The organism is Micromonospora sp. NPDC003816, assembly GCF_042874705.1.
GTDB lineage: Bacteria > Actinomycetota > Actinomycetes > Mycobacteriales > Micromonosporaceae > Micromonospora.
On sequence record NZ_JBIANP010000004.1, the window covers coordinates 226,515 to 281,653 of the forward strand.

Below are 55,139 nucleotides of genomic sequence, written 5' to 3' on the forward strand. Positions count from 1 at the left end.
GCCAGCCCGGTGACCGAGACCGCCGAGGTGGCGGTGAACAGCGCGACCGGAAACGGCGGGTGCTGGTGCTGGATGGTCATCGGCTCCAGCATCAGCAGGCCGGCGCCGAGCAGGATCGTCACGAGGAAGCCGACCGGTACCAGCCGCACGGGGTGACGAAGGAACCGGCGCACCAGACAATCTTCCGATTCCGTCCGGTTCGGGGTGCGGGAATCGAGATCCCGAGCCTCCACCGACCGTCAGGCGCCCCAGCCACCAGCCACCGGCCACCGTGCGGCAGTGGCCGCTGTCCTCGCCCCTCGCCCCTCGCGCCGATCATGGAGTTGTGGCGAGGGAATCGCGGCCGACCACGACGGGCCGTGTCACCTGTCCCGCACCTGACGTCGCCTGGCCGGGGACAAGCGGGAGGGTACGGCGGCAGGGGCGGCCCGTCGCCGTGCCGCCCCTGACCGATCAGCCGTTGAGCAGGTCGTACGCCGCCGTGGGCGCCTTCTCTGCCTCGTCCTCGGTGAACGCGACGATCGCGGGGGCGCTGCCGAAGTCGAAGTACTCGACCACGTACTCCGACGCCTTCTGCTCCCCGTCGGCCGGGATCGCCAGGGTGAGCGAGGTGAGGTTGCCGTCCGCCCCCACCACGGCGGTGAGCGGGATCTGCGTGATGGCGTCGCTGAGCTTGGCCACGCCATCCAGGGCGTCCGCCAGGTCCGGCTGGGCGGAGAGGTCGACCGTGCCGGTGTACGTCCCGCCCTCACCGGCCTGGACGTCGCTGGCCGCCTGGATGATCACCTCGGCGTTGCCGGGGTCGGTGCCCTCGTAGGTGGGCAGGGAGTCCGGCCCGTCGACCTTCGTCGGGTCCAGTTCCATCCACGTGGTGGGCAGCTTCATCAGCTTCTGGATGTTCTTGTCGCCCTTGAAGTTGACCTTCATCCAGGTGCGTGACTCGATCATCCGGAAGGACATCTCCAGGGTGAAGTCCTTGTCCTTGGTGACCGTGTCGATGTCCATGCCCCGGTTCGCCGGGTCGACCACTCCGGACACGTCGCCGGAGGTGGTGAAACGGAACGCCGGGTCCTGCTCGCCGGGTACCGCGTCCAGCAGTTCCTGCTTGGGGTCGGGCGGTGGCGGGGCCGCCTCCGGGGCGTCCTTGTCGTCGCAGCCGGCCACCAGGGTCGCGGCCAGCAGGGCGATCGTCGCGACCGCGAAGCGCCGGGTCGTGGCGGTGGTACCGGTTCGCTGAGTCATCTCGTCTCTCTTCCGCGGATCGAACGGAATCGTATGCCAGACGCCCCGCTGCCGCGTCCCGCCACCACGTCGTACGGCCACCCACCCACCCCCACATCACCGCCGGTCCGCCGCGCCTCTCGTGGGCCGTCGGTCACCTCACCGTGCGCCCTTTGCTCTGCTTCACCCCACGCACCGAACACGCCCGGATTCTGTTGCGCCAGTTGAAGCAGAGCAAAGGACGCCGGGGACAACACCGGACCGACCGCAGCAGGGCACCCTGCCGCCCGCCTGGCAGCCGAGCCCGCCGAGCACGCTGAGCACCGCGCAGAGGAAACCCAGCAGCAACAGCGCACGCCGTGACGGGCCGGTCGTCCGACGGTGCTGGTAGAAAGGCCGGATGAGCCAGGAACGGACGACGATCCGGCAGCGGGCCGAGGCGGTGCTGCGGCGGCTGGCGGGCGAGGACGCCCGGCTCCGGGAGGACCAGTGGCGGGCGATCGAGGCGTTGGTGGTCGACCGACGGCGGGTGCTCTGCGTGCAGCGCACCGGTTGGGGCAAGTCGGCGGTCTACTTCGTGGCCACCGCGCTGCTGCGGCAGGAGGTGGACGGCCGGGAGCCGGCCGGGCCCACCGTGATCGTGTCGCCGCTGCTGGCGTTGATGCGTAACCAGGTCGAGTCGGCGGCCCGGGCCGGTATCCGGGCGCGCACCATCAACTCGGCCAACCTCGACGAGTGGGACGAGATCACCGGCGAGATCCACGCCGGTGCGGTGGACGTGCTGCTGATCAGCCCGGAGCGGCTCAACAATCCGGACTTCCGGGACGGCGTACTGCCGAGGTTGGCCGCCACCACCGGCCTGTTGGTGGTCGACGAGGCGCACTGTGTGTCGGACTGGGGGCACGACTTCCGGCCGGACTACCGGAGGTTGCGGACCTTCCTCGGCAACCTGCCGGAGCAGACGCCGGTGCTGGCCACCACCGCCACCGCCAACGAGCGGGTGACGCGGGACGTGGCCGAGCAGCTCGGCACCGAGGCGGTCACGTCGGGGCGGCAGCGACCGGACGTCCTCGTGCTGCGCGGCAGCCTGGACCGGGAGTCGCTGCGGCTGGGCGTACTCGACCTGCCGAGCCCGGCGCACCGGCTCGGCTGGCTCGCCGACCACCTGGACCGGCTGCCCGGCTCCGGCATCATCTATACGTTGACCGTGGCGTCGGCGACCGAGACCGCCGAGTTCCTGCGGTCGCGGGGCTGGACGGTGGCCGCGTACACCGGGCAGGCCGAGGACGCCGACCGCCGCGCCGCCGAGCAGGACCTGCTCGACAACAAGATCAAGGCGTTGGTCGCCACCAGCGCGCTCGGCATGGGCTTCGACAAGCCGGACCTCGGCTTCGTGGTGCACCTGGGCGCGCCCCCGTCGCCGATCGCCTACTACCAGCAGGTCGGCCGTGCCGGCCGCGCGGTCGAGCATGCCGAGGTGCTGCTGCTGCCCGGTGTCGAGGACCAGGCCATCTGGCGGTACTTCGCCTCGCTCGCCTTCCCGCCCGAGGACCAGGTCCGCGCCGTGCTGGCCGCGCTGCACACCGACCGGCCGCTCTCCACCCAGGCCCTGGAGCCCCTGGTCGACCTGCGCCGGGCCCGGCTGGAACTGATGCTCAAGGTGCTCGACGTGGACGGCGCCGTCCGCCGGGTGCGCGGTGGGTGGCTCGCCACCGGCGAAACCTGGGTCTACGACGAGCCCCGGTTGCGGCGCGTCGCCGCCGCCCGCGCCGACGAGCAACAGGCCATGCTCGGGTACGCCGCGACGACCGACTGCCGGATGCGCTACCTGCGGGCCTGTCTGGACGACGCGGAGGCGGCCGACTGTGGGCGCTGTGACCGGTGCGCCGCGCCGCTGTTCACGGCGGAGGTGTCACCGGCCGCGCTGACCACCGCGCAGACGTTCCTGGGTCGCCCCGGCGTGCCGCTCGCGCCCAAGAAGCTCTGGCCGACCGGGTTGGAGGCGGTCGGCGTACCGCTGAAGGGCCGCATCGCCCCGACGGAGCAGGCCCTTTCCGGACGGGCCGTGGGCCGGCTCTCCGACCTCGGCTGGGGTTCTCGGCTGCGCGGTCTGGTCGGGCCGGGCACGCCGGACGGCCCGCTTCCGGACGACCTGGCCGCCGCCGTCATCGAGGTGCTCAAGGCGTGGGCGCACGGCGACGACCCGTGGCCCCGCCGCCCGGCGGGCGTGGTCGCGGTCGACTCACGTACCCATCCGGTGCTGGTCGGGTCGCTGGCCGAGCGGATCGCCGCCGTCGGGCGGCTGCCGCTGCTGGGCCGGGTCGTCTCGGCCGGTCCGCCGGCTGGTCCGCGTGGCAACAGCGCCCAGCGGGTACGCACCCTGCACGGCGCCCTCACCGTGCCCGAGCCGCTCGCCGACGCCCTCACCGGGCTGGACGGCCCGGTCCTGCTCGTCGACGACCTGGTCGACTCGGGCTGGACGATGACGATGGCGGCGCGGGAACTGCGCCGCGCCGGTGCCCCCGACGTCCTGCCGCTGGCCCTCGCCGTCGCCGGCTGACGCTCGGCACACGGCCGGGCGGACACCCTCACCCACGTGCCAGGCCAGACCGGGACCGGTCCGCGGGTGCGACCGGAGCCACGACCGGGCGTACCCGCCGGGGCGCCGCAGCATCCGGCGGTACGGTGGGCGCATGGCTGACCAGGAACCCGACGCGCCCGCGTTCGGGTCGGTGCGGGTCGCCGAGCGGCCGGCGGCGGGCGGCGACCCGGACGCGGTCCCCGCGACGCCGGACCGGGCCACGCTGCGGCTGGCCCTGGTGGTCGGCGGGTTGGTGCTGGCCGTGCTGCTCGGCTTCGGGCTCGGCCGGATCAACGGCGGTGGTCCGGCGGCGGCACTCGGCGGCGCGGGGGACAGCGCGCTGGCCGACCACAGTCACGCACCCGGCGTCGGCGCGCACTCGCACGGCGCCGACCAGGAGGCCGCCGCTGAAGCCGGTGGGCTGGCGATCAGCCGGGACGGCTACACGCTCGCCCCGCTGTCGGCCGAGTTCACCGCCGGCCGCGAAGGTGAGCTGCGGTTCCGGGTCGAGGACGGGCAGCGCCGCGCGGTCACCCGGTTCGCGGTCGTGCACGACAAGCCGATGCACGTCATCGTGGTGCGTCGCGACCTGAGCGGCTATCAGCACCTGCACCCGACCATGGCGGCGGACGGCACCTGGTCGGTGCCGCTCACCCTGGCGCAGCCCGGCCTGTGGCGGGCGTACGCCGACTTCACCGCGCTCGCCGACGACGGCCGGCAGACCGCCACCACGCTCGGCGTGGACCTGGTCGCCCCCGGCACGTACCAGCCCCGGGACCTGCCCGCCCCGGCCACCACCGACACGGTCGACGGGTGGACCGTCGGATACCAGGGCCGCCCCGAACCCGGGCTGACGGTGCCGTTGAGTTTCCGGGTCGCCGGTGCGGACGGCGCCGCCCCGGCGCTGGAGCGGTACCTCGGCGCGTACGGGCATCTCGTCGCGTTGCGCGAGGGCGACCTCGGGTACCTGCACGTGCACCCCGAGACGGAGTTGATCGACGGTGCGATCCAGTTCTGGCTGACCGCGCCGGGGCCGGGGCGGTACCGCCTCTATCTGGACTTCGCCACCGGCGGGCAGGTCCGTACCGCCGAGTTCACGGTGACTGTCGGCTAGCTCAGCCGGCCCGGCGGATCGGTCGGCGGGCGAGGTAACGCAGCAGGTCGCGGATGTGATGCTTCTCCTCGGCCGGCACGGCCGGGTCCGCCAGCCGTTGCAGGATCACCCGGACGTCGGCCTCGACCGGGCCCTCGTCGCCGCGTCGCCAGGGCCCGGGGCCGGCGTCGGGCAGGCCGAGCGCGCGGAAGGCCGCTGCCACCGGCAGGTCCAGCGCGGCGCAGAAGCCGCGAACCTTGGCCAACTCGGGGTAGTCCTGCCAGTCACCGGCCAACCAGCGGAAGACGGTCGAGCGCCCGACGCCGGTGTGCCCGGCCAGGTCGGTGACCGTCCACCCGCGTTCCTCCCGGGCGTCGTCGATGGCGCGGCGCACGAAGCGCGCGAACGCCATCTGCGGCGAGACCTCTGCCGAACTCATCCGGTGGGTATGCCCTCCCGACCGGCACCCGACGGTGCGTTCTTCGAGACTAGTACGCGAAGTTGCGGACGCAACTGACTGATCGACCAGACGACAGTGACGGCGGAGTCGAGTCGGGTCAACGCTTCTCGGCGAGCGGCGCGAGCAGTGTCTCCAGTCGTGGTGAGACCCGCCACTGCGTCACCAGCTCGCGATACTCCGCGCGGTGGGCGTCGGTCGGTGCGGCGCCGGTGCGTCGTGCCCGGATCAGCAGGTTGCGAGGGGTGTGTGCCGAGTCGACGAACTCGACCACCTCGGCCCGGTAGCCGTGCAGCCGCAACAGACCGGCCCGCACCGCGTCGGTGAGCACGTCCGCGAAACGCTCCCGGAGGATCCCCTGCCGGGTCAGCAGCTCGTAGGGCGCGGGTGCCGGACGGGCGCGGAGCTGCGCGGCGATGTCGTGGTGGCAGCAGGGCGCGGCCAGCACCCACCGGGCTTCCCAGCGCACCGCGCGGGCCAGCGCCTCGTCGGTGGCCGTGTCGCAGGCGTGCAGGGCGAGCACCAGGTCCGGTGCCGGTTCGACGACCGCGTCGGCGATGGTGCCGGCCACGAAGCGGACCCGGTCGGCCCAGCCCAGCCGCTGCGCCAGCGCGGTGTTGCGGTGCCGCTGGTCGTCGCGTACGTCGACACCGACCAGCTCGACGTCCCACCCGCGCCCGGACAGATAGCGGTACGCGGCGAAGCTGAGGTACGCGTTGCCGCAGCCCAGGTCCACCACCCGCAGCGGACCCGGCTCGTCGGGCAGCGTCGCCGCCAGCGCCCGCAGGAACGCGTCCACCTGCCGACGCTTGGCCGCCGAGCCGCCGATCTCGGCGAAGAGCGGGTCGCCCGGGTCGAGCAGGTACTCCTTGGCCCGGTCGTGTCCGGCCGGAGCGGCGGCCGGGCGGTCGCTGGCGCTGCGGTGCACCTGCGCCTCACCCGACTTGGTGACCCGCAGTTGGAGCGTGGCCCCGGTGGTCTCCACGTGCCAGTTGCCGAAGGGCTCGGCCAGCAGCGCCTCGACCGCCGCGTCCGCCTCCGGCCCGGCGGTCACGTTGCGGGTGTACGGCCGGTCGCCGTCGGACGTCGAGATCTGCAACCTCGGGCCGGCCTTGAGCGCGACCGGTCGCAGCTCGGCCCGGACCACGGAAGGTCGTTGGCCGCGCCGACGACCGGCGGCCACGGCCCGGGTGAGCGCGGGATCCAGCAGCATCGAGCGGACCTCGGCCAGGGCGGAGTCCAACGGTTCGGGCATCGCTCCATCTTCCACGCCGGCCCGGGGCATGCCGACATCGGCGGGGGCGGCGGTGCTGTGTGTTCGAGGCGGCGGGTGGTGACAGCATCGCGCCGACGACCGGGCTGGTCGTCGGCGCGATGCCGTTGCGTGGTCTCCTGTGCCGCTCCGTCCGGTGGACGGAGCGGGATCAGTCGGTGCTGGCCTCGGCCGAGCTGCCGGCGGTGGCCCGGCGGCGCCGACGGCGGCGCGGGCGGGGCGTCTCGGCGGTGCCCTCGGTGCCGGTGGCGGCCTCGACGGGGGTGCCCGTCTCGGCGGAGTTGGTCGAGTCGACACCGGCGATGACCTCGCCGGCGCGGCGGCGCCGACGGCGGCGCGGCGTGCGGGTGCCCTCACCGGCCTCGCCGGACAGCTCTGCGCCGGCCTCGGCGGACTCCGGCCCGGCCTCGCCGCCCGGCCCGCGACCGCTCTCGGCGCGGCCCCGGCCCTCGCCACGACCCCGGCCCTCACCGCGTCCGCCGCTGTCGCCGCGTCCGCCCTCGCCGCGTCCGCCGCTGTCGCCGCGTCCGCCCTCGCCGCGTCCACGGCCCTGGCGACGTCCGGCGCCGCGCGGCTCGCCGCCACGGCGGGCGCGACCGCCGCCCAGGTCCTCCTCGACCTCGGCGGACAATCCGGCGCGGGTGCGCTCGGCGGTCGGCAGCGTGCCGGTCACCTCGGTCGAGATGTGCAGTTCGGTGTAGAGGTGCGGAGAGGTGTGGTAGGTCTCCTGCGGCTCGGGCATGTCCAGCCCGAGCGTCTTGTCGATGATCCGCCAGCGGGGCATGTCGTCCCAGTCGACGAAGGTCACCGCCACACCGGTCGCCCCGGCCCGGCCGGTACGGCCGATCCGGTGGGTGTAGGTGTCCTGGTCCTCGGGGCAGTCGTAGTTGATGACGTGGGTGACGCCGCTGACGTCGATGCCCCGGGCCGCGACGTCGGTGGCGACCAGAGTGTCGATCTTGCCGGCGCGGAAGGCCCGGAGGGCCCGCTCACGGGCGCCCTGTCCGAGGTCGCCGTGCACGGCCGCGACCGCGAAGCCACGGAAGTCGAGGTCCTCGGCCACCCGGTCGGCGGCCCGCTTGGTCCGCGTGAAGATCATCGTCAGGCCACGGCTCTCCGCCTGGAGGATCCGGGCCACGATCTCGATCTTGTTCATCGAGTGGGTGCGGTAGACCAGCTGCTCCGTCTGCGGGGACGGGCCGGTCTCGGCGGTGTGCCCGGCGTGGATCGTGATCGGGTGACGCAGGAACCGCCGGGACAGCGTCACGATCGGGTCCGGCATGGTGGCGGAGAACAGCATGGTCTGCCGCTCCTCCGGGAGCATCGCCAGGATCCGCTCGACGTCGTCGAGGAAGCCCAGGTCGAGCATCCGGTCGGCCTCGTCCAGCACCAGCGCGCGTACGCCGTGCAGGCGCAGGTGCTTCTGCTTGGCCAGGTCGAGCAGGCGGCCCGGCGTACCGACGAGGATCTCCACGCCCTTGCGCAGCGCGTCGACCTGCGGCTCGTACGCGACCCCGCCATAGATCGGGAGTACCCGGACGCCCCGGGTGCGGCCTGCGGCGGCGATGTCCTTGGCGACCTGGATGCCCAGTTCACGGGTGGGTACGACGACGAGTGCCTGCGGCACGCCGTCACTGCCCTCGCCCGGTGCGAAGACCCGCTCCAGCAGCGGTACGCCGAAGCCGAGGGTCTTGCCGGTGCCGGTCGGCGCCTGCCCGATCAGGTCGGCGCCGCGCAGGGCGATCGGCAGCGCGTACTCCTGGATGGCGAAGGCGCGGGTGATGCCGGACGCGGCCAGCGCGTCGACGGTCTCGGCGCGCGCGCCGAGCTCGGCGAAGGTCGGTGCCTCCGGTCGGACCGGGGCGGTCGGGGCCAGTTCCTGGCCGTCTGTGAGGTCTTGAATCGGCTCACTCATGTGGATTTGGGGGTGCCCTCTCGTGGGTGCGCCCCGTCATGTCCTCAGGGCGCGTTCGGTTTTGGCGCGGGCCACACGGTCGGCGGCAGAGATGCCGGGCGGACCGGGCCGCACGCGCGCCGTGGGTCGGACGTCGACCGGGTTGGATCTGAATCCGGTCGGGATCGGCGCCTACGGCAACTCGTCCATGTTACCTGAACGGGTGTGAAGCCGTCCCGATTCCAGTCCGGCAAGAGTCACCGGGAGGGCTTCTATGTGACCTGTATCACATGCATGTGGTCGGTGCTGCCTGGTCAGCCCGCCCGGTGACGCCTCGCCGAGCGCTCCCCGGGCGGCCGACGGCGGTAGCCTGCGCGGGTGTCCGCCCCCGCCGCGCCCGATCACGCCGTCGCCGACCTGCTCGGCCTGGTGGCCCTCGGTGAACTGCTCGCCTTCGAACGTCTGGCAGCCGATGCCCGGTTCGCCCCGGATCTGCGCCGTCGGGCCGCGTTGAGCGAGATGGCCGCCGCCGAGATCGCCAACTACCGGCGGCTGGCCGACCGGCTGGCGGTGCTCGGTGTGCCGGTGGAGGAGGCGATGGCGGCCTACGTCGAGCCGTTGCAGGGGTACCACGACTCGACCGAGCCCCGGGACTGGGCGGAAGCGGTCACCAAGGCGTACGTCGGTGACGGGATCACCGAGGACTTCCTCCGCGAGATCGCCGAGGCGCTGCGGGAGCCGGACCGGCGCCTGGTCCTGGACGTGCTGCGTGACTCGCGGTACGCGGAGTTCGCCGCCGCCGAGATCCGGCACGCCGTCGCGGCGGACCCGAAGGTCGCCGGTCGGTTGTCCATGTGGGCCCGGCGACTGGTCGGCGAGGCGCTGTCCCAGGCGGGCCGGGTGGTCGCCGCCGACCGGGGGACGTTGACCGCCCTGATCGTCGCGGACGGGCAGGCGGACGTACCCGGATTGTTCCGGCGGCTGACCGCCGCGCACACCGCGCGGATGGCCGCCGCCGGCCTCAACAACTGATCGTCAGCGGACGGTGAAGCCCACTGCCCGAGGGGACGCCTCGGCGATCTCGACGTAAGCGACCTTGCTGACCGGCACGATGACCCGCCGGCCCTTCTCGTCGGTCAGGGAGAGCGTGCCGCCCTCGTTCCTGGCCATCGCGTCGGTCACGATCTGCTCGATCTCGGCCGGCGACTGTGCGCTCTCCAGGACCAGCTCGCGCGGTGCGTACTGCACCCCGATCTTGACCTCCACTGTGCCTCCTCCGTCGGGCGAAATGGTCGCCGTGCGAAGGCTATCCGATCACAAGGTGCGAGTTCAGGCTGACTCACCTTGCAGCGGGAAGCTCGCGATGCCCCGCCAGGACAGCGCGGCCACCAACGCCTCCGCCTCGGCCTTGGGTACCTGCCGCCCGCGGGCCAGCCAGAACTGTGCCGCGGTCTCGGCGGCGCCGACCAGGCCGGAGGCGAGCAGCTCCGCATGAGCCCGGCTGACCCCGGTGTCCGAGATGATGGTGTCGGTGATCGCCGCGATGCAGCCCTGCTCGACCCGCTCCACGCGCTCCCGCACGGCCGGGTCGTTACGCAGGTCCGACTCGAAGACCAGGCGGAACGCCTCGCTCTCGTGGTCGACGAAGTCGAAGTACGCCCGTACGGACGCGCTGACCCGCTCCTTGTTGTCGGCGGTGCTCGCCATCGCGTCGTGCACCTTGGCGACGATTGCGTCACAGTGCGTGTCGAGCAGGGCGAGATACAGCTCCATCTTGCCCGGGAAGTGCTGGTACAGCACGGGCTTGGAGACGCCGGCCCGCTCGGCGATGTCGTCCATGGCCGCGGCGTGGTAACCCTGCGCGACGAATACCTCCTGAGCAGCGGCGAGCAGCTGCTTGCGGCGTGCCGAACGGGGCAGGCGGGTCGGCCTGCCGGTGGTCTGGGCGCCGTTCCCCACAGCGGTCATGGGAACCTCCGAGTCTGTAGACGGGCCGCATTTCGCCCGAACCGCTCAGGGCCGCCATGGCCCCGCGCGGAATTGGCCCGCCGCTGTAACTTATCGCCACTGTCGCCACACGGTAGCCTCAGCGGGGGCGACCAAGGAGCGCGCGGTGAGTGAAGCAGGGCAACCCGGTGCCGCCACCCCGGGAGAGCACGGCGACGGGACGGGTCAGTGGGATGACCTGGCCCGTTCCGGCAACGGGTGGGCACCGTCGGCGGCCGACTGGTCGTGGGGGGCGGAAGGTTCCCGCGACCTCGGCGCGCCCCGGCGTCACCCCGAGCCGCCCTCCGGTTGGGCGACCGCCTCACCACGCTACGCCGACCTGCCCGCTCCCGCCGGTGACCAGTCGGAGCCGGAACGCGCGACGCGCACGAACGGACACCACGTCAACGGCGTACACCCCGAGGACGAGTCGTCGGCCGGTCGACACACCCCGGTCAGTGCCCCGCCCGGCCTGCGTGAGTCGGGCCGTGACGCCGGTCACGACCGGATGGTGGTGCCGGCGCCACGTCCCACCCCCGCCGGCGAGCAGCCGGTGACCTCGACCGCCGGCCTGCCCACCTCGGCGCCGCCGGCCGTGCAGGTGCCGCCCGTCGGCACCGCCGCCTCCGGCTTCGAGATGCCGCCCGGCGTGCATGCGCCCACCGCCGAGCGCCACGGGGACGATCCGTCCGCCGGCCGGTCGCGCGGCTGGGACGAGCCGTACCCGGCCGAGCCGACCGGTCCGTCCCACCCCGCTGCCGGTCCGTCCGGCGACCACGGTTACGCCGCCGACCAGGGCGGTGGATGGCCTCCGCCGAGTGCCGACCGGCGTGCTGGCTGGTCGGCGGAGGCAGACCCGCCGGAGGACGAGCAGCCGAACTGGGCCCGCTCCGGCCCGCCGAGTGACTGGGCGCCGTCCTGGGCGCGCGGCGAGGACGAGAGCGGCCGACGCGGGCGGGAGACCTCGGGGCAGGGCTGGTCCAGCGAACCGAGCCGGCCGTACGAGCCGGTCCGGGTGGAGCCGACCCGCCCCTACCAGCCGGTGCCGGTCGAGCGGCCCCGGCCGTACGAGCCGACCCGGCCGGAGGCGTCCGGGCCGCGTACCCCGGCCGGACCGCCCGGGTCCACCGACCGGCCCTCGTGGGCCGCCGCGCCGACCAGTGCGCCACCGGTCGACGAGCGCCCCGCACGGGAGTCCACCGAACCGACCGCCGCGCCACCGACGCGGGACCGGCCCGCGTGGGCGGCCGACGAGCGGCCCCACTGGTCGTCGTCCCCGGTCAGTGGCGCGCCCGCCGACGAGCGGCCGGCCTGGTCGTCGTCCCCGGTCAGCGGGGTTCCCGCCGACGAGCGCGCCTCCTGGCGAACCCGTCCGGTCAGCGCGGCTCCGGCCGACGAGGGCCTGCCGTGGGGCGCGCGTACCGAGGAGGGCCTGCCCTGGGGGATGCGTGTCGGCGGCCCGCCGCCCGCCGACGACCGCCTGCCCTGGGCACGTGACCCGGCCAGCGCACCGCCCGCCAGCGCACCACCGGCCGGAGCGCGCGAGACGACCCCGCCCGAGCCGCCCAGGCCGCCGGCCACCGAGGCCGCGAACGCCTCCGGCGGCGGCCCGGCCTACCGGCCGTTCCGGCTCCGACCGGTGCCCAGCGATCCGGGGCCGACCGCCCCGCCGCCCGCCTCGCCCTGCCCGCCCGCCACTCCGGCTCCGACCGAGCAGGCATCCGGCGTCCGGGCCTCCGACGTGCCCACGCACCGTGAACGCACCCCGTCCGCGCCCGTCCCGACGAGCGCGGCCCCTTACGCGGCCCGCCGATCAGCTCCCGATCCCGAAACGCCCGGCGAGCGGTCGCCGGACGGCACCTCGGCGGTGTTGCCGCAGCGCGTCCCCGCCGAGCCGGACGTGCCCGTCGTGCCGGAGCCGCCAGCCGTGGACCCACCCGCCGAAACCCCGGAACTCGCCCGGATCGCCACCCATCTGCGTCGCGACGACGAACCGGCACCGCTGCGTGAGCGGCCCGAGGGCTTCGACGTCAACGCGATCCTCGACGCGGTGCGGGGCGTGGAGGGAGTACGCGACGCGGCCCTGCGGCGTACCCCGGCCGGTGCCCACAGCCTGCGTCTGGACCTCTCCGACGGTGCCGACCCGGCCGAGGTGAGCCGGCACGTCGCCCGCCTGCTCCAGGAGCGGATGGGGCTGGCCGCCGCGCCGAGCGAAGTGCCGGGACCACCGGCCGTGCCGGTGCGCCGCCGCTCCACCGACCCCCGCGACGGCGGCGAGTCACGTCCGCCCGTCGAGCCCCGACGTCCGGCGGCCCGCCCGGCGGGGGTCCGGACCGAGGCCCCACCGTCCCGCCCGGCGGTAGCGCGGACGGAGGCCCCACCGTCCCGCACCGAGCCGGAGCCCGCCCGCCGCCGACGCCCGACGCCCGCCCCGCCCCGGGGACGGGCCGTCGTCGAGGAACCCGGCCCGACCGGCAGCCCGGCGACACTCGGCTCCTCCTACTCGGGTGGGCAGCTCACCACGACCGAGTCCGCGCCGTCCCGGCCGTTGGACACCGGCGGGGTGCCCGGTCCCCGGGTGGTGCTCGACCACGTCCAGGTCAGCACGTTCGGTCTCGACGCGACCGTCGAGGTGCGCCTGCTCGCCGGGGACCAGAGTGCCGCCGGGTACGCCACCGGCCCGGCCGTCGACGGGTACGTGCTGCGGCTCTGCGCGGTGGCCGCCGCGGCCGCCATCGACGAGCTGCTGCGCGGCGCCGACCCCACCGCCGAGCGGGGACGCTGTTTCGTGGAGCACGCCGCCGTGGTGCCGTTCGGCAACTGCGAGGTGGCCACCGTCGTGGTGCTGTTGGTCTGCGACGGATGGGTCGAGCAGTTGGCCGGGTCGGCGCTGGTGGCCGGCGACCCCCGGCAGGCGGTGGTCCGCGCCAGCCTGGCCGCGGTCAACCGGCGGCTGGAGGCTCTGCTGGCCTGACCCGTTCGGGGCAGACTGGAGTGGTGAAGCCTGCCACCCTCTGGCCCGATCGGTTGTTGCCCGCCCCCTCGATGCCGCCGCCCTGGCCGGGCCGGCAGGTACGCCTGGACGGCACGGTGACCTATGTCCGGGAGACGCCGGCCACCTGCCCGGACGCGGAGCCGGCGCTGTACGTGCACGGCCTGGGCGGGTCCTCGCAGAACTGGACGGACCTGGCCGGCCTGCTCGCCGACCGCCTCGACGGTCAGGCGATCGACCTGCCGGGGTTCGGGCGCAGTGAGCCAGGCCTGCGCTACACGCTGCCGTCCTTCGCGGACCGGGTGATCCGCTGGATCGAGCACTCCGACCGGGGCCCGGTGCACCTGTTCGGCAACTCGCTGGGCGGGGCGGTCTCGGTCCGCGTGGCCGCGCTGCGGCCGGATCTGGTGCGGACGCTGACCCTGGTGTCGCCGGCCCTGCCGTTCCTCGACTTCCGGCGGTCGTTGCAGGGCCGGATGCTGCCACTGTTGGCGATACCCCGCGCCGAGCAACTGGCCGCCTGGCGGCTGGCCCAACTCGCGCCGGAGGTGATGGCGCAGCAGTCGATGGAGGCGTGCGTGGCCGACATCAGCCGGATCTCCGAACAGCGCCGGCAGGAGGCGGTGGAGGAGATCCGGGTGCGGTACGAGGAAAGCCACTACGCCGCCGCGTACGTCCGGACGTTCCGGGGGATCGTCTCCAGCTTCCTACGGTCGTACCTGCCGGGGTCGGGGTCGCTGTGGCGGATGGCCGGGGCGGTGCGGGCCCGCACGCTGGTGGTGGGCGGTCGGCAGGACCGCCTGGTCGACGTCCGCGTGGCACCGCAGACCGCTCGGGTCATCCCGGACAGTCGGCTGCTGATGCTCGACGGCGTCGGGCACGTCGCGCAGTTGGAGGTGCCGCGCCTGGTGGCGCGAGCCGTGGTCGGGCTTCTGACCGAGTCGGCGGAGTGCGCCCGGGAGAGCTGACCTGGCAGGATGACCCGAATGCGTAGTCCTGGTGGTCGTGGGCGGTCTGGCTCCGTCGGTCGGCACACCCAGTCACCGGGACCGGCCACGGCCACCATGTCGCGGCGTGCCGTGGTGCGCCGGCTGGCCGTGCTGGTGGTGGCGCTCGGGGCGGGGGCGGCGCTGGTGACCGGTGTGACCCGGACCCCGGTCGGTTCCGCCGACGAGGCACCGGCGGTGGCGTCCCCACCGCCGGTGCCGCCCTCGGTCTCGCCGTCGCCCGTGTCACCGTCGCCGTCGGCGGTGGTCCCGTCGCCCGAGCCGGTGCTGCGGGAGTCCGGGCCGGTCCCGTCGTCCGGGCCGGGTCGCTTCGACTACGACGAGCGGACCGGTCCGGTGCTGGGTACGGCCGGCGACGTGCGGCGGTACCGGGTGGCGGTCGAGTCCGGCGCGGGCGTGGACACGGGCGAGTTCGCCCTGGCGGTCCACACGGCGCTGGCCGGGCCGGGAAGCTGGGTGGACAGCGGGAAGCTGCGGTTGCGGCAGGTGGAGACCGCGTCCCGGTACGACTTCACCGTCTATCTGGCCACCGCCACCACGGCGGGGCGGATGTGTGCGGCCGGTGGGGTCGACATCCGGATCGGCGGCCGCCCGTACACCTCGTGCCGGGCCCCCGGGAAAGTGATCATCAACCTGGACCGGTGGCGGCAGTCGGTGCCGCATTACGTCGAGGCCGAGGTGCCGCTGTCGGTCTACCGCACGTACGTGGTCAACCACGAGGTCGGGCACGAGCTGGGCCACCGGCACGAGCGCTGTCCGGGGCGGGGTGAGCCGGCCCCGGTGATGATGCAGCAGACCATCTTCCTCAAGGGGTGCGTGGCCAACCCGTGGCCGTACCTGGACGGGAAGCGGTACGCCGGCCCGCCGCTGTAGGGGCGCACCGACCGTGCGGTAATGCTCTGATATGCCCGATTAGAGTGCGACGATGGGCATATGCCGTCCTCGCCCCTCAACGGCAGCCCCGGGCTGCCGGACGATCCGCCGGAGTCCCGGCCGGAGGATCCGCCGCCGGGGCAGCGTCCGGCGGTCCGTCGGCGTCGACGCCGGCTGGTCGTGACCCTCTCGGTGGCGCTGGCGCTGACGGTCACCCTCGTGCTGCGCATCGCACCGGCCGAGGAACGATCGACCGGCGCGGCACCGGCCGGTCGGGCGTACGACGACACGGCGACCGCGCCATCGGGACCGGCGTACCCGATGGTCGGCGCGGGCAGCTTCGCGGTGGCCGGCGGTGCGTCCCCGGTGCGCGGCCTGGACGGCCGGGTCGTGCACTACCGGGTGGCCGTCGAGCAGGGCACCGGGCAGGACCCGGACGCCTTCGCCGCCGAGGTCGACGCGGTGCTCGGTGATCCGCGGAGCTGGATCGGCTCGGGGGACCTGCGGGTCCGCCGGATCGACGACCCGGAGTACGCCGACTTCACTCTCTATCTGGCCACGCCGGCCACCTCCGAGGCGATGTGCGCGACCGGCGGTCTGAGCACCGAGGGCTACACCTCGTGCCGGCTACCCGGGAAGGTGATCATCAACCTGGCGCGCTGGGCGGAGGCGGTACCCGGCTACGGTGCGCCGCTGGCGGTGTACCGGGCCTACGTGATCAACCACGAGGTGGGCCACGAGTTCGGGGAGGGGCACCAGACGTGCCCCGGCGCGGGCCGACCGGCGCCGGTGATGCAGCAGCAGACGTACGGCCTGGACGGCTGCCTGGCGTACGCCTGGCCGTACCTCAACGGCCTGCGGTACGTCGGCGACCCGGCCACCTGACCCCGGCCGTCACCCGGTCCGGGATATTCCCGCTCCCGCATGCCGGGCGACGTGTCGCTGCTCATGGTCGGCGGGTGGGCCGGCGAGCAACAATGGCTCGGTTGACCGCCACATCGATCCCGGGGAGTCCACCGTGTCGTTGCCCCCGCTCGTCGAGCCTGCCGCCGAGCTGACCGTAGACGAGATCCGCCGCTACTCCCGTCACCTGATCATCCCCGACGTGGGAGTCACCGGGCAGAAGCGGCTGAAGAACGCCCGGGTGCTCTGTGTGGGCGCCGGTGGTCTCGGCTCGCCCGCGCTGATGTACCTGGCTGCCGCCGGTGTCGGCACGCTCGGCATCATCGACTTCGACACCGTCGACGAGTCCAACCTGCAGCGGCAGATCATCCACGGGGTCTCCGACATCGGCCGATCCAAGGCCGAGTCCGCCGCGGCGAGCATCCGCGAGATCAACCCGCTGGTCAACGTCGAGATCCACAACACCGCGCTGGACCGGGACAACGTCCGGGACATCTTCTCCCAGTACGACCTGATCGTGGACGGGACGGACAACTTCGCCACCCGGTACATGGTCAACGACGCGGCGGTGCTGCTCGGCAAGCCGTACGTCTGGGGGTCGATCTACCGGTTCGACGGCCAGGCGTCGGTGTTCTGGGCCGAGCACGGCCCCTGCTACCGCTGCCTCTACCCGGAGCCCCCGCCGCCCGGCATGGTCCCCTCCTGCGCCGAGGGCGGCGTGCTCGGTGTGCTCTGCGCCTCGATCGGCTCGATCCAGGTCAACGAGGCGATCAAGCTGCTCGCCGGCATCGGTGAGCCGCTGGTCGGCCGGCTGATGGTCTACGACGCCCTGGAGATGAGCTACCGCAAGATCAAGGTTCGCAAGGACCCGAACTGCGTGCTCTGCGGCGAGAACGCCACCCTGACCGACCTGATGGAGGACTACGAGGACTTCTGCGGCGCGGTCTCCGAGGAGGCCCAGGAGGCGGTCGTCGACGCGACCATCACCGCCGCCGAGCTCAAGGAGTGGCAGGACGCCGGCAAGGACATCTTCCTGGTCGACGTGCGGGAGCCGGCCGAGTACGAGATCGTCCGCATCCCCGGCGCGACGCTGATCCCCAAGGGGGAGATCCTCTCCGGCGAGGCGCTCGCCAAGCTCCCGCAGGACCGGCAGATCGTGCTGCACTGCAAGTCCGGTGTCCGCTCCGCCGAGGCGCTCGCCGCGCTCAAGGCGGCCGGCTTCCGGGACGCTGTGCACGTCCAGGGCGGCGTGCTCTCCTGGATCAAGCAGATCGATCCCTCCCTGCCCGCGTACTGATGTAAGGAGGGGTCCCCTGCTAACGCCTCAGGTATAGCAGGGGACCCCTCCTAACATCCGGCCGACGGCCCGCGCGCCACCCGGCCGACGGCCGGTCCCACCTGCCCGTTGTACCGAGGCGGGATCATGTTCCCGCCGGTAGCGTGACCGCCGTGGTCGATATCGACGCCGCGATCGGATTCGTGGTGGCTCACGGGGACACGGTCGAACGTGCCCGTCTCTCCTGGCTGCGCACCGGCACGCCGCCGCAACCGGAGACGCTGGACAGTGCCGAGGTCGGCCAGACCTCGGGCGGCGGCTGGCCCGCCTCCTGGGGCGACCCGGTCGCCTCGGTCGACGCGACCTGCTTCCGTCTCGCCGAACTGGACGACCTCGGGGCGTTGGGTCGCCCGGCCGCGCGTCGCGCACTCGACTGGCTGGCCGCCTCCCAACAGCGCGACGGCTGCTGGGAGGAGGATCCGGCGCTGGCCGAGACCGCCCCGGAGTGGGCCCGGCCGGGCAGCCCGGAGGCGCGGCTCTACCTGACCGCCAACGCCGCCTTCTGGCTCACCGTGGCCGGGTTGGACGCCCGCGCCGCCGGGCCGCTGGACCACCGGGTCGGCGGCGCGTACGCCGGGGTGGTGCACGCCGCCGGGCAGGCGCTCGCCGCCCACCTGCGCCCCGACGGCAGTTGGCCGTCCTTCCTGGCCGCCGGCTGGCTGAGTGCGGCTGTCCTGCACCGGCAGCAGTTGTTCTACGAATCGGCACGGATCAAGGCGTTGCTCGCCGAGCGGATGCCGGAGGCGTCTCCGGCCGACGCCGCCTGGCTCGCCTCGACCCTGCGCCGCGTCGAGGTCGACGAACAGGAGTGGACGATGGTGGCGGCCCGTCGCCGGCTCACCGAGACGCAACGCAGCGACGGCGGCTGGAGCAGCGACGACGGCCACCAGTTCGACGTACACGCCACGCTGGCGGTGATCCGCGCCTTCCGCTGATCCGGCCGCACCAGGCCGTCAGGTCCGGGCGGTGCCACCGGGATCGGACGGTGCCACCAGGGCCCAGCGGTGCCACCGGGATCGGACGGTGCCACCAGGGCCCAGCGGTGCCACCAGGGCCGAGCGGTGCCACCGGGATCGGGCGCCTGCCGTCAACTCCGCAGGTGACCGTCACCGGTGACCACGTACTTCGTGCTGGTCAGCTCCGGCAGGCCCATCGGGCCACGAGCGTGCAGCTTCTGGGTGGAGATGCCGATCTCGGCACCGAAGCCGAACTCGCCGCCGTCGGTGAACCGGGTCGACGCGTTCACCATCACGGCCGCCGCGTCCACCCGGGCCACGAACTCCCGGGCGGCCGACTGGGAGTCGGTGACGATCGCCTCGGTGTGGCCGCTGCCGTACCGCCGGATGTGCGCCACCGCGGCGTCGAGCGAGTCGACCACGGCCACCGAGATGTCGGCCGAGAGGTACTCGGTGGCGAAGTCCTCGTCGGTGGCGGCCACCACCGCGTCCGAGTACGCCGCCGTCCGGGCGTCGCCGTGCACCGTCACCCCGGCCTCGGCGAACGCCGCCAGCATCGGAGGCAGTACGGCGTCCGCCACGTTCCGGTGCACCAGCAGCGACTCGGCGGTGTTGCAGGTGGACAGTCGCTGCGTCTTCGCGTTGAGCGTGATCGAGACGGCCTTGACCGGGTCGGCGGCGGCGTCCACGTAGACGTGGCAGTTGCCCACCCCGGTCTCGATCACCGGCACCGTCGACTCCTCGACCACGGTGCGGATCAGTGACGCGCCGCCGCGCGGGATGAGCACGTCCACCAGCCCCCGGGCCCGCATCAGCTCCTTGACCGAGTCGCGTGAGGTGGCGTCGAGCAACTGCACCGTGTCGGCGGGCAGCCCGGCACCGTCGATGGCGTCCCGCAGCACCGTCACCAGCGCCGCGTTGGAGTGCGCGGCCGACGAGGAACCGCGCAGCAGCGCCGCGTTGCCCGACTTCAGGCAGATGCCGGCGGCGTCCACGGTCACGTTCGGCCGCGCCTCGTAGATGATCCCGACCACGCCGAACGGCACCCGGATCTGCCGTAGCTCCAGCCCGTTGGGCAGGGTCGAGCCGCGTACCACCTCACCCACCGGGTCGGGTAGTCCGGCCATCTGGCGCAGCGCGTCGGCGATGCCGGCCACCCGGGTCTCGCTGAGGGCGAGCCGGTCCAGCACGGCCGCGCTCAGCCCGGCCTCCCGCCCGGCCGCCAGGTCCGCCTCGTTCGCGGTGAGGATCTCCGGCGTACGCGACACCAGCGCGTCGGCCATCGCGTGCAGCGCCGAGTCCTTGGCCGTACGTGTCGCCACGGCCAGCGCCTCCGCCGCCGTACGCGCCCGTCGGGCCTGCTCGCTCACGCTCATGACACGCTCCTTCGATGTAAGGAAGGGCCCCCTGTTAACGCCTCGTGCATAGGAAGGGCCCCCTGCAATCACTTCAAGCCGGCGGATCGTCCGCTCACAGCAACACCAGGTCGTCGCGGTGGACGACCTCCCGTTCGTACGCCGGACCGAGCGCTGCGGCAAGATCCGAGGTGGACCGCCCGAGTAGGCCGGGCAGCTCGACCGCGTCGTAGTTGACCAGTCCCCGGGCGACCGGCGCGCCGGAGGTGTCGACCAGGTCGACCGGGTCGCCGGCGGTGAACGCCCCGTCCACGGCGGTGATCCCGGCCGGCAGCAGCGACTTGCGGCGGCCCACCACCGCGGCGACCGCGCCGGGGTCGAGGTGCAGCCGTCCCCGGGGCGCGGTGGCGTGCGCCAGCCAGAACAGCCGCGCGGCCGGGCGGCTGACACTGGGATGGAAGAAGGTGCCGACCGGCTCACCGGCCAGCGCCGCGACCGCCTGCGGCGCGGAGGTCAGCACCACCGGGATGCCGAATCCGGTGGCGATCCGGGCCGCCTCGACCTTGGTCACCATGCCACCGGTGCCGACACCGGCCCGCCCGGCACCGCCGACGTCGACTCCGACCAGGTCCGACTCGTCGCGTACCTCGGCGATCCGGCGGGCACCGGGACGCGCCGGGTTGCCGGTCCAGAGTGCGTCGACGTCGGAGAGGAGCACCAGCAGGTCGGCGTCGACGAGCGCGGCCACCAGCGCGGCCAGCCGGTCGTTGTCGCCGAACCGGATCTCCTCGGTGGCGACCGTGTCGTTCTCGTTGACGATCGGCACCGCCCGCAGATCCAACAGCTTGCGCAGGGTGCGGTACGCGTTGCGGTAGTGCGCCCGGCGGGTCACGTCGTCGACGGTGAGCAGCACCTGCCCGACGGTCCGGTCGTGCCGGGCGAAGGCGGCAGCGTACCGCCTGATCAGCAGGCCCTGACCGACGCTCGCGGCGGCCTGCTGGGTGGCCAGGTCCCGTGGTCGCCGGGAGAGCCCGAGCGGGGCCAGGCCGGCGGCGATCGCACCGGAGGAGACCAGCACGACCTCACGTCCGTCGGCCATCCGTGTCCCGAGGGCGTCGACCAACGCGTCCACCCGCCCGTCGTCCAGACCGCCGGTGGCGGTGGTCAACGAGGAGGAACCGATCTTGACAACGACCCGCCGGGCCGCCGTTACCGCGTCACGCACCCGCCTATTCTGCGTGGTCGGCGCGGTACGGCCCGGCGGCCTTCCCATAGTCTGGCCGCTTGTGACACCAGACGAGTACGTCGAGGCGGTGCTGGAGCTCGTCGACCGGATACCGCCGGGCCGGGTGATGTCGTACGGCGGGGTGGCCGACGCGCTCGCCGAGCGCTCCGGACGGGCCTCCGCCCGGCTGATCGGATCGATCATGGCTCGGCACGGTGGGGCCGTCGGCTGGCACCGCGTGGTCAACGCCACCGGCACGATGCCGCCCCGAATCGCCGCCGAGGCGCGGGCGCGGTGGCTCAGCGAGGGTACGCCGCTGCGCGCGGGCCGGGTCGACATGCGGGCGGCGCAGTGGCAGCCCGGAGAGGGGATGTGACCCGCGCCATAACGTGAGTAACATTCGGCGCCATGAACGCGTCGCCGGGTGGAGCAGGGGCGGCCGGGTTGCCGCGCAAGGTGCACGCCGGGTACGCGCTCGGTTCGCTGGCCACGGGAGCCTTCGGCACCGTGCCGGGGCTGCTGCTGTTGCCGTACCTGACCGACACGCTCGGGGTGGCCGCCGGAGTGGCGGCCCTGCTGGTGCTCTTGCCGAAGGCGTGGGACGTGCTGGTCAACCCGGTCGCCGGGCGGATCTCCGACCGGACCCGGTCGAGGTGGGGTGCCCGCCGGCCGTACCTGCTCGTCGGTGGGTTGGCGTTGGCCGTGCTGTTCGGGTCGATCTTCGCCGCGCCGTTCGGCGCCGGAGCGGCCGCCGGGGCCTACGTGGCGATCGCCTTCCTGGCGACAGCCACCGCGTTCGCGTTCTTCCAGGTGCCGTACGTGGCGATGCCGGCCGAGCTGACCGACGACTACGCCGAACGTACCCGGATGATGACCTGGCGGATCGCGGTGTTGGCGCTGGCCATCCTGGTCGCCGGCGCGGTGGCCCCGCTGGTCCGCGACGCCGCCGGCGGTGGCGTGCCGGGGCACCGCTGGATGGGCGTCTTCGTGGCCGCCCTGATCGCGGTCGGTGCCGTCGGCGCGTTCCTCGGCACCCGGTCGGCCCCGCAGGGCTCGGTCGGGGAGAGCGAGCCGAGCCTGCGTGCCCAGCTCACCGTCGCCGGTCGGAACCGGCCGTTCCGGGCGCTGCTGCTCTGCTTCGTGGTCCAGTCCGCCGGGGTGGCCACGATCCTCGCCGGGGTGCAGTACTTCGCCGACCAGATCCTGCGCGACCCGACGACCGGTCCGACCCTGCTGTTCCTCTGCTTCGTCGGACCGGCGCTGGTGGTGATGCCGCTGTGGTCGCGGGTGGGTGCCCGGCTGGGCAAACTGGCCGCCCTGGTGGCCGCGTCGCTGATCCTCTCCGCCGGTGGGCTGGCCCTGGTCGCCGCGCCGGTGCTGCCCGCCGTCGTGGTCTATCTGCTGGTGGCGGCGCTGGGCGTCGGGTACGCCGGTCAGCAGGTGTTCGCGCTGGCCATGCTCCCGGACTGCATCGCGTACGACACGGCGCGCACCGGCCGGCGGCAGGCGGGCGTCTTCACCGGCCTCTGGACGGCCGGCGAGACCTTCGGCCTGGCCCTCGGTCCGGGCGTCTTCGGTCTGGTGCTCGCGCTCACCGGCTACGTCTCCTCCACCACCGGCACCGCCGCGGTCCAGTCGGACACCGCCCGCCTGGGCGTCCTGCTCGGCTTCACCCTCCTCCCGGCCCTGCTGATCGGCCTGGCCACCCTCCTGCTCCGCCCCTACGACCTGACCCCCACCCTCCTGGCCACCCTCACCCCCCACGCCTCCCCCCTCCCCGGCGCTCCCGACGCCCCCCCGTGTCTCCGGCGTCGATCATGGAGTTGTCGCCGGGACGAATGCCGTTGAAAGCCACGGAAAGGGCACCACTACTCCATGATCGACGAGAGCGGGTCGGCACTGCCGGCACACGGCGTACCGGCGGAACAGGTGTTGGCGGAGGTCCGCAGGCTGCGGGAGGCCGACCGGCCGACGCACGGCGGGCGACTGTTCGCGTACGTGTACGACGCGGCGGTCGCCGGGCTGGACGAGTTGGCGGCGGCGGCGTACGCCGAGAGCGCACACGTCAACGGGCTCGACCCGACCGCCTTCCCCTCGCTGCTGACGATGGAGAACGCGCTGGTCGGCGCGGCGGCGCGGGTCCTCGGCGGCGGGCCCGGCACGAGCGCGCCGGAGGTGGTCGGCAGTGTCACCAGTGGCGGCACCGAGTCGCTGATCCTTGCCGTCAAGGCGGCCCGCGACGCCCGGCCCGAGATCACCGCACCCCGGATCGTGGTGCCGGCCAGTGCCCACGCCGCGTTCGCCAAGGCCGCCCACTACCTGCGGGTGGCGCTCGACACGGTGCCGGTCGACCCCGGCACGCTCCGCCCCTCGGTCGCCGACGTGGCCGCCGCGATCACGCCGGAGACCGTGCTGGTGGTCTGCTCCGCCCCCTCGTACGCGCACGGCGTGGTGGACCCGGTGGCAGAGATCGCCGAGACGGCCGCCGCCGCCGGGGTGCGCTGCCACGTGGACGCCTGCTTCGGCGGCTGGACCCTGCCGTACCTGCGTCGCCTCGGCACCGACCTGCCCGCGTTCGACTTCGCCGTCACCGGGGTCACCTCGATCTCGGTGGACCTGCACAAGTACGCCTACGCGCCGAAGGGCGTCTCGGTGCTGCTGCACCGTGATGCCGGGCTGCGCGCACCGCAGTACTTCGCGTACGCCGACTGGCCCGGGTACACGATGGTCAACCCGGTGATCTCCTCCACCCGGTCCGGTGGTCCGATCGCCGCCGCGTACGCCACCCTTCGCCATCTCGGCGACGACGGTTACCTGGAGCTGGCCCGCCGGACCCGGGAGGCGGTACGGGTACTGGCCGACGCGGTGCGCGGCGTCGACGGGCTGCGGCTGGTCGCCGAGCCCGAGTCGACCGTGGTCTGCTTCACCGCCACCGAGTCTGGCCCCGACCTGTTCGTCCTGGTCGACGAGTTGGCCGCGCGGGGTTGGCACACCCAGCCCCAGCTCGCGTACGCCGGTATGCCGTGCAGCGTGCACCTGACGGTGACCGCGGCGGTCGCGCCGACGGCGGCGGAGTTCGGCGCCGACCTGGCCGAGGCGGTCGCGGCGGCCGAGGCGGCCGGCCCGGTCGCGTTGCCGCCGGACCTGCTCGCGTTGGCCGGGGCGCTCACCCCGGAGGCGCTCACCGCCGACCTGGTCGCCGGGCTGGCCGCCGGACTGGGCCTCGGCGGTGGCGGTGGACTGCCGGACCGGATGGCACCGGTGAACACTCTCCTGGACGCCGCCCCACCCGCGCTGCGGGAGCGCCTCCTGGTGGAGTTCGTGAGTCTGCTGCAACGCCCGTCGTTCTGAGCGCTCTCTTGTTAGGAGGGGGCCCTTCATATACACGAGGCGTTAGCAGGGGACCCCTCCTTACCGAGCGGCCCGGCCGGGCCGGACGGGCGCTGTGGTTGACTGTCGGGGACGGGAAGGGGACGGTCGTGCAGCTACCGGCGGTGCTCGGCGAGCCGATCCGGTTCGTGCTCAACTGGGGCCGGCGGTATTCGCTCTGGGTCTTCAACTTCGGGCTGGCCTGCTGCGCCATCGAGTTCATCGCGACCAGCATGTCCCGGCACGACTTCATGCGGCTCGGCGTGATCCCGTTCGCGCACGGCCCCCGCCAGGCCGACCTGATGGTGGTCTCCGGTACGGTCACCGACAAGATGGCCCCGGCGATCAAGCGGCTCTACGACCAGATGCCGGAGCCCAAGTACGTCATCTCGTTCGGCGCCTGCTCCAACTGCGGCGGCCCGTACTGGGACTCGTACTCGGTGACCAAGGGTGTCGACCAGCTCATCCCGGTCGACGTCTACGTGCCGGGCTGCCCGCCCCGGCCCGAGGCGCTGCTGCACGGCATCCTCCGCCTCCAGGAGAAGATCGCCGCCGAGCAGTCCGGCATCGGCGGCGTACCCCGCTCCGACCCGCTCGCCTCACCGGCCGACGCACCGTCCGCCGACGGCGCCCCACCGGCCGACGCGCGGCCCGCCGACGGCGCCCCACCGGCTGTGCCACCCCGCGACGCGGCCTCCCTCACCGCCCCGCCGGTACGCCCTCCGACCTCCTGAAACTCGCGGCGACGCCCGACCCGGGGCCAGCGGGGCACCCCGCTCGGCGCGGTCGCCGCCACGGTGGCGGCCGGGCGCTAGCGTGCGGTCATGACCGACTTCGCGGAGCCGCGCTCCGCCTTCATCGTCAAGGTGCTGACCGAGGAGTTCGGCACCCTGATGGCGCTCGACCCGGCCGCCTTCCGGCGCAAGTTCCGCAAGATGGCCGCGTCGCCGTTCGCGTTCTACCGGGGCAGTGCCAGCGTCTTCTATGCCGACCAGCGTGGCGACTTCGCCGACGAGCGGTTCCTCGACGAGCAGACCAGCCGGGTGTGGATCCACGGCGACCTGCACGCGGAGAACTTCGGCACCTACATGAACGGCTCCGGCCAACTCGTCTTCAACGTCAACGACTTCGACGAGGCGTACGTCGGGCCGTTCACCTGGGACCTACGGCGCTTCGTCGCCAGCGTGGCCCTGATCGGCTACACCAAGGCGCTCTCCGACCGGGTGATCAGCGACCTGGTGACGGCGTTCGCCGAGCACTACCTGACCGAGCTGCGGGCCATCGCCGCCGGCGGTGACGACGCGATCGGTTCCATCACGCTGGACAACGCCGACGGCGTCCTGCGCCGGGTGCTCCAGCAGGCCCGCCTCAACACCCGGGTCGACCTGCTGCGCGAGCAGACCACCGTGGACCAGTACGAGCGGCGGTTCTCGCTGCGCGACGGCGTGTACGAGGTGGACGACGACGTCCGGGCGCGGGTCTGCGCCGCCTTCCAGGACTACCTGGACACGCTGCCCGCCAGCACCCAGACCCGGCCGGTGGCGGCGCAGATCAAGGACGTGGTGCTGCGCAAGGGGGTGGGGATCGGCTCGGCCGGGCTGCCGTCGTACAACCTGCTGCTGGAGGGGCACACCCAGGCGCTGGAGAACGACGTCCTGATCTACATGAAGCAGGCCCAGGTCCCGGCGGTCGCCCGCTACGTCGACGACGAGCGCGTCCGTGGCTACTTCCGCCACCAGGGCCACCGGACGGCCGAGTCGCAGCGCGCCCTCCAGGCGCACGCCGACCCGTGGGTCGGCTTCACCGAGCTGGACGGTGTGGGTCAACTCGTCGCCGAGGTCTCCCCGTACGCCGCCGACCTCGACTGGGCGGACGTCAACGAGCCCGAAGAACTGGCCGGGGTGCTGGCCGACCTCGGTCGGGCGGTCGCCCGGATGCACTCGGTCGCCGACGACGAGTCCAGCCACGACCTGGTCGACTATTCGACCGAGGAGGCGATCGTCGCGGCCGTCGACGCGGACCCCGCCGGCTTCGTCGCGCACCTGGTCGACTTCGCCCACGCGTACGGTGTGCGGGCCCGGCAGGACCATCAGCTCTTCGTGGACCTGTTCCGCAATGGTGAACTGCCGGGCGTGTAGCAGCTCCGGGAGGCCGGTCAGGCGCTGAAGTCGATGACGACCTTGATGTCCTGGGGGCCGGGGGAGTAGGCCGAGGCGTACTCCGACAGCGGCACCCGGCGGGTGATCAGCGCGCCGAGCCAGTCCCGGTCGGCGCGGGCCAACGCCTCGGCGGCGGCTTCCCAGTGCCGCCGGTTGGCGTTCACCGACCCGAAGACGACGTTGTTCTCCAGCACCAGGGTGCGGTTGAGCGCACCGGCGTCGAAGTCGATGATCCGGCCGCCGCTGGAGACCCCGGCCAGGCAGACGATCCCGGTCGGTGCGACCTTGCACATGGCCTCCAGGACGACCACCGGTGCGCCGGTGCACTCGACGATCACGTCCGGCTCGAAGTCGAGTTCCTCGACCGGCCCGGAGTGGTACGTGGCCCCGAGTGCACCGGCCAGCGCCGGTTTGGGTCCGTCGCTGGCCAGGTCGAGCACGTGCACCGACAACCCCCGCTGGCTGGCCAGCAGGGCGGCCAGCAGGCCGATCGGCCCGGCTCCGGTGATCAGGGCGGTACGCGGCTGCCACTCCGCCCGCCGCCCGATCCGGTCGATGTGGTCCCACGCCTTGACCACCACGCTCGTCGGTTCGAGCAGGACGCCCACCTCGCCCAGCTCCGGGTCGAGGCCGACGGCGAACCGGGGTTGCAGCCGCCACCGCTCGCGGGCGAACCCCGGCAGTCCCTTGATGCCGTGTTCGGTGAACAGGCCGTTGCGGCACATGTCCCACTCGTCCACCGCACAGTTCGGGCAGGGCAGCGGGTCCGGGTGCCGGACGATCCCGGCGACCAGGTCACCGGTCTGCAGCGTGCCGGTCGGATCCTCCAGCACCCGGCCCAGCGACTCGTGTCCGAGTACCAGCCGGTCGGCGTCGGGCGGCGCCTCGCCGTACTGCCCGTCGATGATCTCGATGTCGGTGCCGCAGACTCCCACCGCGACGGCCTCGACCAGGATCGCCCCCTCCTCGGTGGCGGGTTCCGGGTAGTCGTCGAGCAGTCGCAGCGAGCCGGGTACTCCCGGGGTCACGGTCACAGCGCGCACCGGCCCATCCTGTCGGGCGCCGACGGGCCGCCGCCGGCAAAGCCGGGATCTCCACCCGGCCGCGCACCACCGGCCGGGCCGTGGGCCGGGTCACCGACCGCAGGACCCGGCTCGCAGCCGGGCACGGGCGGCCGGACACGCCCTAGGATCAGCGGCATGACACCGGAAGAGGTCGGCCGGCGGCTCGTCACGCTGCTCGCCCCCGTCGAGGCCACCGCGACGCTCTCCGGGGGTCAGGCGCACTCCCGGGCCACCGTCGACGTACCCCCGCAGCAGTGGCGGGCGGCGTTGCTCGCGGTGCGGGACGACCCGGAGCTGGCCTGCGACTACTTCGACTGGCTCTCCGCGGTCGACGAGCTGGCCGACGGGTTCGACGTGGTGGCCCACCTCTGGTCCACCACGCGCCGGCACGGGGTGCTGCTGCGGACCCGGGTGTCCCGGGCCACGCCCACGGTCGACTCGGTGGTGTCGGTCTACCCGGGTGCCGCCTGGCACGAGCGGGAGACCCACGAGATGTTCGGCATCGACTTCGCCGGGCACGCCGATCTGCGACCGTTGCTGCTGCCGCCGGAGTTCGAGGGCCATCCGCTGCGCAAGGAGTTCGTGCTCGCCTCCCGGGTCGCGAAGCCCTGGCCGGGGGCGAAGGAACCGGGCGAGTCCGAGGCCGGTGGCGGGCGGCGGCCGATCCGCCCGCCGGGCGTACCCGCACCCGGGGAGTGGGGCGTGGTGCCGACCCCGGCCGGGGCCGGTGGTGTCGGGGAGGGCCCGCGCGGCGGTACCCCGGCGCGGCCCGCTCGGGAGCGTCCGGCCCGACCGGCACCGGGTACGCGCCCACCGCGTACCCCCAGGGCCGCCGCCCCCGAGGCGGACCCGACGGAATCCGGACCCGCCCCCGCCGCGGACCCGGCGAAGTCCGGCCCTGCGGCGGATCCGGCGGAGCCCGGAGCCGGCGAGGAGGGTACGCCCTGATGCCGCTCTGGCTGGAACTGGTGATCCGCATCGGTGGGGTGGTGGCCGCCTTCCTCGTCCTGCCGCTGCTGGTGGGTCAGGCCGAGCACAAGGTGATGGCGCACATGCAGGGTCGGCTCGGCCCGATGTACGCGGGCGCGTTCCACGGTTGGGCGCAGCTCGTCGCCGACGGGGTGAAGTTCGTGCAGAAGGAGGACGTCACCCCCCGCGGGGCGGACCGGCCGGTGTTCCGGCTGGCCCCGGCGGTGGCCCTGGTGCCGTACCTGCTCGCCCTGCTGGTGATCCCGCTCGGCCCGAACGACCTCGTCGGTCAGCCGCTCGACGTGGGTCTGTTCTTCGTGCTGGCGGTGGTCGGCGTGGGGGTGCTGGCCGTGCTGATGTCGGCCTGGGCCTCGGCCAACAAGTTCAGCCTGCTCGGTGGGCTGCGGGGTGCCGCCCAACTGCTCGGCTACGAGCTGCCGCTGGTGCTGGCCGCCGCGTCGGTGGCGATGGCCGCCGGCACGTTGAGTCTCTCCGGCATCGTCGAGGCGTGGCAGCCGTGGTGGCTGATCTGGCAGGCCCCGGCGATGGTGGTGTTCTTCGTGGCGGGTCTGGCCGAGATCCGCCGGCCGCCGTTCGACATGCCGGTGGCCGACTCCGAGCTGGTGTTCGGGTACATGACCGAGTACACCGGACTGCGGTTCGCGTTCCTGCTGCTGGCCGAGTACGTCGGGATCGTGGTGATCGCCGCCCTGACCACCGTGCTGTTCCTCGGCGGATGGCAGGGGCCGTTCGCGGACGACCAGCTCGGTTGGCTCTGGACCCTGCTCAAGGTGGCCGCCGTCAGCTTCGTGATCATCTGGCTGCGGGTCTCCTACCCCCGGTTGCGGGAGGACCAGTTGCAGCGGCTCTGCTGGCTGGTGCTGGTGCCGACCGCGCTGGCCCAGCTCGTGCTGACCGCCGCCGTCCGGGTGGCCCTGTAAGGAGGGGACCCCTACTACCGTCTCCGGTATAGCAGGGGTCCCCTCCTAACACCTCTCACCGCCGCCGCACGGTCGCCGCCGCACGGCGGGCGGTCAGCGCAGGGGAGTGTGCGCGGGGTCGACCCGCTCGGCGGGCGGCGGGGGTGGCGGGGGAGTGCCGTCGCCGAACGGGCGACCGCCCAGCGCCTCCCGGTCGTGCGGGGTGAGCCAGTTCGACAGGTCGGGGCCGAGCGGCACCACCCCGGTCGGGTTGATGTCCCGGTGCACCTCGTAGTAGTGCCGCTTGATGTGGTCGAAGTCGATCGTGTCGCCGAAGCCGGGCGTGGTGAACAGGTCCCGCGCGTACGCCCACAGCACCGGCATCTCGCTCAGCTTCTGCCGGTTGCACTTGAAGTGCCCGTGGTACACCGGGTCGAAGCGGACCAGCGTGGTGAACAGCCGTACGTCGGCCTCGGTGATGGTGTCGCCGACCAGGTACCGCTGCCCGGCCAGGCGCTCGCTGAGCCAGTCGATCCGGTCGAACAACCGGTGGTACGCCTTCTCGTAGCCCTCCTGGCTGCCGGCGAAGCCACAGCGGTACACGCCGTTGTTGACGTCGCTGAAGACCAGCGCGTTGACCTCGTCGATCTCGTCGCGCAGGTGCTCGGGGTAGAGCTGCGGCGCGCCCTGGCGGTGGTGTGCGGTCCACTCGGTGGAGAGGTCCAGGCTCATCCGGCTGTAGTCGTTGGTCACCACCTGCCCGGTGGGCACGTCGACCATGGCCGGCACGGTGATGCCGCGCGGGTAGTCCGGGTAGCGGGCGAAGTACGCCTGCTGGAGCCGCTCGATGCCGAGCACCGGGTCACGCCCGTCCGGGTCGAGGTCGAAGGTCCAGCTCCGGGCGTCGTGGGTGGGCCCGGCGACGGCCATCGAGATGGCGTCCTCCAGCCCCAACAGCCGCCGGACGATGATCAGCCGGTTTGCCCAGGGGCAGGCCCGACTCACCGCCAACCGGTACCGACCCGCCTCGACCGGGTAGCCGTCCCGGCCGTCGACCGTGATCCGGGTGGTGATGTAGTTCTGGTCCCGGTTGAACTCGCCCTGCTCGACGTACTTCCCGCCGCTGTTCGTACCGCCCGCGCCCATGCCGCCCCCAAGGTGTCGCCACGTCGTCCTGCATCCCATCATGGCCGATCATGCGCGGGCCGGCGCGGGGAGCCGCCGGACGCCACGGTCGGGCCGTCGGTGGCGATCCTTCGGGTGGTGGTCGCGCGGGCCGTGGCCACAGGGCAGGATGTTGCGCATGAGCGAGCGAAGCGAGTCGGCCGGCGTACCCGGCAGCGGCCTGGTGAAGGGGCTGGCGGTCACGCTCAAGACGATGACGAAGCGCTCCACCACCCAGCAGTACCCGGACGTCGCGCCCGACCTGCCGCCCCGCTCGCGCGGGGTGATCGCGCTGATGGAGGAGAACTGCACGGTCTGCATGCTCTGCGCCCGCGAGTGTCCGGACTGGTGCATCTACATCGACTCGCACAAGGAGGAGGTGGCGGTGCCCGGCGCGGCCCGGCCCCGCCAGCGCAACGTCCTCGACCGGTTCGACATCGACTTCTCGCTCTGCATGTACTGCGGCATCTGCATCGAGGTCTGCCCCTTCGACGCGCTCCACTGGTCGCCGGAGTTCGAGTACTCCGAGTACGACATCAAGGACCTGCTGCACGACAAGGAGCACCTGGGCGAGTGGGTGGCGACCGTGCCGCCGCCGCCCGCGCACGACCCGCAGGGTGAGCCGGCCAAGGAGGAGACCGCCGCCGCGCGCAAGGCCGCGGTTCCCGCCGCGTCCGCCGCCCGGCCGACCGCCCCGGCGGTACGCCCCGAGCGCCGCCCCGCCGCCCGCCCACCCGCCGCCGAGCCCGGCGCCGCAGGTGCGGGTACGCCCGAGACCGATGCCGGGGAAGGCACTCCCGCGTGACCGGCGTGGACGCCCTGCTGCTCGCCCTCGGTGCGGTGGCGGTCGGGTCGGGGGTGCTGGTGGTGGCGACCAGCCATCTGGTCCGGGCCGGGCTCTATCTGGTGGTCTGCCTCGGCGCGCTGGCCGGGATGTACCTGGTGCTCTCCGCCGAGATGGTGGCCTGGGTGCAGGTGCTGATCTACGTCGGCGCGGTGGTGGTGCTGCTGCTGTTCGCGGTGATGCTGACCCGGGCACCGATCGGCGCCTCGGACGACCTGGACCGGCCCGGCTGGCCGGCCGCGCTGATCGGCGGTGGCGTCGGGCTCGGGCTGTCGGCCCTGCTCGTCGACGCGTACCGCTGGACCGCCGTGGAACTGCCCGGGCCGGGCAACGCCGAGCGCATCGGTGAGCAGGTCTTCGGAAGCTGGGTGCTGCCGTTCGAGGTGCTCTCCGTACTGCTGCTCTCGGCGTTGGTCGGTGCGATCGTGCTGTCCCGGCCGGACATCGGTCGGGCACCGCGTGACAGGGAATCGGCGTCCGGGGGCGGCGTGTCGGAGGGGCGGTCGCGGTGAGACCGGTCATCCCGTACGTCACCGCCGCCCTGCTGTTCGGCCTCGGCGTCTACGGCGTCCTGCGGCGGCGTAACGCGGTGCTGGTGCTGATGGCCGTGGAGCTGATGCTCAACGCGGTGAACCTGATCCTGGTCACCGCCGACACCACGGCCAAGGCGCTGCTGCCGCACGGCGGGCAGGTCTTCGCCCTCTTCGTGATCGTGCTGGCCGCCGCCGAGATCGGGGTGGGGCTGGCGATCGTGCTCCAGCTCTATCGGATGCGGGCCAGCGTGGCGGTGGACGAGATCCCGCTGGCCGAGCGCCCGGCCGACGAGCCGACGCCGGTCGTCGCCGGTCCGGCCGGTGACGTGGTCGCGGAGGGGGAGCGGTGAGCACCACGACGTTGCTGGGTGTGCTGCTGCCGGTGGTCCCGCTGGTCGCCGGCCTGACCGGCCTGCTGCTGCCGCCCTCGCCGCGCGGCTCCGCCCTCGGTGCCGATCCGGCCCGCCGGACCGCCGTCGCCCTCGGCGTGACCGGTGCGGCCGGTGCTCTCGCGTTGGCGGTCGCCCTGCTGGTCACGCTGGACGGCCCGGTGGAGGCGTCGACCACCTGGATCGACTTCGGCGGTCTCGCCGTCACCCTCGGGGTACGCCTCGACGGGGCCGCCGCGCTGGTCGCCGTCGCGGTCACCGCCGTCGCCCTGGCCGTGCAGGTCTACTCGACCGGTTACCTGAGCGGTGGCCCGCGCGAGGACGGGGACGTCGACCATCGCTACCCGCCGTACGCGGCCCAGATCAGCCTCTTCACCGCCGCGATGCTGCTGGTGGTGGTCTCCGGGGACCTGATCCTGCTGCTGGTCGGCTGGGAGGTGATGGGTCTCTGCTCGTACCTGCTCATCGCCCACGACCGGCGGCTGCCGGAGGCCCCGGCCGCCGCGATGAAGGCGTTCCTGGTGACCCGGGTCGGCGACGTCGGCTTCCTGCTCGGCATCGCGCTGCTCGGCGTCTCGGCGGGCAGCTTCCGGATCCACGACGTGCTCGCCCACTCCCACAGCACCACCACGCTCACCGCCGCCTGTCTGCTGCTGCTCGCCGGGGTGGCCGGCAAGAGCGCCCAGTTCCCGCTGCACACCTGGCTGCCCGACGCGATGGCCGGCCCGACCCCGATCTCCGCGTTGATCCACGCCGCGACCATGGTCGCCGCCGGTGTGTACGCGGTCACCCGGCTGTGGCCGCTGTTCGAGGCGACGCCGGTCGCGCTGGCCGTGCTCGGCGTGATGGCGTCGGTGACGCTGCTGCTCGGTGCGCTGGCCGCCACCGCACAGGACGACATCAAGCGGGTGCTGGCCTGGTCCACGGTCTCCCAGCTCGGCTACATGACCGGTGCGCTGGCCGTCGGCTCGCCGCCCGCCGCCCTGTTCCACCTGCTCACCCACGCCGCGTTCAAGGCGCTGCTCTTCCTCGCCGCCGGTGCGGTGATCCACAGCGTCGGCACCGCGCTGATGTCCCGGATGGGCGGGCTGCGGCACACCATGCCGGTCACCTTCTGGTGCATGCTGATCGGGCTGGGCGCGCTGGCCGGCGTACCGCCGCTCTCCGGGTTCTGGAGCAAGGAGGGCGTGCTGGCCGCTGCCGCCGACGCCGTGCTCGGTGGTGGCCCGGCCCCGAGCTGGGTGGGATGGCTGGTGCTGGTCTCCGGGCTGGTCGGGGTGGCGATCACCGCCTGGTACGCCACCCGACTGCTGCTGCGGGCCTTCTTCGGCACGCTGCGCACCCCGCAGCTCCCGCCGCACGATCCGCCCGCCGCCCTGCGCTGGCCGTTGCTGCTGCTCGCGGTGCCGGCGGCCCTGCTCGGCCTGGCCGGCTTCTCGCCCTGGTTCACCGACCGGTTGCTCTCCGGCGCTCCCGGCGGGCTGGGCGTACCGGAGCTGGTGCACATCGGGCCGCTGATGCTGCTGCCGCTGGCGCTGCTGCTGGTCGGTGTGGCCCTGGCCTGGCGGCGTGACCCGGCGGTCGACCCGGCCACCACGCTGGGTCCGCTGCGGCCGGTCCTCGCCCGCGCGTTCCGGCTCGACGACGTCCAGGACGCCCTGGTGGTACGCCCGACGACCGCGTTGGGTCGGCTGGCCCGTACCGCCGACGAGCGGGTGGTGGACGGCGCGGTCACCGGCACCGGGCGGGCGGCCCGCGCGCTCGGCGGCGGGCTGGGCACCCTGCACCGGGCGGCACTGCCCCGGGCGGTCGTCGCGGTGCTCGCCGGTGCGCTGCTGCTCGGCCTGGCCGCCGTCCTGATCGGAGGAGCGGCATGACGTCCGGGGAAGTCCTGCTGGTGGCGGTGCTCGCGCTGCCGGCCCTCGGTGCCCTGGCGGTGGCGGCCACGCCGCACGACCGGGGCGCGCGGGTGCTGGGCACCGTCGTCGCCGCGCTGACCCTGGTCGCGGCCGTCGCACTGCTCGCCGCCCGGGACGCCGGCTGGTCGGCGTACCTGCCGGACGGCACCGCCGGGGCGGTGCTGCCCTGGCACACCGTCGACCTGTCCTGGGTACCCGGCCTGGACCTGCGCTTCCACCTCGGGGTGGACGGCATCTCCTGGCCGCTGGTGGTGCTCACCGCCCTGCTCACGCTGCTCTGCTGCGGCTACAGCCTCTGGCGGGTGCCGACCGGCGGCAGCGGTAAGGCGCTGGTGGCGCTGCTGCTGGTGGTCGAGGTCGGCATCCTCGGCACCTTCCTCGCCCTCGACCTGGTGCTGTTCTTCCTCTTCTTCGAGGTGGTCCTGCTGCCGATGTACGCGATCATCGTCGGCTGGGGCGGCGACAGCGCCGACCTGGCGGCGGTCGACGCGCGGCGACGGGCGGCCCGGAAGTTCGCCCTCTACACGCTCTTCGGCTCGGTGCTGCTGCTGGTCGGCGTGTACGTCGTGGTGGCCGCCGCCGGGACCGCCGACATCGTGGCGCTGACCGGCGGCACGGGCCTGTCCAGGACCACCCAGCTCACCGCGTTCACCCTGTTCGCGGTCGCCTTCGCGGTGAAGAGCCCGCTCTGGCCGCTGCACTCCTGGCTGCCCGACGCGCACACCCAGGCCCCGACGGTCGGCAGTGTGCTGCTCGCCGGTGTGCTGCTCAAGATGGGCACGTACGGCCTGATCCGGGTCGCCGTCGGAGTGGCCCCGGAGGGGGCCCGCTGGGCGGCACCGGTGCTCGGCGTGCTCGCCGTGGCCGCCATCCTGGTCGGCTCGCTGGTCTGCCTGGCGCAGACCGAGCTGAAACGGCTGATCGCCTACTCCAGCGTGGGGCACATGGGTTTCGTGCTGCTCGGGATCGCCACGCTCACCGCCACCGGCATCCAGGCGGCGCTGATCGGCAACGTGGCGCACGGCATCATCACCGGCCTGCTCTTCTTCCTGGCCGGCGCGATCAAGGACCGTACGCACACCGGCGCGTTGAGCGAACTGTCCGGGCTGCGGGAGACCGCACCCCGGCTCTCCGGGCTGCTCGCCTTCGCGGCGGTCGCCTCGCTCGGGCTGCCCGGTCTGGCCGGCTTCTGGGGCGAGGCGTTCGCCGTGGTCGCCGCGATCCAGGTGGGCGGCGCACTCTGGACCACACTGGCGGTGCTGGCGGCGCTGGGCGGGGCGTTGACGGCGGCGTACCTGCTGCGGCTGTTGCGTCGGGTCACCCACGGTCGACCGACACCGGCGGTGAGCGGCCTCGGCCCGGGGATCGCCGGGGCCGAACTGGCCGCCTGGGTGCCGCTGGTGCTGCTGACCCTCGCCGTCGGGCTGGCCCCGACCCTGGTGCTGGGCGTCGCCGAGGCACCGGTGGCCGCCCTGGTGGGAGTGCTGCCATGAGCGAGCGTGAGCGAGCGAATCTTCGGTACAGCGCGGTGGTGCCTCGTGGCGGCACGCAGCGGAGCGGAGTGCCGGCATGAGCGAGCGTCAGCGAGTGAATCGTCAACGCAGCGCGGTGGTGCCTCATGGCGGCACGCAGCGGAGCGGAGTGCCGGCATGAGCGAGCGTCAGCGAGTGAATCGTCAACGCGGCGCGGTGGTGCCTCATGGCGGCACGCAGCGGAGCGGAGTGCCGGCATGAGCGAAGTGCAGAGTGTGGACCACGTCGCGTTGCTGCCGGCGTACCTGGCCGCCGGGACGGCCGTCCTGGTGCTCCTGGTGGACTTGCTGCTGGCCCGTCCGGCGGCGACGGTGGCCTCGGCGGTCACCGGTGCGGTCGCCACCGCCGTGGGGGCGGCGGCGGTCGGCACCCTCCCGGACCGGCGGACGTTCTGCGTCGGCCCCGACTGCTCGTACGTCTTCGGCGGCCGGGCCGCTCTGGTCGCGGCGCTGGTGGCGCTGCTGATGGTCGGGGTGCTGGCGCTGTCCGGGCCGTTGCTGCGCGACGGGCGTACCCCGGTGGGGGAGTACTGCTTCCTGCTCGCCTGCTCGATGACCGGTGGCGTGGTGCTCGGCGTGGCCGGTGACCTGATCACCCTGATCGTGGCGGTGGAGGTGCTCACGCTGCCGCTGTACGTGCTGGTCGGGCTCCGCCGGGGCAGTCTGGCCAGCGCCGAGGCGGCGGTGACCTTCTTCGTGGTGAGCGTGGTGGCCACCACGCTGACGCTGCTGGGTGCCGCGCTGCTCTACGCGGTCACCGGCGCGCTGCACCTGGAGCGGCTGGGCGGGCTGCTCGCCGACGGGGCACTACTCGACCTGCCGCTGACCACGGTGGCGGTGACGCTCGTGGTGGCGGGACTGGCGTTCAAGGTGGCGGCGGTGCCGTTCCACGTCTGGGCGCCGGCCACCTACGACGGCGCACCGCTGCCGGTGGCCGCGTACCTGTCGACGGCCTCGAAGCTCGGTGGGGTGGTGGCCCTGCTCGCCGTGGTGCAGCACGCGTTGCCGGCCGAGGTGACCGGTCCGGTGCTGGCCACGGTCGCCGTGCTGACCATGACCGTGGGCAACCTGGTGGCGCTGCGTCAGCGGCGTACGGTGCGACTGCTGGCCTGGTCCTCGGTGGCGCAGGCCGGGTACATCCTCGCTCCGCTCGGTGCGCTGGCCCTGGCCGATCCCGACGCGCGCACCGGTGCGTACGCGGCCGCCCTGGCGTACGCCGTCTTCTTCGTGCTGTTGGAGCTGGCCGCCTTCGCCGGGGTGGTGGCACTGCGCCCGGCCGGTGCGGACGGCGGCACCCTGGACGACCTGCGGGGTGCGGCCCGCCGGCACCCGTGGATCGGTGGCGGCCTGGCGTTCGCGCTGGTCGGGCTGGCGGGCCTGCCGCCGGCGCTGGCCGGGCTGTTCGCCAAGGTGACGGTGGTCCGCTCGCTGCTCGGCGGCGAGGCGAACTGGCTCGCCCTGGTGGTAGCGGTGAACGCGGTCATCGGCCTGGCCTACTACCTGCGCGTCGCGGCGTTGCTCTACGGGCCGCCGGGGGAGACCGCCGCGCCCGCCGTGCGACCGGGACGCGCGGTGATCGCCGCGCTGGCGGTGGCGACGATCCTCGCCGTGGTGGTCGGGTTCGCACCGCAGGTCGTGCTGGATCTCGCCGGAGGCTGAACGCGACCGCACTCCTGGTCATGACTGCCGTTCAGGTAACTCTCAGTCATGAAGCGGATGGTTTACGGGTACCGGGTTGTTGTACCGGTCAGCGGATCCCGTCATCCGTGCACCGAAGGAGTGATCGTGCACCACAACCGTCTGAAGACCGCCGCGCTGCTCGGCCTGCTCACCTCGTTGATCCTGGCGGTGGGCTACTGGTTCGGCGGCAGTGGCGGACTGGTCGTCGCCGTCCTCGTCTCGCTGGCGATGAACGGTTTCACCTACTTCTACTCGGACAAGCTGGCGTTGCGCTCGATGCGGGCGCAGCCGGTCACCGAGGCGCAGTTCCCGGAGCTTTACCACATGGTGCGGGAACTGGCCGCCGAGGCGCGGCAACCCATGCCCCGTCTCTACGTGAGCCCGACCGCCCAGCCCAACGCGTTCGCCACCGGGCGTAACCCGCAGAACGCGGCGGTCTGCGTGACGCAGGGGATCGTGGAGATCCTCGACTACCGCGAGCTGCGGGGCGTGATCGGCCACGAACTGTCCCACGTCTACAACCGGGACATCCTCATCTCCAGCGTGGCGGCCGGTCTGGCCGGCATCATCACCATGCTGGCGAACCTCGCTCTGTTCATCCCGCTCGGCGGCAACAGTGACGAGGACGGCCCGAACCCGGTCGTACTGCTGCTCACCGTCATCCTGGGCCCGCTCGCCGCGACCGTCATCCAGCTCGCGATCAGCCGCAACCGGGAGTTCCAGGCGGACGCCTCCGGCGCCGAGCTGACCCGCGACCCGCTGGCCCTGGCCAGCGCGCTGCGGAAGATCCACATGGGTACCCAGCGTCGACCGCTGCCGGCCGAGGGCCAGCTCACCAGCACCGCCCACCTGATGATCGACAACCCGTTCAAGGGCGGCGGCATCTCCGCCCTGTTCGCCACGCACCCCCGGATGGAGGAGCGCGTGGCTCGGCTGGAGCAGATGGCCGCCCAGGTCGGCCCGGTCCGCTACCAGCGCTGACGCACCACCCAACCCCTTCGCCGCCCGCGCCGGAGCATCCGGCGCGGGCGGCGCGTCGGTGCGGCCTGTGAGCGCGATAACCATGTTGCGCGGCACCACCCGGGCGTTAGGGTCTAAACGAATCTGGCTCATTACATCTGCGGTGGGGGTGCACGGTGGTCGGGCTGCGCCGGTATCTGAGCGTCTGGCAGATCCCCGGTGCGCCGACCCTGCTGATCACCGGCATCCTCGGGCGGCTCGGGATCGGCATGACGCCACTGGCGCTGCTGCTCGTCGTGGAGCAGGTCACCGGCCGCTACTCGCTGGCCGCCCTGGCCGGCGGCTGCTACGCCCTCACCGGTGCCGCGCTCAGCCCGATCGCCGGACGGATCGCCGACCGCATCGGTCCCACCCCGGTCCTGGTCGGCACCGCGATAGCCCATCCACTGGCGCTGATCGGGCTGCTCCTGTCGGCCCGCTCCGACACCGTGCCCTTCGCCGTGGTGCTGGTGGCCTCGGCGCTGGCCGGAGGGTCGTACCCGCCGCTCACCGCCGCCATCCGAGGTGCCTGGAACGACCTGACCAGCGTCTCCTCGGGCCGTTACCACCTGCGCAACACGGCGCTCGCCGCGGAGACGACGCTGTTCGAGATCGTCTTCGTGCTCGGCCCACTGCTCGTCGCCGGCTTCATCCTGTTCGCCGACGCCGGAGCGGCCCTGATCGGCGCGGCCGTGGTCACCCTCGTCGGCACCGTGGCGGTGGCGCTCGGCCGCACCATGCGCGGCTGGCAGCCGCACTCCCGTGAGCACCGCACCCGAGGGCTCGGCCCGCTGCGGGTCCCCGGCTTCCCGGCGCTGCTGCTCTGCGTGGCCAGCCTCGGCATCGCGTTCGGCGCGACCGGCGTGACCGTGCCGGCGTTCGCCACCCGCTACGCCGCCGACGACCCGGACAGCCTCGCCGGTGTGCTGCTGGCCGTCTGGGGGATCGGCAGCGCGATCGGTGGGTTCTGGTTCGGCCTGCGCCGTCCGGCCCTCAACATGACCCGCCAGTTCGCCTGGCTGTTGGGCTTGGTGGCGGGCAGCTTCGTGGTGTTCGCCGTGATGCCCACGGCGGGCGCGCTGGGCGTCGCCCTGGTCATCGGTGGTGCCGCCATCGCGCCCGCGTTGACCCTGGAGAACACCCTGGTCGGGCGGATCTCCCCGCTGGGCATGCTGAACGAGGCGTACACCTGGGTGGTGACCATGTCGGTCGGCGCGAGCGCGGCCGGTGGTGCCGTCGCCGGCCTGATCGTCGACCAGGCCGGCGGGGTGCCCTGGGCCTTCCTGTTCGCCGGTGCGGCGGTCGCCGTCGGGGCCGGGGTCGCGGCCCTGCCCGCCGGCCCCATCGCCCGCGCCGAAGCCGACGCGGTACGCCTCGAAGAGCCCGCCGCCGTCTGACCGTGTCCCCGGCACCCGCTCACTGTCCGGGGCGCACCGCGCGGAGCACGTGCGCGACCAGCGCGTCGGCATACTCGTCCGTGAGCGGCCCGAGGCGCAGCAGCCACCGCTGGTACAGCGGCGCGTAGAGCAGTTCGAGCGCCAGGTCCAGGTCGGCGTCGGCGCGGATCTGCCCCGCCCGCTGCGCGCTGCGCAGCCGCTCCCGCTTGGCCTCGTCCACCGGAGCAGCCAGTCGTTCCCGGTACTGCGCGGCCAGCTCCGGATCGGCCGCGATCTCCAGGTTGAGCGCCCGGATCGGCGCCTCGAACGCCGGGTCGGCGAACTCCGCGACGGTGGCCCGCAGCACCGTCCTCAGGTCGGCCTCGATGTCGCCGGTGTCCGGCAGCCTCACCCCGTCGGCCTCCTCGCTCAACGCCAGGAACGCGTCGAAGACCACGGCCCCCTTCGACCGCCACCACCGATAGATCGTCTGCTTGCCGACCCCCGCCCGCGCCGCGATGGCCTCGATGGAGAGCTTCGCGTACCCGACCTCGGAGACCAACTCCCGCGTGGCACCCAGCACGGCCTGCCGGGACCGTTCACTCCGGCGTGCCGGGTCCGGACGCTTCGGTGCCGGTGCCGGTGCCGGTGCCTGGGCTGTGGCCTGGGCCTGGGTGGTGGCCAGGTCCTGGGTCGGGTCGGTGTTTCTCGGGGCCGGGAACATGGGCTTGAGCATATCGAGAGTGAGACGAGACGGTCCGTCTTGACGGATCGGTGTCGGCGGAGCAGACTCGATCCGTCAAGCGAGACGGTCCGTCTCGTCTTACTCGATCGAGGGAGGTGCGGGGTGGCAGATCCTCGCGTGTGGTTCGTCACCGGAGCCAGCCGTGGACTGGGCCGGGCGGTCACCCAGGCCGCCCTGGCCGCAGGGGACCGGGTCGTCGGAGCGGCCCGCGACGTCGACCCGTTGGCCGAGCTGGCCGCGCGCCACCCCGACCGGCTGGTCGCACTGCCCCTGGACGTCGCCGACCGGGCCGCCGTCACGCTGGCGGTGGACCGCGCGGCCGAGACCTTCGGTCGGCTCGACGTCGTCCTCAACAACGCCGGCGGGATGCTGCTCGGCATGCTGGAGGAAGCCACCGAGGAGCAGATCCGGCAGCACCTCGACGTCAACTTCTTCGGCGCCGTCTGGGTCACCCAGGCCGTCATCCCGCACCTGCGCGCCCAGGGCGGCGGTCACCTGCTCCAGGTCACCTCGATGGGCAGCGGCGGCGGCGTCGCCTCCGTCGGCCTCTACGCGGCCGGCAAAGCCGCACTCGACGCGCTCAGCCAGTCCGTGGCGATGGAACTCGCGCCCTTCGGCATCAGGGTCAGCATCGTGCAGCCCGGCGGCTACGACACCGGCCTCTACACGTCGGGCACCACCACGACTGAGCCCCGACCGGCGTACGCGCCGCTGCGGGCGCAACTGGCCGAACTCTGGGGCGACGACGCCGGCCCGCCGCCCGAGACCGCCGCACCGGTCATCATGACGCTCGTCGACCTGCCCGAGCCGCCGCTACGCCTCATCGTCGGCAGCAACTCCTACGACATCGTCAGGCAGATGGAGCAGGCCAGAGTCGACGAGTACCGAGCCTGGGAGGACCTCAGCCGCCAGGCACCCGGCTGAGCCGTGCGTACCCCGCTCGCACCGGCTCGGCGCAGACGCCGCCCGCCGGCCGCCCCCGGTATTCCTGAGGGGCGGCCGACCGCGGGGGCAGCTGCCTCAGCGGTAGTTGTTGAACTGCAGGGCGACGCCGAAGTCCTCGCCCTTGAGCAGCGTGATGACGGCCTGCAGGTCGTCCTTCTTCTTGCCGGTGACCCGAAGCTGGTCACCCTGAATCTGCGCCTGGACTCCCTTGGGACCCTCGTCGCGGATCTTCTTGCTGATCGCCTTGGCCTTCTCCTGGTCGATGCCCTGGATCACCTTGGCGTCGATCTTGAAGATCTTGCCCGACGGGCGCGGGTCACCCGCGTCCAACGACTTCATCGAGATGTTGCGCTTGACCAACTTCTCCTTGAAGACGTCCAGCGCGGCCTTCACCCGCTCCTCGGTCTCCGCCTGGAGGCTGATCGCCTCCTCACCCGACCAGGAGATCTCCGCGCCGGTCCCCCGAAAGTCGAACCGCGTCGCGAGCTCCTTCTCCGCCTGGCGAAGGGCGTTGTCGACCTCCTGGCGGTCGACCTTGCTGACGATGTCGAACGACGGGTTCGCTGCCATGCTTCTGCTCCTGCTGTCCGGCTGATTTGTGATCCTTTGCCCCCGATGCCCAGGGGTACGACTCCCTGACGGTACCCGGTTGCGCCGGAGCCGGTGGTAGCCGCTATCCTTGCTTCCGCTGCCGCGCCACGGTGCGGTGGTACGCCCTGGCGGGTTGCCCGAGCGGCCAATGGGAGCGGACTGTAAATCCGTCGCGAAAGCTTCAGAGGTTCGAATCCTCTACCCGCCACCAGGTGCGACAACGGCCCCTGACCTGCGTGAACGCCGGTCAGGGGCCCTTCTTGTGAGTCCCGTTCAGTCTCGCGGTAGACCGCTTGATCTCACTCGTCGTGTCGCGTGCGTGTCGGCGAGGTAGTGCTTGTGTCCAGGCCGCACTATGGCCGCGTGGCATGGGAATGGTTGGCTCCGGCCGGCACGGCGTTCGGCGCTGCGGTTGGAGCTCTTGCGGTTGTTGCTAGCGGCCGATTGTCCTCGCGTGCAGGCGTCCGAGCGCAGGAGGTCCAGTTAGAGGCACTTAGGCATCAAACCGAGTCGGAAGACCGACGTGCCCGAGTTGCGGCAAAGCAGACCATTTATGGGAGATTTCTGGCCGAGCTTGACGCCGTGCACCTAGTAGCAATCGATTATCGTCTGTTTGTGGAGAAAGAGCGAAATCCGCAAGCAGCAGTGAGCACGAAAGAGGTGTACGAAGCGATGAAGACCCTGCTTCTTTTGCAGGCTGAGGTCGTTGTCTTGGGTGGGCCGCAGATGTACCTGGAGACGACCAGGGCAATGAACGCAGTGCTTGAAGTCGTTGAGGGGCGATTGGAGGACTATTCGGAGGCCAAGACCGAGCTGGTCATGGCCCTTCACAAGGACATCGCAGGTCAGTAACTCGGTTGACTCTCCTGGAGAGCCAACGCTGCTTCAACACGGTTTTTGGCCGCTTCCTCTGCCCCGTACACACACTTTGCGTAAACCCGCATCAGAACGTGAACGCTGTGCCCGGCCCACTCGGCGACCTGGGTAGCCGGTACTCCGGCGTTGAGCCAGAGAGACACGGCGGCGTGTCGCAGGTCGTATGGACGCCGGGCCAGCGGTGACCGTTGCTGAGCCGCTGTCAGCACCTTTGCCCGCGCGCCCCGCCATGCCTTGCCGTAGGTGTTGTTCGGGATCGGCTGACCAGCGGTGGGCACGTACCGTCCACCGGGGCCGCGCCGGGTGACGAATAGCCTACCGTTCGGTCCGGACGGGTACTCGTTGAGGTGGTGGTCAAGTAGGCGCACGAGCGGCGGCGGCACGGGCACATCCCGGGTGGCTGTCTTGCCCCGGTGCTTCAGCTCGCGATCCTCGGCAGTGTCGCCACTGTCGCCCCAGTACCGGCCCACGGCCACCGTCGAGCCGGTCAGGTGCAGCGCGCCCCAACCCCCAGGGTGGGCGGGTCGCTCGTACTCATCTTCGCGCAGGTGGAGCACTTCCTCAGGCCGTAGCGCGGCGTAGTACATACACCCGAAGAACGCTTCGAGCTCGGGTACGGCGCGCCCAACCTCGGCGAGCAGCGCCCGTGCCTGGTCGGGGTTAACCACCGCCCGCCGGTCCACCTCATCGGCAGTCTTTGGCGCGGTCCAGCTCACCAAAGACATCGGGTGCGTGTCGAGTAGCCGCAGCTCAACGGCATACTTGAGTGCACCGGAAAAGACGGCACGCTTCCTGGCGATCGTGGCGGGCGACGCGGGAGCGCCGTCAATCCGTAGGGCAAGCGTGTCGAGAGCCTTTCTGACCAGTGTGGCGTCGGTGAGGGCTGCCAGGTCGACCGTGTTGCCTTTGAGCCAGCGCACGGCGGTGGTGAGGTCGGCCGGCGGGTCTCCGGCGTCGCGCCGCGACTTGTTGAACGCCCACCCGTAGAGCGCGGCCCGTAGCGCCTTATCGTTGGGGACGCCTCGGTCGGTCATTAGTAACGCGGGCGTGACGGTGGCCAAGGTCTCGGCGATGCCCTTGCGATGTTTGGCCGACGCGCGGGGCCACTTCATGTCAACGTAGGCAATTGCGTGCTCAAGCCACGACCGGGTGTTAAGTGCTCGCGCCATGGGTTCGGGTAGGCCGCTGGCCTTATCGAACGCAACGCCTTCCCGCTGGGAAACGACCAGCTTGGACCGGAAGCTCTCGGCCAGAGCGCGGGTGGCGAACGTATCGCGGAACGGGCGGCCGGCCACCTTCCATCGGACCGTGTATGACTTCTTTCGGCCCGACAGTTCGTTGGTCAGGATCGCGTGAATGCGGACGTCGTAGCTGCTCAAGCGGCCTCCTCGTGATTGTTCAGCCAGGTGTCCAGGTCGCGGCGGCGGACGTAAAGGCTTCCGTTCGGGTACTTGATGGTTCGGGGCGCGCGGCCGGTGGCCTTCCAGCGGAAGAAGGTCGATCGGGGTACGCGGAGTTCATCCAGGACTTCGGCGAGGGTGAGCAGGGTCCCGTGGGGGGTGCGGCGGGCGGTCATCGCGAACGTCCTCTCTCGGGTGGCGTCGCGTAGCGGGTGTTGTGCGCAGCCTGATTCGTGCGCTGGTGGCCTCTCGGCGATTGATAGGCAGATGTGGGAGAGGTTGGTCGGGCGTTGCCGCAGAGCGCCGTAGGGCTGCCCGCTGAGAGCGCCGTAGGCGCATGATCCGGGCGGGGTTGGTGTCCGGCGTGGGGCCGTTGCATCTGTGTGGCTCTCAGCGGGCCGGGGTTGCGCGGGCCGGTGGCGGTCCGTCGTGCGTTCGGTGTGGGGAGGGCTGAACCATCTCCGCATCTCCGCTTCTCCGCAAACATGGCTGTGAGCTGGGCGAATGCTTGCGGAGATGCGGAGTGCCACTGACCGGTCATCTCCGCAAAGCAGGGTTCATCTCCGCAAGATCCTGCGGAGATGCGGAGATTGATGTTCCCTGATGGTCTGATCTCCGCAGAGTGTTTCCGCTGGTGGTGGGGGGTTGGTGCGGCGTTGCGGCGTTGCGGAGATGGTTCAGCGGGTTTCAGCCCTGGTGGTGGTCGACCCAGAACACGGCCCGGTCGCCTCGGTCGTTGCGTCCGGCCCGGATCACGTGGTCCCCGCGCCACCGCCCGGCTTGGCCGGTGAGGAGTCGGCCGAGTTGCAGGGGGTTGGGTAGCCGCCCGTTGTGGGTGGTGATGAACTGCCCGTCCCACGGGTCGTTGACGTCGCTGCCGAGGTGCATGGGTTCGGCGTCGCGGCGTAGGTCGGCGGCGGTCATCGGCCGGTCGGCGTGCCGGTCGTGCCAGGTGGTGAGGAACGCGCGCCAGCGGGTTTCGTCTTCGTCGATGTCTCGGATCTCGGCGGCGTTGGCGAGGAATCCGCCGATGCCGTGGTGGTGGAGGAACCCGCCGAGTGCCTGCGCCCACGGCGTGAACTGCCGCATCGACACCCCGGTCACCTTCGGCGCGCCGTGCCGGGTCCAGTCGAGGACCAGCACGAGCAGATGCCACAACACGGTCAGTTGGTTCGCCGGATCGGTGATCCACTGGTCGAGGCCGGGGATACCGAATCCGGACTGGTCGCGCAGTTCCGGGCGGGGCATGTTCGGGTCGAGGTGCACGCGGACGGTGCGGGAGGCCATGTCGCCGCCGACTTGCAGGTTGTTGCCGGTGGCCATCCACAGGCGGTCGTTGACGGTGGCGATGTTGCGCGACGCGCCCAACTGCCGGTCGGACCACACGCCGTTGGTGACGAGTTGGGCGAGCACGGCGGAGTCGATGACGGTTCCTTCGGCGAGGTTGTCCCAGATGACCACGCCGACCTGTTCGGCGAACACGGCCGTGATGGACTTCCGTAGTTCCTCGTCGGAGTAGGCCCAGTTCATGACTCGCTGCCCGTAGAGCATCCCGGGTCCGGCGGTGAGGATGGTCTTTCCCGAGCTGGGCATGGTGGCGTCGATGAGGGCGAACGGGGTCAGGGAGCGGGTGAAGTGCCGCAGGATCGGCGTGGCCAGCAACGCCACATAGTTGGCCCGGTCAGCAGCGGACGCCCATGGGAAGTCCCGCAGGAATCGCCCGAGCAGGAACGTTCGCGCGTCGGCCACCTGCTCCGGGGTCGGTTGGTCGGGCACCGGGGGCAGCGCCACCTTCGACGCGAGGTACAGGCCGGTGGTGGGGTCGTAGCCGGGGGTCTGCAACAGGGTGCCGTCGCGGCGCAGCACCGGCGCGCCGATGATCCCCCGTAGCGGCGGCACCCCGGGCCAGGTCTTCCCGGCCAGCACGGACGACAGGGTGTCGCGGGGTGGGGTGACTTCCTCCTCGCACACCTCCGGGTCGCCGCTGTCACCCTTGCGGGTCTTGAGGCGGAAGACGTAGGCGTGTTCGGCCAGTAACCCGGCCAGCCCGGCGGGGGTGACCGTGCTCGCGCTGACCGGTAGCGGTGAGTCCTCGTCGGCGGCCGGGGCGAGGCCACCGGACACGGCTTCCATGTGGACCAGGTGGCCGGCGGATACGTAGGTGTCGGGTAGTAGGCCGTCGACCAGGGCGGCTTTGAGGGTGCGGATGGTTTCCGGGCCGGAGCCGACTTGCAGCCGAGAGCTGGTCATGCGGCTACTCCGTTCTGTGCGGGTCGCGCAGCTGCGGCGAGCACGTTGGCGCGCCATCGCAGGGCGTAGGTGATGCAGTTGGCGCAGTTGCGGTGTCGGGTGTGGTGGCCGGGTAGTGGTGGCCGGCGGCGGGCATCGACAGACCAGGCCAGGGAGTCCGCCGAGGTGAGTAGGTGGCCATGTTCGGCCAGGCCAAGGGTTTTGAACCCGAATCCATGTAGCCGGCGTACGCCTCGTGTGTGTAGTGCGCGCAGGATGTGCCCGGCATGGCGGGTGCCTTGGCGGCGGCAGACCGAGCCGAGTCCGACCAGCGGCGCGGCGGTGAGGTCGAGGCGGATCATCGACCAGTACAGGTCGACGCAGCGCAGGTAGTCGTCGGCTTCCCAGCCCTGCACGACCGGAATGATGGGTAGGTCCGGTGCGAGGTCTCGCAGCTGCGCGTAGTTCGCCACGGTGCGCCGCTGATGCTCGGCCACCGACAGGTGGGTCCCGGCGAACCGTTGCCCACCGGCGGTGCCGCCGTTGATGACGATCGGTTCGCACATCCAGTCCTGCGGAGCGGCCCACAGCATCCGGCCGGTCTCGTCCCGGTAGCGGCGCAACCGCGCCACGTACTCGACCGGGCCGACGGTCCACCGGCCGTACTTCTGCAACTCGGTGAACCCGCCGGAGTCACACGCCCACGACGCAGCTGCGCGCGGCAACGTCTTATAGACCCGCAACCGCCGGTCCGACACGAACAACGGCACACCGGCCCGACCCAGCCAACCGGGCTGATGGGTGCCAAGCATGAACACCGGCGCGCTCATGCCGCCTCCCCGAGGTCGGCCAGGCGGCGGGGCTGGCGTGCGCCGACGCGCAGCCCGGACGCGATGGTCCGCGCTATCTCCCGCTCGGTCAGGGGCCGACGTCCGGGCAGCGACCGTGCGGCGGGTTCCAGCACCGCGTACACGTCGGCGTCGGTCAGGGCACCCCCGGCCACCAACTGACCGAGCGCCACTGCCGAGGTGAACAGGGCGTGGTTACGGGCACCCTCACCGGCGGCGGTGAGGTGGTCGACCTGACGGCGGATCGCCGCAGCCACGTATCGGCCGTGCCGGTCCGGGGACAGCGCGACCGTAGCCGGGCGGGCCGCCGGACGGGCCGGGGGCGCGGTCAGGGTGGCGATCCAGGCGGGCAGCGGTGCGGGGTCGCAGTCCAACGCCACCTGGTAGGGGCGGCCCGCCACCGTCGATCCTGCGGCGACGACGTAGCCGCCGTGGGCGCGGGTGTCGACCTTCCAGCCCAACCCGCGTCCCCGGTCGCTGGTGGTGTTGCGCAGCACCGGCCCGCCGTCCGGGTGGAGGTAGTACAGGTGGCTGCCGCCGCTGGGCGTCAGCACCGTGTACGTCACCTCGATACCGGCCCGAGGTGGAGCGTCCTCGCCGAACCCGCCGTACGGGTCGGTGGGGGTGCCGTGTCGGGCGGCGAGGGTCGAGAACACGTCCAACCCGTCGCACGCACCCTGCCACTCGGCCGGGGGCGTGTCGTCGGGGTGCTTGGGCACGTCGAGGTCGACCACGACCAACCCGGACGGACCGCACGCGATCCCCACGCCGTAGGGGCGGGTCGACCAGGCACGGCGGATGCGGGTCGGGTCGGTGGTGGCGCGTTCCTCCCACCCGACGTGCCGCCCGGCGGCCCGGCAGCGCGGGTCGCTGCGGTCGCAGCGTTCGGCGGTGCACCGGTTCGGGAACGCGGGCCGCTTCGCCCCGTCCGGGTCGCTGGCGTCGGGTCGGTCGGGGCGTAGCGGAAAGACGTGCCACCCCCGCGCCGCGTAGGCAAGAGCACAGGTCAGCAGATCGGCAGAGGGCACGACGAAACCTCTCCTTCCGTTCAGGTGAATGTCGGCGGCGGCGCATCGGTGGCCGGGCCGGGGCGGACGCCGGGCCACCGGGTGGTGAGCGCGCGGAGCGCGCCGGTATCGGTTCTCAGGCGGGCTGCTCGTTGGCGACGGACAGCAGTTCGTCGGCGTGGCAGGGGCTGTCGGGCGGGCACCAGCACGCGAGGTCCCGCCCCGCCAGGTCCCGGCGGGCGGCGGCGCGCAGGTCGGGGCGGGTGGTGAGCCACTGTCGGTACCGCTCGACGGCGGCGGCCCGTGCGGTGGGTGTGGGGTTGTCGGCGGTGAAGGGGTTGCCGTAGCGGCCGGGCCGCCCGACGTAGACCGCGTTGGAGGGCATTCGCCACCCGGCGGAGCGGCGGCGTTGGATGCGCCGTGGAAGAGTCATCAGGCAGCCTTTCGGGGACGGGGCCGACCAGCGATCGCGGCGCGGGTGACCGCCTGCCGCAGGTCACCGAGCAGCCCGACCAACTGACGGCGGGCCGCCACCTCCGCCGGGGCCAGGGCCACACGGACGCGGACCTCGGCGTGGTCGCGTCCAGCGGCGGTCCGCACCCGCACCAGCACGGCCCGCGCCCGTCCGGCGATGTCGACCACGATTTCGTCGGAGCGGTGTTCGCCGAGGTTGCAGCGGTGGTCCCGGCCGCACCAGTCGGTGTGACCGGCGGCCCGGCGGGTCACCGGCCGACTCGGCGGACGCGGCGGAGGTAGTTGACCGTCCGGCGTCCGATGCGCAGCCGCAGTCCGGTCCCGGTGCAGCGGCGGCAGTCGGGCCGTCCGTGGAGTGCGCGGGGGTGGGTGATGCGGCGGCGGAGTCGGTCCCAGAGGCGGGGTGGGGCGGTGCCGGTGCCCTTGCAGCGGTGACAGGCAGTGAACGGCCGGATGTAGCAGGCGGCGGCGTAACCGACAGCAACGAGTAGGGCAATTCCGGCGAACCAGACTAAGGACATTCCGGGCATGTTTGTGCTGGTAGCGGCCACGATGAGGGTCACTTGAGGCTCCAAACAGGGGGTAACCGGCGGTAGGCGGCAGGGGCCGCTACCGCTACCGGCGAGGGTCGGTGCTGGTGGGGCGGGTAGCGGCCCGGGTAGCGCTGCCGCTACCCCTGCTGGGTCCGCTACCCGCCCGCGCTACCGGCGGTCAGCCGCCGTCGCCGTCGCGCTGCTGCGCGGCGGTGGTGATGTCCGCGAGGTACGCACCCTTGCGGGTCGCCCCACTGGATTTCACGTTGCGTGACTCGACACCCTTCGCGCGCACCAGCGCGGACAACGCCTCCGGGGTCACCGCGGAGTACGCCTCCGGGAACCGGTCGGCCAGGCGACCGGCGAGGGTGTCCCAGTGCTGACCCCGCTCGGACGGCACCCACACCGCCCGCAAGTCGTCCAGCACATCGCGGGCGGTCGGCACGTCGGCCGGACCGGTGACACCGCCACGCAACGCCACCCCGCGCTGGCAGACCTTCTCCACGGCGGCGCGGTCGAGATAGGCGGCGCGCACGGCGGTCATCGGCCCGTACCCGACCCGCACACCCCATCCGGCGTCCACGCCGATCTCGAACTGCGTCGGCCGGGCACCTTGGCGGTAGGCGCCGGTGCCCAACGCGAGGTCCGTTTCGACATGGGAGGGCACGGCGAGGCACGTGCGGTTGGCGATGTTGGACGTGACGCCCTTGGGCAGCGACTCCTTGTCGATGCGCTGCGTCATCAACACCAGGTGGATACCCAGCGCCCGGCCACGCTTGATGATGCTGGTCATCGCTGCCGCACTCGGCTTGCCGATCTCCGGGTCGGTGATGAGTTCCTGAACCTCATCGATCGCGGCCACGATCGGCCGCAACCGGGCGTCCTTCGCGGCGATGGCCCGGTTCAGCTTGTTCTCCGTGTTCAAGCCTTGGGTGGCGTAGTGCTTGATGCGCGGCCCGCGCACGTCGCACTCCTTGAGCAGCCACATCAACATCCGGTACGCGTTGGCCTTGGTGCCCTCGTCCGCCCCCGACCCAAACAAGTCCGGCGGGCACAGCGGTTCGAACGCGTCGAAGTCACCGCGCCCAGCCAGGTCGAACACCGCGAACTGCACCAGCGGGTCCAGCGCCATCCCGGCCATGACCACCCGCGCGGACAGCGACTTACCCGACCCGGGGAACCCGGCGAACAGGCTGTTGCGCTCATCCATCCGGTAGTCCACCGGCCGCATACGCGGGTCGAACCCGTACACGAAGGGCTTGAAGTAGTCCGTCTGCCCACCGCGCAGCAACGGCCACGGCGGTTGCTTCATGGCCGACACCGGCCGGTCGGCCACCCACAGCGCCAGTCGGGACGGGTGCTCACGGGGCATGACCTCCGGCCACACCTGATCCATGGGCAACCGCAGCCCACCGGCGAGCTTGTCGCGTTCCTCCACCACGTCCACCGCGATCACCCCGTCCGGGAGGTCCACGATGGCCAGGTAACCCGGCCCGTCGCGGCGGATCTCCCCCACCCCGGCGGGAAACACGATGTCCTCGGGCCGCTTGACTAGGCCGGTGGCCATGATGCCCTTGCGGGTCAGTTCCGCCGTGAGCTTGCGGTAGACCGGCCGGACCACCGTGCGGGCCAGGATCGGCCGGTCGATCGGGCGTCCGTGCCGGGCCAACCCGACCAGCCCGGCCGCGAGAACGGGCACCTTCACCCACCAGGGCGTGATGTCGGAGGCGAGGACCAGGCCGCCGGTGCCGGTGGCCAGGGTGCCTGCGCCGGTGACCCACCACCGCCACGACGCTTGCCGCATCCGGTGCCGGTCCAGGTCAAGCCACGTCTTCGGATCGTTGCGGTTCGCGGCGTCCTGCCGCAGATGCCAGTTCCCCGTCTCGGCACTGGTCCACCCGAGGACCTGACCGACCAGGCGGGCCGCACCCTTGGGCGCGTACCAGGCGACCTTGCCCGCGTACACCGGCGACAACGCCAGGTGGGTGCCGACGTGGTAGCCAGCCGCACCCACGGCGCGGCGCAGCATGTCGCGCCGCTGCGCGGGGTCGGTCAGCCACAACGGCAGCACCGGGCCGCCGCGCCGGTCGAGCAGCTCGCCGAGGTCCGGGCGACGGTCGGGCGGGTCGACCACCTCACCGACCAACACCGGTTCCGGGGCAACCGTCTCCGCGTCAGCCGCATCGGCGGCCGACAAGCCCTGCGCGGCGGCGGCCCGGTCCGCCCGCCGCTGCGCCAGATCCACGATGCGGGCCGCCTTCTCATCCGGCGGCCCGGCAGGGTTGATGGGTTCGCTGGTCATGATGAGGGTTCCTCCACCGGTCGGGGATGGTCTCAGGGGGGTGGCAGCGCGGCGCGGGTGGGTAGCCGGCGCGCCGCGCTGCCGGTTGCAGGGTCAGAACCGGATGTGCAGACCACCGGTGACCACGTCGGCCTGCTGGCCCACCCGGGCGTTACCGGACCGCACGTTCTCCGTCCGAACCGGCCCGGTCTCGGCGGTGGTGGTGTCTGCGGACTTGCTGGTGTCGCGTCGACCGTGAACCTGACCGGCCTGAACGGCCACACGGTCAGTGCCGGACGCCACGTTGCGCTTGCTGCCCATCAGGACGCGCTCCCTCCCGGCCCACCAGGCGGTCTGGCGGCCACCACCGCCACCGGGTAATGAGCCGGTGGCGGCGGAAGCGGTCAGACGTAGCGGGAGGGGGTTAGCGGCTGTCGCGGGGCGCGGCCCGGCCGTTGAGCTGCTGCCGGGCGCGGTGCACTTCGGGGCTGTTGCGCAGGGCTTGCCGTTGCTGTTCGGCGGCGGCCCGGTCGGTGGCCTTGCCCGTGGCGGCGGCGGTCGCTTCCGCGTCCTGCCACTGCTGGTAGGCGGCAGTGAACCGGCGCGCGCTCACCGGTTGGCCTGCCGGTCGGCGTTGGCCCGGTTGCGGTCGTCGGCCTGCCGCTGCGCCTCGGCCATCTGCGCCAACCGCTGCTCGCGGTTGCGGGTCACGCGTCGGTCGTGCTGCTCGCGGTACTGCGGGTCGGAGATGTGCATACTGGTGGTCCTCCAAGACCCTTCGGGTTGCGGGGATGGACCGGCGGCACAGCACTGGTTCCTAGGCCAATGAGGCTGTGCCGCCGGGCTGAAACGGTGGTGCCGGTGGTCGTCAGCGGCTCTTGCGCTGCGAGAGCAGCCCGAACCGGATGCGCTCGTCCTCGTCGAGCACGGTCGGGGTGCGACCGGCGGCCCGCTCGTCGCGGACCTGCCGGTCGAGGTGCTTGGGGTCGACCTTGATCTCCCGGGACCGGCCGTTGGCGTCTTCGCTGAACAGGTACGTGCGGCCCACGTTCGGGCTCCCTTCCAGGCGCGGCGGTCAGCGGGTCTGACCGCTCCCACACGGGCACCCACCACGGCGGGTGTGGGGGTGCCCGATGGGAGTGGTCAGGCGGCGCAGAACAGGGCGGCGATGAACAGGAAGCCGGTGTGCCAGGACTGGTCCAGGGCGTACATGCCGCCACCTCGGGTCAGCCAGTGCGGGTCCTTGCCGAGCAGTTCGGCGAGGCGACGCAGCGGGGTGCGGCGGTCGGCGATGTAGTGCGACACCGCCGAGACGGTCAGCCCGACGCCGACGCCCCACGGGTCGAGGCGTAGGCCGGTGGCGAGGATCAGGGTGGCCAGGGCGATGACGGCGGTGAGGAAGTAGGTGGCGACGTGGGCGGTGCAGGCGAGGCGGCCCGGCCATCCGGGCTCGCTCTTGCAGTCGGCCTGCCGCTGCGTCTGCACCCAGTGATCGGCCACCTGATGCGCGGCGTAGAGAGCGGCGAACACTGCGGCGAACGCGATAGCGCCCGTGCCGGTCGGATCTGCGAACATGAGGGTTCTCTCCCAGGGTCCGTGAGGGCTGAACGGGGATGAGGACCGGCGGCACAGCACTGGTTTCTGAGGCCGTAGGGGCTGTGCCGCCGGGCGGGGCTACTTCGTGCGGGGCTTGCGCACCTCGAAGGTGTCCGACGAGCCCTGCCGCAGCTTCTGCCGCTTCGCGTCAGCGGCGTGGCGGGCCTGCTCGGCGGTACCCGGCTCGCTCACCGATCGGGTCTTACCGGTGTGTCCGGATCGGCGGAACGCCTGGAAGTCGTTGTCGCTGCTCACTGGTGAGTCCTCTCGCGGGGTTCGGGGTTAGCTCTGGTCGGCCTTGTGTTGCTGGCCTTGGGAGGCCAACCGCCGCTTGATCGCGGCGTCGGTGAACATCTGCGGGTTGGCCTTCTGCGCACGTCGGCTCAGGTCGGCCATCTGCCGGTCGCTGATCGTGTTCGGGACGCTGGTCTTCCTGGCCATGTCAGTGGTCCTCGCGGACCAGGTGGGCCAGGGCGGCGCCCATGCCGAGAACGGCGACCGGCAGGCACGCCACGGCGGTGGTGATCCACCACGGGGCCGAGGTGACACCGGCCGCTTCCAGCAGGTGGTAGGCCACCTGCCCGAGTGCGCCGACCAGGAGTGCGGCGATGGCGGACCACTTGGCGAACCGCAGCGCGCGGGGTGGGACGCGGCCGGACAGCCACACGTAGAGGGCGTACGCGCCGTACGTCTCCACACCGATGGGAAGGGTGATGGCGGAGTTGATGGAGAAGCTGTCCCAGATGCCCGGCAGGGGGTGAACCACCCCGAACCCGGTGAGTTCACCGAGCCCGACCCACCCGGACCAGATGGCCACGAACGCGGGCATCGCCAGCAGCACCACCGGCCACACCACGGCGCGACGGGCGGGCCGGGGCGTGATGTTGGTGCCCGGGTCTACGACGGGTACGGGCTGCGCCTCCACCGGCGGCGCGATGGTGTCGACGGGCGGCGGCGAGTGCACCACCGGGACGGCGTCGGCTGCGTCGGTCGGGGTGGACTCGACCGGGACCGCCGGGTCCGCCGGGGGTGGGGTGAGTTCGGGGGTGGGGTCGGTGTCGGGCGTCGGGGGCGTGTCGGGGGTGCGGGTCAGTTCGGCCAGGATGGCGTCGGCCTTCGGTCCGCCGACCCGCAGTTCCTTCTTGATGCGGTTGCGGGACGGGACCTCACCGAGCCGGTCGGCCAGGTCCCGCGCGGCGGGTACCAGTTCATCCACCGGCTTGGGGTAAGCCGACAGGGTGGGGGCAGTCATCAAAGTGACCTCCGGTCAGTGGTTGAGGATGTCGGCGAGCAGATCGCGGTGGGCCGGGAACACCTGGCCGCTGTGCATCTCGGCCAGGTAGCGGGTCAGTTGGGCGTAGTCGTTGGCGGGCAGCCACCGGGCGCGGCGAGCGTCGTCCTGACCGGTCACGGCGGGCAGCGTGTAGTGGCCGCCGCCGAGGTCGATGCGAACCGGGGTGGTGACCATCCACGCCTCATCCGAAGCGCGGGGGTCAGGCACGTAGCGGGCTGGCAAAGTGGTGTAGCGCTCGCTGGTCGGGCCGAG

General features: G+C 72.5%; 54 protein-coding genes, 1 tRNA gene and 2 pseudogenes (2 of these 57 cut by a window edge). 27 read left to right on the forward strand and 30 right to left on the reverse strand.

Annotation, left to right across the window (positions count from 1 at the left end):
• Positions 1-173 carry the start of a TrkH family potassium uptake protein gene (locus tag ACFYTT_RS16695; RefSeq protein ID WP_176095273.1) on the reverse strand. The gene continues 1,162 nt to the left of window position 1, outside the view, so the window shows 173 of its 1,335 coding nt (coding positions 1-173); its start codon is at positions 171-173; its stop codon lies off the left edge, out of view.
• Between the two features lie 280 nt (positions 174-453).
• Positions 454-1,242, reverse strand: coding sequence for a hypothetical protein (locus ACFYTT_RS16700; protein WP_387260091.1), 789 nt, complete (start codon positions 1,240-1,242; stop codon positions 454-456).
• Between the two features lie 379 nt (positions 1,243-1,621).
• Between ACFYTT_RS16700 and ACFYTT_RS16705 the strand changes: the two genes are divergently transcribed.
• Both ACFYTT_RS16705 and ACFYTT_RS16710 read left to right on the forward strand, forming a co-directional pair.
• Positions 1,622-3,781, forward strand: a complete 2,160-nt coding sequence (locus ACFYTT_RS16705; protein WP_387260094.1) for a DEAD/DEAH box helicase — start codon at positions 1,622-1,624, stop codon at positions 3,779-3,781.
• A gap of 133 nt (positions 3,782-3,914) precedes the next feature.
• A complete protein-coding gene (locus tag ACFYTT_RS16710; protein WP_387260096.1) occupies positions 3,915-4,916 on the forward strand; it encodes a hypothetical protein in 1,002 nt (333 codons plus the stop codon).
• Between the two features lies 1 nt (position 4,917).
• Here the strand turns inward: ACFYTT_RS16710 and ACFYTT_RS16715 are convergent, their stop codons facing one another.
• The 3 genes from ACFYTT_RS16715 to ACFYTT_RS16725 all read right to left on the reverse strand — a co-directional run bounded on the left by ACFYTT_RS16715 (position 4,918) and on the right by ACFYTT_RS16725 (position 8,540).
• Positions 4,918-5,334: a helix-turn-helix domain-containing protein gene (locus ACFYTT_RS16715; protein ID WP_176095270.1), complete on the reverse strand. Its 417-nt coding sequence runs from the start codon at positions 5,332-5,334 to the stop codon at positions 4,918-4,920.
• Between the two features lie 118 nt (positions 5,335-5,452).
• Positions 5,453-6,607 (reverse strand): SAM-dependent methyltransferase, encoded by a 1,155-nt coding sequence (locus tag ACFYTT_RS16720; RefSeq protein ID WP_176095269.1) that lies wholly within the window; start codon positions 6,605-6,607, stop codon positions 5,453-5,455.
• Between the two features lie 169 nt (positions 6,608-6,776).
• Positions 6,777-8,540 (reverse strand): DEAD/DEAH box helicase, encoded by a 1,764-nt coding sequence (locus ACFYTT_RS16725; RefSeq protein WP_387260100.1) that lies wholly within the window; start codon positions 8,538-8,540, stop codon positions 6,777-6,779.
• A gap of 357 nt (positions 8,541-8,897) precedes the next feature.
• Here ACFYTT_RS16725 and ACFYTT_RS16730 point away from each other — a divergent pair, with 357 nt between their 5' ends.
• Positions 8,898-9,551: a ferritin-like fold-containing protein gene (locus tag ACFYTT_RS16730; RefSeq protein WP_131056705.1), complete on the forward strand. Its 654-nt coding sequence runs from the start codon at positions 8,898-8,900 to the stop codon at positions 9,549-9,551.
• Positions 9,552-9,554: 3 nt separating this feature from the next.
• On the opposite strand, the gene ACFYTT_RS16735 is transcribed toward ACFYTT_RS16730, so the two are convergent.
• Together ACFYTT_RS16735 and ACFYTT_RS16740 are read right to left on the reverse strand one after the other, a co-directional pair.
• Positions 9,555-9,785, reverse strand: coding sequence for a DUF3107 domain-containing protein (locus ACFYTT_RS16735; RefSeq protein WP_131056703.1), 231 nt, complete (start codon positions 9,783-9,785; stop codon positions 9,555-9,557).
• Positions 9,786-9,848: 63 nt separating this feature from the next.
• The gene (locus ACFYTT_RS16740) at positions 9,849-10,487 is read right to left on the reverse strand and encodes a TetR/AcrR family transcriptional regulator (protein ID WP_131056701.1); all 639 of its coding nucleotides are present in this window, start codon (positions 10,485-10,487) and stop codon (positions 9,849-9,851) included.
• A 145-nt stretch (positions 10,488-10,632) separates the two neighbouring features.
• Between ACFYTT_RS16740 and ACFYTT_RS16745 the strand changes: the two genes are divergently transcribed.
• From ACFYTT_RS16745 to ACFYTT_RS16770, 6 genes and pseudogenes are all read left to right on the forward strand, one after another.
• Positions 10,633-13,479, forward strand: coding sequence for a hypothetical protein (locus ACFYTT_RS16745; RefSeq protein ID WP_387260105.1), 2,847 nt, complete (start codon positions 10,633-10,635; stop codon positions 13,477-13,479).
• Between the two features lie 23 nt (positions 13,480-13,502).
• On the forward strand, positions 13,503-14,465 hold the full coding sequence (locus ACFYTT_RS16750) for an alpha/beta fold hydrolase (protein ID WP_387260108.1): 963 nt from the start codon (positions 13,503-13,505) through the stop codon (positions 14,463-14,465).
• A 96-nt stretch (positions 14,466-14,561) separates the two neighbouring features.
• Entirely contained in the window at positions 14,562-15,377 is an 816-nt protein-coding gene (locus tag ACFYTT_RS16755) for a DUF3152 domain-containing protein (RefSeq protein WP_131056135.1), read from the forward strand.
• A gap of 60 nt (positions 15,378-15,437) precedes the next feature.
• Positions 15,438-16,262, forward strand: coding sequence for a DUF3152 domain-containing protein (locus ACFYTT_RS16760; RefSeq protein WP_387260111.1), 825 nt, complete (start codon positions 15,438-15,440; stop codon positions 16,260-16,262).
• Between the two features lie 63 nt (positions 16,263-16,325).
• Positions 16,326-17,577: pseudogene (moeZ, locus tag ACFYTT_RS16765) on the forward strand (adenylyltransferase/sulfurtransferase MoeZ).
• A gap of 101 nt (positions 17,578-17,678) precedes the next feature.
• Positions 17,679-18,551: a prenyltransferase/squalene oxidase repeat-containing protein gene (locus ACFYTT_RS16770; RefSeq protein ID WP_387260459.1), complete on the forward strand. Its 873-nt coding sequence runs from the start codon at positions 17,679-17,681 to the stop codon at positions 18,549-18,551.
• 152 nt (positions 18,552-18,703) lie between these two features.
• Here ACFYTT_RS16770 and ACFYTT_RS16775 read toward each other — a convergent pair whose 3' ends face one another.
• Both ACFYTT_RS16775 and proB read right to left on the reverse strand, forming a co-directional pair.
• Positions 18,704-19,948 carry a glutamate-5-semialdehyde dehydrogenase gene (locus ACFYTT_RS16775; RefSeq protein WP_387260114.1) on the reverse strand — a complete coding sequence of 415 codons (1,245 nt, stop codon included), beginning with the start codon at positions 19,946-19,948 and terminating at the stop codon, positions 18,704-18,706.
• A gap of 94 nt (positions 19,949-20,042) precedes the next feature.
• Positions 20,043-21,200: a glutamate 5-kinase gene (proB, locus tag ACFYTT_RS16780; protein ID WP_387260116.1), complete on the reverse strand. Its 1,158-nt coding sequence runs from the start codon at positions 21,198-21,200 to the stop codon at positions 20,043-20,045.
• A 13-nt stretch (positions 21,201-21,213) separates the two neighbouring features.
• Here proB and ACFYTT_RS16785 point away from each other — a divergent pair, with 13 nt between their 5' ends.
• From ACFYTT_RS16785 to ACFYTT_RS16805, 5 genes are all read left to right on the forward strand, one after another.
• The gene (locus ACFYTT_RS16785) at positions 21,214-21,528 is read left to right on the forward strand and encodes an MGMT family protein (protein ID WP_387260119.1); all 315 of its coding nucleotides are present in this window, start codon (positions 21,214-21,216) and stop codon (positions 21,526-21,528) included.
• A gap of 32 nt (positions 21,529-21,560) precedes the next feature.
• Positions 21,561-23,000 (forward strand): MFS transporter, encoded by a 1,440-nt coding sequence (locus ACFYTT_RS16790; RefSeq protein ID WP_387260126.1) that lies wholly within the window; start codon positions 21,561-21,563, stop codon positions 22,998-23,000.
• 27 nt (positions 23,001-23,027) lie between these two features.
• The gene (locus ACFYTT_RS16795; RefSeq protein ID WP_387260129.1) at positions 23,028-24,503 is read left to right on the forward strand and encodes a pyridoxal phosphate-dependent decarboxylase family protein; all 1,476 of its coding nucleotides are present in this window, start codon (positions 23,028-23,030) and stop codon (positions 24,501-24,503) included.
• 128 nt (positions 24,504-24,631) lie between these two features.
• Entirely contained in the window at positions 24,632-25,255 is a 624-nt protein-coding gene (gene nuoB / locus ACFYTT_RS16800) for an NADH-quinone oxidoreductase subunit NuoB (protein WP_387260132.1), read from the forward strand.
• Positions 25,256-25,345: 90 nt separating this feature from the next.
• The gene (locus ACFYTT_RS16805; RefSeq protein ID WP_131054100.1) at positions 25,346-26,659 is read left to right on the forward strand and encodes a DUF2252 domain-containing protein; all 1,314 of its coding nucleotides are present in this window, start codon (positions 25,346-25,348) and stop codon (positions 26,657-26,659) included.
• Positions 26,660-26,676: 17 nt separating this feature from the next.
• Here ACFYTT_RS16805 and ACFYTT_RS16810 read toward each other — a convergent pair whose 3' ends face one another.
• Positions 26,677-27,723 carry a glucose 1-dehydrogenase gene (locus ACFYTT_RS16810; RefSeq protein ID WP_387260135.1) on the reverse strand — a complete coding sequence of 349 codons (1,047 nt, stop codon included), beginning with the start codon at positions 27,721-27,723 and terminating at the stop codon, positions 26,677-26,679.
• Positions 27,724-27,879: 156 nt separating this feature from the next.
• On the opposite strand from ACFYTT_RS16810, the gene ACFYTT_RS16815 reads away from it, so the two are divergent.
• Both ACFYTT_RS16815 and ACFYTT_RS16820 read left to right on the forward strand, forming a co-directional pair.
• Positions 27,880-28,692, forward strand: coding sequence for an NADH-quinone oxidoreductase subunit C (locus ACFYTT_RS16815; protein WP_387260137.1), 813 nt, complete (start codon positions 27,880-27,882; stop codon positions 28,690-28,692).
• Positions 28,692-29,654: an NADH-quinone oxidoreductase subunit H gene (locus tag ACFYTT_RS16820; protein ID WP_387260140.1), complete on the forward strand. Its 963-nt coding sequence runs from the start codon at positions 28,692-28,694 to the stop codon at positions 29,652-29,654. Before ACFYTT_RS16815 ends, ACFYTT_RS16820 begins: the two co-directional genes overlap by 1 nt.
• A gap of 93 nt (positions 29,655-29,747) precedes the next feature.
• Here the strand turns inward: ACFYTT_RS16820 and ACFYTT_RS16825 are convergent, their stop codons facing one another.
• Positions 29,748-30,779 (reverse strand): glutathione S-transferase family protein, encoded by a 1,032-nt coding sequence (locus ACFYTT_RS16825; RefSeq protein WP_387260143.1) that lies wholly within the window; start codon positions 30,777-30,779, stop codon positions 29,748-29,750.
• A gap of 157 nt (positions 30,780-30,936) precedes the next feature.
• On the opposite strand from ACFYTT_RS16825, the gene ACFYTT_RS16830 reads away from it, so the two are divergent.
• The 8 genes from ACFYTT_RS16830 (at position 30,937) to ACFYTT_RS16865 (ending at position 40,089) form a co-directional block, all read left to right on the forward strand.
• A complete protein-coding gene (locus ACFYTT_RS16830; protein ID WP_387260146.1) occupies positions 30,937-31,602 on the forward strand; it encodes a NuoI/complex I 23 kDa subunit family protein in 666 nt (221 codons plus the stop codon).
• A complete protein-coding gene (locus ACFYTT_RS16835) occupies positions 31,599-32,153 on the forward strand; it encodes an NADH-quinone oxidoreductase subunit J (protein WP_176095252.1) in 555 nt (184 codons plus the stop codon). Before ACFYTT_RS16830 ends, ACFYTT_RS16835 begins: the two co-directional genes overlap by 4 nt.
• The gene (gene nuoK / locus ACFYTT_RS16840; protein WP_131057507.1) at positions 32,150-32,524 is read left to right on the forward strand and encodes an NADH-quinone oxidoreductase subunit NuoK; all 375 of its coding nucleotides are present in this window, start codon (positions 32,150-32,152) and stop codon (positions 32,522-32,524) included. Before ACFYTT_RS16835 ends, nuoK begins: the two co-directional genes overlap by 4 nt.
• Positions 32,521-34,440 carry an NADH-quinone oxidoreductase subunit L gene (locus ACFYTT_RS16845; RefSeq protein ID WP_387260150.1) on the forward strand — a complete coding sequence of 640 codons (1,920 nt, stop codon included), beginning with the start codon at positions 32,521-32,523 and terminating at the stop codon, positions 34,438-34,440. Before nuoK ends, ACFYTT_RS16845 begins: the two co-directional genes overlap by 4 nt.
• Positions 34,437-35,975: a NuoM family protein gene (locus tag ACFYTT_RS16850; protein ID WP_387260152.1), complete on the forward strand. Its 1,539-nt coding sequence runs from the start codon at positions 34,437-34,439 to the stop codon at positions 35,973-35,975. Before ACFYTT_RS16845 ends, ACFYTT_RS16850 begins: the two co-directional genes overlap by 4 nt.
• A 236-nt stretch (positions 35,976-36,211) precedes the next feature.
• Positions 36,212-37,672 carry an NADH-quinone oxidoreductase subunit N gene (locus ACFYTT_RS16855; RefSeq protein ID WP_131052790.1) on the forward strand — a complete coding sequence of 487 codons (1,461 nt, stop codon included), beginning with the start codon at positions 36,212-36,214 and terminating at the stop codon, positions 37,670-37,672.
• Positions 37,673-37,798: 126 nt separating this feature from the next.
• Positions 37,799-38,674: a zinc metalloprotease HtpX gene (gene htpX / locus ACFYTT_RS16860; protein ID WP_131052791.1), complete on the forward strand. Its 876-nt coding sequence runs from the start codon at positions 37,799-37,801 to the stop codon at positions 38,672-38,674.
• Between the two features lie 155 nt (positions 38,675-38,829).
• Positions 38,830-40,089 carry an MFS transporter gene (locus tag ACFYTT_RS16865; RefSeq protein ID WP_176095248.1) on the forward strand — a complete coding sequence of 420 codons (1,260 nt, stop codon included), beginning with the start codon at positions 38,830-38,832 and terminating at the stop codon, positions 40,087-40,089.
• Positions 40,090-40,108: 19 nt separating this feature from the next.
• On the opposite strand, the gene ACFYTT_RS16870 is transcribed toward ACFYTT_RS16865, so the two are convergent.
• Positions 40,109-40,792, reverse strand: coding sequence for a TetR/AcrR family transcriptional regulator (locus ACFYTT_RS16870; protein WP_387260156.1), 684 nt, complete (start codon positions 40,790-40,792; stop codon positions 40,109-40,111).
• Between the two features lie 123 nt (positions 40,793-40,915).
• Here ACFYTT_RS16870 and ACFYTT_RS16875 point away from each other — a divergent pair, with 123 nt between their 5' ends.
• On the forward strand, positions 40,916-41,737 hold the full coding sequence (locus ACFYTT_RS16875) for an SDR family NAD(P)-dependent oxidoreductase (RefSeq protein ID WP_387260159.1): 822 nt from the start codon (positions 40,916-40,918) through the stop codon (positions 41,735-41,737).
• Between the two features lie 96 nt (positions 41,738-41,833).
• Here the strand turns inward: ACFYTT_RS16875 and ACFYTT_RS16880 are convergent, their stop codons facing one another.
• Complete coding sequence (locus ACFYTT_RS16880) at positions 41,834-42,328, reverse strand: YajQ family cyclic di-GMP-binding protein (protein ID WP_161594942.1); 495 nt, start codon at positions 42,326-42,328, stop codon at positions 41,834-41,836.
• A 148-nt stretch (positions 42,329-42,476) separates the two neighbouring features.
• On the opposite strand from ACFYTT_RS16880, the gene ACFYTT_RS16885 reads away from it, so the two are divergent.
• Together ACFYTT_RS16885 and ACFYTT_RS16890 are read left to right on the forward strand one after the other, a co-directional pair.
• A tRNA-Tyr gene (locus tag ACFYTT_RS16885) sits at positions 42,477-42,560 on the forward strand.
• Between the two features lie 152 nt (positions 42,561-42,712).
• Positions 42,713-43,201, forward strand: coding sequence for a hypothetical protein (locus ACFYTT_RS16890; protein ID WP_387260162.1), 489 nt, complete (start codon positions 42,713-42,715; stop codon positions 43,199-43,201).
• Here ACFYTT_RS16890 and ACFYTT_RS16895 read toward each other — a convergent pair.
• From ACFYTT_RS16895 to ACFYTT_RS16975, 17 genes and pseudogenes are all read right to left on the reverse strand, one after another.
• On the reverse strand, positions 43,195-44,604 hold the full coding sequence (locus tag ACFYTT_RS16895; protein ID WP_387260165.1) for a tyrosine-type recombinase/integrase: 1,410 nt from the start codon (positions 44,602-44,604) through the stop codon (positions 43,195-43,197). The two genes, ACFYTT_RS16890 and ACFYTT_RS16895, sit on opposite strands and share 7 nt — an antisense overlap.
• A complete protein-coding gene (locus ACFYTT_RS16900; RefSeq protein WP_387260168.1) occupies positions 44,601-44,801 on the reverse strand; it encodes a helix-turn-helix transcriptional regulator in 201 nt (66 codons plus the stop codon). Before ACFYTT_RS16900 ends, ACFYTT_RS16895 begins: the two co-directional genes overlap by 4 nt.
• 511 nt (positions 44,802-45,312) lie before the next feature.
• Positions 45,313-46,875, reverse strand: a complete 1,563-nt coding sequence (locus tag ACFYTT_RS16905) for a hypothetical protein (protein ID WP_387260171.1) — start codon at positions 46,873-46,875, stop codon at positions 45,313-45,315.
• Complete coding sequence (locus ACFYTT_RS16910; protein WP_387260174.1) at positions 46,872-47,684, reverse strand: hypothetical protein; 813 nt, start codon at positions 47,682-47,684, stop codon at positions 46,872-46,874. The genes ACFYTT_RS16905 and ACFYTT_RS16910 overlap by 4 nt, the downstream gene beginning before the upstream one ends.
• Positions 47,681-48,730, reverse strand: coding sequence for a bifunctional DNA primase/polymerase (locus tag ACFYTT_RS16915; RefSeq protein ID WP_387260177.1), 1,050 nt, complete (start codon positions 48,728-48,730; stop codon positions 47,681-47,683). The genes ACFYTT_RS16910 and ACFYTT_RS16915 overlap by 4 nt, the downstream gene beginning before the upstream one ends.
• Before the next feature lie 115 nt (positions 48,731-48,845).
• Entirely contained in the window at positions 48,846-49,142 is a 297-nt protein-coding gene (locus ACFYTT_RS16920) for a DUF4326 domain-containing protein (protein WP_387260179.1), read from the reverse strand.
• Positions 49,142-49,435 (reverse strand): hypothetical protein, encoded by a 294-nt coding sequence (locus tag ACFYTT_RS16925; protein WP_387260182.1) that lies wholly within the window; start codon positions 49,433-49,435, stop codon positions 49,142-49,144. The genes ACFYTT_RS16920 and ACFYTT_RS16925 overlap by 1 nt, the downstream gene beginning before the upstream one ends.
• A gap of 459 nt (positions 49,436-49,894) precedes the next feature.
• On the reverse strand, positions 49,895-52,018 hold the full coding sequence (locus ACFYTT_RS16930; RefSeq protein WP_387260184.1) for an FtsK/SpoIIIE domain-containing protein: 2,124 nt from the start codon (positions 52,016-52,018) through the stop codon (positions 49,895-49,897).
• 93 nt (positions 52,019-52,111) lie between these two features.
• The gene (locus tag ACFYTT_RS16935) at positions 52,112-52,318 is read right to left on the reverse strand and encodes a hypothetical protein (RefSeq protein WP_387260187.1); all 207 of its coding nucleotides are present in this window, start codon (positions 52,316-52,318) and stop codon (positions 52,112-52,114) included.
• A 103-nt stretch (positions 52,319-52,421) separates the two neighbouring features.
• Complete coding sequence (locus tag ACFYTT_RS16940; protein ID WP_387260190.1) at positions 52,422-52,610, reverse strand: hypothetical protein; 189 nt, start codon at positions 52,608-52,610, stop codon at positions 52,422-52,424.
• On the reverse strand, positions 52,607-52,753 hold the full coding sequence (locus ACFYTT_RS16945; protein ID WP_387260193.1) for a hypothetical protein: 147 nt from the start codon (positions 52,751-52,753) through the stop codon (positions 52,607-52,609). The genes ACFYTT_RS16940 and ACFYTT_RS16945 overlap by 4 nt, the downstream gene beginning before the upstream one ends.
• Positions 52,754-52,865: 112 nt before the next feature.
• Entirely contained in the window at positions 52,866-53,045 is a 180-nt protein-coding gene (locus ACFYTT_RS16950; RefSeq protein WP_387260196.1) for a hypothetical protein, read from the reverse strand.
• Positions 53,046-53,140: 95 nt separating this feature from the next.
• Positions 53,141-53,572: a DUF3307 domain-containing protein gene (locus ACFYTT_RS16955; protein WP_387260199.1), complete on the reverse strand. Its 432-nt coding sequence runs from the start codon at positions 53,570-53,572 to the stop codon at positions 53,141-53,143.
• A 99-nt stretch (positions 53,573-53,671) separates the two neighbouring features.
• Positions 53,672-53,848, reverse strand: coding sequence for a hypothetical protein (locus tag ACFYTT_RS16960; protein ID WP_387260202.1), 177 nt, complete (start codon positions 53,846-53,848; stop codon positions 53,672-53,674).
• 27 nt (positions 53,849-53,875) lie between these two features.
• On the reverse strand, positions 53,876-54,034 hold the full coding sequence (locus tag ACFYTT_RS16965; RefSeq protein ID WP_387260205.1) for a hypothetical protein: 159 nt from the start codon (positions 54,032-54,034) through the stop codon (positions 53,876-53,878).
• A gap of 1 nt (position 54,035) precedes the next feature.
• Complete coding sequence (locus ACFYTT_RS16970) at positions 54,036-54,845, reverse strand: ABC transporter permease (protein ID WP_387260208.1); 810 nt, start codon at positions 54,843-54,845, stop codon at positions 54,036-54,038.
• Positions 54,846-54,860: 15 nt separating this feature from the next.
• Positions 54,861-55,139: pseudogene (locus ACFYTT_RS16975) on the reverse strand (NUDIX domain-containing protein); it runs 394 nt beyond the window's last position.

Coding starts and splice junctions, on each gene's coding strand:
- ACFYTT_RS16700 (WP_387260091.1), bottom strand. CDS start 1,242: ATGACTCAGCGAACCGGTACCACCGCCACGACCCGGCGCTTCGCGGTC.
- ACFYTT_RS16705 (WP_387260094.1), top strand. CDS start 1,622: ATGAGCCAGGAACGGACGACGATCCGGCAGCGGGCCGAGGCGGTGCTG.
- ACFYTT_RS16710 (WP_387260096.1), top strand. CDS start 3,915: ATGGCTGACCAGGAACCCGACGCGCCCGCGTTCGGGTCGGTGCGGGTC.
- ACFYTT_RS16715 (WP_176095270.1), bottom strand. CDS start 5,334: ATGAGTTCGGCAGAGGTCTCGCCGCAGATGGCGTTCGCGCGCTTCGTG.
- ACFYTT_RS16720 (WP_176095269.1), bottom strand. CDS start 6,607: ATGCCCGAACCGTTGGACTCCGCCCTGGCCGAGGTCCGCTCGATGCTG.
- ACFYTT_RS16725 (WP_387260100.1), bottom strand. CDS start 8,540: ATGAGTGAGCCGATTCAAGACCTCACAGACGGCCAGGAACTGGCCCCG.
- ACFYTT_RS16740 (WP_131056701.1), bottom strand. CDS start 10,487: ATGACCGCTGTGGGGAACGGCGCCCAGACCACCGGCAGGCCGACCCGC.
- ACFYTT_RS16755 (WP_131056135.1), top strand. CDS start 14,562: ATGTCGCGGCGTGCCGTGGTGCGCCGGCTGGCCGTGCTGGTGGTGGCG.
- ACFYTT_RS16760 (WP_387260111.1), top strand. CDS start 15,438: ATGCCGTCCTCGCCCCTCAACGGCAGCCCCGGGCTGCCGGACGATCCG.
- ACFYTT_RS16775 (WP_387260114.1), bottom strand. CDS start 19,948: ATGAGCGTGAGCGAGCAGGCCCGACGGGCGCGTACGGCGGCGGAGGCG.
- proB (WP_387260116.1), bottom strand. CDS start 21,200: ATGGGAAGGCCGCCGGGCCGTACCGCGCCGACCACGCAGAATAGGCGG.
- ACFYTT_RS16790 (WP_387260126.1), top strand. CDS start 21,561: ATGAACGCGTCGCCGGGTGGAGCAGGGGCGGCCGGGTTGCCGCGCAAG.
- ACFYTT_RS16795 (WP_387260129.1), top strand. CDS start 23,028: ATGATCGACGAGAGCGGGTCGGCACTGCCGGCACACGGCGTACCGGCG.
- ACFYTT_RS16805 (WP_131054100.1), top strand. CDS start 25,346: ATGACCGACTTCGCGGAGCCGCGCTCCGCCTTCATCGTCAAGGTGCTG.
- ACFYTT_RS16815 (WP_387260137.1), top strand. CDS start 27,880: ATGACACCGGAAGAGGTCGGCCGGCGGCTCGTCACGCTGCTCGCCCCC.
- ACFYTT_RS16820 (WP_387260140.1), top strand. CDS start 28,692: ATGCCGCTCTGGCTGGAACTGGTGATCCGCATCGGTGGGGTGGTGGCC.
- ACFYTT_RS16825 (WP_387260143.1), bottom strand. CDS start 30,779: ATGGGCGCGGGCGGTACGAACAGCGGCGGGAAGTACGTCGAGCAGGGC.
- ACFYTT_RS16830 (WP_387260146.1), top strand. CDS start 30,937: ATGAGCGAGCGAAGCGAGTCGGCCGGCGTACCCGGCAGCGGCCTGGTG.
- ACFYTT_RS16850 (WP_387260152.1), top strand. CDS start 34,437: ATGACGTCCGGGGAAGTCCTGCTGGTGGCGGTGCTCGCGCTGCCGGCC.
- ACFYTT_RS16855 (WP_131052790.1), top strand. CDS start 36,212: ATGAGCGAAGTGCAGAGTGTGGACCACGTCGCGTTGCTGCCGGCGTAC.
- ACFYTT_RS16870 (WP_387260156.1), bottom strand. CDS start 40,792: ATGTTCCCGGCCCCGAGAAACACCGACCCGACCCAGGACCTGGCCACC.
- ACFYTT_RS16880 (WP_161594942.1), bottom strand. CDS start 42,328: ATGGCAGCGAACCCGTCGTTCGACATCGTCAGCAAGGTCGACCGCCAG.
- ACFYTT_RS16900 (WP_387260168.1), bottom strand. CDS start 44,801: ATGACCGCCCGCCGCACCCCCCACGGGACCCTGCTCACCCTCGCCGAA.
- ACFYTT_RS16905 (WP_387260171.1), bottom strand. CDS start 46,875: ATGACCAGCTCTCGGCTGCAAGTCGGCTCCGGCCCGGAAACCATCCGC.
- ACFYTT_RS16910 (WP_387260174.1), bottom strand. CDS start 47,684: ATGAGCGCGCCGGTGTTCATGCTTGGCACCCATCAGCCCGGTTGGCTG.
- ACFYTT_RS16920 (WP_387260179.1), bottom strand. CDS start 49,142: ATGACTCTTCCACGGCGCATCCAACGCCGCCGCTCCGCCGGGTGGCGA.
- ACFYTT_RS16930 (WP_387260184.1), bottom strand. CDS start 52,018: ATGACCAGCGAACCCATCAACCCTGCCGGGCCGCCGGATGAGAAGGCG.
- ACFYTT_RS16935 (WP_387260187.1), bottom strand. CDS start 52,318: ATGGGCAGCAAGCGCAACGTGGCGTCCGGCACTGACCGTGTGGCCGTT.
- ACFYTT_RS16945 (WP_387260193.1), bottom strand. CDS start 52,753: ATGCACATCTCCGACCCGCAGTACCGCGAGCAGCACGACCGACGCGTG.
- ACFYTT_RS16955 (WP_387260199.1), bottom strand. CDS start 53,572: ATGTTCGCAGATCCGACCGGCACGGGCGCTATCGCGTTCGCCGCAGTG.
- ACFYTT_RS16965 (WP_387260205.1), bottom strand. CDS start 54,034: ATGGCCAGGAAGACCAGCGTCCCGAACACGATCAGCGACCGGCAGATG.
- ACFYTT_RS16970 (WP_387260208.1), bottom strand. CDS start 54,845: ATGACTGCCCCCACCCTGTCGGCTTACCCCAAGCCGGTGGATGAACTG.